This window comes from Mesorhizobium sp. M0408 (assembly GCF_040321495.1).
GTDB lineage: Bacteria > Pseudomonadota > Alphaproteobacteria > Rhizobiales > Rhizobiaceae > Mesorhizobium.
Window position 1 is genome coordinate 111,955 of record NZ_JAMYRO010000013.1, and the last position, 56,733, is coordinate 168,687.

Consider the following 56,733-nt stretch of genomic DNA (forward strand, 5'->3'; position numbering starts at 1 on the left):
ATTACGGCCGGGCATGGAGAAGAGCCAGCTTTTCATCCTTGACGGCGTCAGCGTCATCCAGTCGGGCTACACCGTGCGCAAGGCCGAGGTGGTCAATGTCGACACCGTGCCGGACACGATCACACTGCCGGTCAACTCGCCCTGGAGTTTCCTCAACAAAAAGAAGAACTAAGCGGGGCTAACTCAAGGAATAGACGGAACTGGAATAAGCATGGAGTTCGTGCAATCCGTTCCATCTATGGATACCATCGCGCGGCACCCCTCCCAAAGCCATATCACAAACGTGCCATGAGTATGCTGGCTGTCTATCCTACCTGGCGCCGTGAAAAATATCGATATTTCAGCCGCCGATTCTCCTGGGATGTCAAATTCTTCCGCCCACGGCTCGACTATCAAACGAACACTGTCGGTGCCCTCGTTGCGAAAACCGAATATTAGAGTTTGCTCCGTCAACTGTCATCTCTGCAGCAGGCTGGGCGGGTGCTGGAGCCGGTTGCGCCCGACCTCACAAATCAATCGGGCTTCAGGCGGCGTTCGCGCCGGACTCCTTGTCGAGCATCATGTAATCCAGCGGCATTTCGGTCGTGTATTTGATCTGCTCCATGGCGAAGGAAGACGACACGTCGCGGATCTCGATCTTGGCGATCAGCCGCTTGTAGAAGGCGTCGTAGGCGGCGATATCGGGCACCACGACGCGCAAGAGATAGTCGACGTCGCCGCTCATGCGATAGAATTCGACCACTTCCGGGAATTCCTGGATGACCTCCGAAAAGCGCCGCAGCCATTCATGGCTGTGCGAATTGGTGCGGATCGAGACGAACACCGTGACCCGCACATTGACCTTTTCATGATCGAGGATGGCGACGCGCCGCTTGATGACGCCCTCTTCCTCGAGCTTCTGGATGCGCCGCCAGCACGGCGTCGTCGACAGGCCGACCTTCTTGGCGACGTCGGCGACTGCAAGCGTCGCATCCTCCTGCAGGAGGCGGAGAATTTTTCTATCAAGGCGGTCCATTGGGTGCTCCCCTGATGCAAGTCGTCCAAGTGCGCAGCGGCCTTGGCACAACGACATGCATAAAAACAAGAATTTAACGCGCGTCCCCTCATGCGCGGCGCGCTTCGAGGAATGGATTACCATAATCCCTCTTGCTCGAGCCTATTACAAGAAAGAAATTCTGCCGCATAGTGCGAAAGCGAGTGATTTCTTGCTGAATGCCTAGCCGAGGCGATAGCGGATTTCCGATCTCAGAAAGGGCAGCAAATCCATTTCAAACCATGGATTGCGCTGCAGCCAACCGGTGTTGCGCCAGGACGGGTGCGGCAGCGGCAGGACTTTCGGGTCGGTTGCCGCCGCCCAGATGGCACGCCAATCCATGACCGTTTCCGTCAGCGAGGGACGGCGCGCCGCGCCCATATGCCAGCTTTGCGCGTAGATGCCGATCGTCAGCACCATATCGACTTGCGGCATCAGCGCCATCAGCGATGTGCGCCATGCCGGCGCACATTCGCGGCGCGGCGGCAGGTCGGCGCCCTTGGCGTCCTGACCGGGAAAGCAAAAGCCCATCGGCACGATGGCAAACTTGTCCGTGTCATAGAATTCCTCGCTGCCGACGCCCAGCCAGCTTCGCAGCCGGTCGCCGGAGGCGTCGGTGAACGGCATGCCTGACACGTGGACCTTGGTACCCGGCGCCTGGCTGGCGATCAGGATGCGGGCGCTCGAAGATGGCCTGAGCACCGGACGCGGCTGGTGCGGCAACGGCTTGCCGGCCGGGTTATCGACGCAGATGCGGCAGGCGCGTACCCGCGCCGTCAAGGCTTCCAGCTCTTCGCTCATTCGGAATTCATTGTCAGGCGGCGGCACTCGGCCGGCTCGAGATTGCCTGATGCCAGCGCAGCACGTTGGTGCACTCTTCGGGTACCTTGATGCGAGCCGGCTTCATGAAGTCGATGGCGACCAGCCCGGTGATGTCGGCGATCGAATAGGCATCGCCGGCGACGAATTCCCTGCCGGTGAGCTCAGTGTCCAGAAACCTCAGGAATTCGATCGCCTTCGGCTTGTTGGCCTCGCCCCATTCGGGGATTTGCGGGATCTCCCATTCCCTCATTGCGGGGTGGATATGCCGGAACGCCGCGGCGACGCAGCCGAACAGATTGAACTCCACACGTCTTTGCCACATCTCGACGATTGCCTTGCCGAGCGCCCCATCCCCGAACAAAGCCGGCTTGGGGTGCAGTTCCTCGAAGTAACGACAGATTGCGACGGATTCGGTGATGATGGTGCCGTCATCGAGCTCGAGCACCGGCAGACGCTTCAGCGGATTGCGCGAGCTGACCGGCTGCTCTTTGTGCTCTAGCGCGCCCATGTCGACGGGCACCAGCGGAACCTGAAGTCCCTTTTCGGCCAGAAAAATCCGAACCCGACGTGGATTGGGCGCGCGCCCGCCGTCGAACAGCTTCATCTCCATCCTCCTCGTCCGTCCCGACGAACTATAGGCACAACTCACCAGAAGCGAAAAATTTCACGCAAGGCATCGCCGATCGACGCCAAGGTGCCGTGCTTTCTTTCGACCAGCTCGTGGCCGTGGTTCTCGCGCCAGTTCTTGGGCTCGTCAAAAGTTCCGCCCCAGATGCCGGCTTTGCCCGCGCGCGCAGCAGCTTCCTCGGTCTCGAAATCGCCAAAGGCGACCGCCCAGCCGGCCTCGACCTGTGCGCGGTTGAGATCCTTGCCACCGGCCTTGCAGTCGCCGAGCAGCCTGCCGTAGCGGTCGCGCTGCCAGCCGCTGCAGGAGACGGCTTTGCCGCCGATCAACCGCACCAGGGACTGCCGCGCGAGCTTGCCGCAAGGATAGTCGGCACCGTCCTTGCGGCAGATTTGCGAATATTCCGGCGCGTCGATGCCACGCATGCGGATACGCTCGCCACTGAGCGTGATGCTATCGCCGTCATTGACGGTGGCCGCGCCCTCCGTCTTGCGCGTCTCGATCCGGTCGAGGCGCGCCGCCAGGAGGATCGCCAGGCCGAGCACGATGAGTATCAGCCCATAGTCCATTAGTCGGCGCCACAGGCTTCGCGGACGTGGCGCATAGTATCGCTGGCGCGGCCATCGCGACCACGAACGGCTCATATGGCAAACCGTTGGTTAATCATTCGAACGTAGCTTAACGATTTGAAATTGCTGCCCGCGTAAATTGAAGACTTCATGCCCCTGCAACGCTCGACCACGGCGGACAAGTTTATTGTGGACCGCAGGAAACGCCATCGCAACAGCGATGTCGCGCGCGCGGTGCGCAAGACGCGCGACCGTCTTTCGCAGCAAGCCGGAAATCCCGACTTCGACCGCGAGCTGTTGAAGCTCCACGCGCTTTCGATGACCGGCGGCGTGATCGTCATTCCGCTGCTCGTTCTGGCAACGGCCGCGGCAGGCTTGCTCGCGGGCATCGGCAAGGAGATCGGCGTCTGGGCGCTGTTCACATTCATCTGCTATACCATCGTTGCATTCATGGCCAGACGCGTCACGCAAGCGTCCGAACTCAACCCGCTGGAAACGCATAGGGATTTCCTGATCGGCCATTTTCTGTGCGGGCTTGGCTGGGCCTGGTTCGCATGGCTCGGCTGCGAAACTTGCCAAATGGATCAGTTCCAGGTCGCCAAGGCGGTGGTGCTGCTGCTCGCCATGTCGGCAACCGCGATCCTGGCCTCGTCCCTGCGCGGTGCGCTGTTGGCGACCTTCGCCCTCCCGGTCGCCATCTATGCTTTTGCCAGTGCGAAATTATGGATGCCGGTCGAAGTGATCATGGCAGGCTTGCTGATCTCCTCGTTGCCGTTCTTCGCCTATGTGGCGCGCCAACTCAACCGTTCCTCGCTGATGCTGCTGTCGTTCCGCTCCGAAAAGGATGCGCTGATCGCCGAACTGGAGACGGCGAAATCGATGTCGGACGAGGCACGGCGGCGGGCGGAAGACGCCAATCTGGCGAAATCGCGTTTCCTGGCCTCGATGAGCCACGAACTGCGCACACCGCTCAACGCCATTCTCGGCTTTTCCGAAGTGATGGCCAACGAGGTGCTCGGCCCGATGAGCAACCCGACCTATCGCGACTATGCCCGTGACGTGCACGACTCCGGACAGCATCTGCTCGACCTGATCAACGAAATCCTCGATTTGTCGCGCATCGAAGCGGGCCGCTACCAGCTCAACGAGGAGCCGATGATGCTGCTCTCCGTCGTCGAGGATTGCTGCCACATGATGGAGCTGAAGGCGCGCAACAAGGACATCCGCATCGTCCAGGATTTCGAAAACGCCTTGCCGCGCTTGTTCGCCGACGAACGCGCGGTGCGGCAGATTGCGCTCAACCTGTTGTCCAATGCCATCAAGTTCACCGCCACCGGCGGCGAAATCCGCGTGCGCGTCGGCTGGACGGCGGGCGGCGGGCAATATCTCTCCGTCAAGGACAATGGGCCGGGCATACCGGAAGACGAGATTCCGATCGTGCTTTCGGCCTTCGGCCAGGGCTCGATCGCCATCAAGAGCGCCGAACAGGGCACCGGGCTTGGCCTGCCGATCGTGCAAGGCTTGCTGGCCATGCATGGCGGCGAATTCCAGCTCCATTCCAGGCTGCGCGAAGGCACCGAGGCGATCGCCATCTTCCCGCTGAGCCGGGTGATGGAGGAACTGCCGGCGCTGCCGACCAAGGCGGTTGCCTCGCGCCGGCGCTGAATGCTTAACCGCGGACCGCGGCTGCCATGCCGGAGCTGGTCAGCGCGGCCGCCTTGACCAGGCCGGCGGCAAGAGCCGCCCCTACCCCGTCGCCTTGACTGACGCCCAGATCGAGCAGCGGGCGAAGGCCGAGGCGCTCGGCGGCCTTGGCATGACCAGGCTCCGGCGACAGGCTTGCGAGGAGACAATGATCGAGCGCGGCGGGGTTGGCGGCATGTAGGACACCAGCGGCGGCAGTCACCGCAAACCCATCGAGCAGCACCGGGATCTTCTGCATCCGCGCCGCCAGAATGGCGCCGCAGATCGCGGCGAATTCCCGCCCGCCGACCCGGCGCAGCGCTTCCAGCGGGTCCTTGAGGCTCGCGCCGTGAAACGCGACCGCGGCATCGACCACCTCCGCCTTGCGCCTCTGCATCGCCGCGCCCGCCCCTGATCCAGGACCGACCCAGTCGGCGCCGGTGCCGCCGAACAGTGCCGTGCAAAGGGCCGCAGCGACAGTCGAATTGCCGACGCCGAGGTCACCAAGGCAAAGCAGGTCGGTGCCGCCGGCAATCGCTTCCATGCCGAAGGCCATGGTAGCGGCACAACCGCGCTCGTCCAGTGCCGCATCCTCGGTAATGTCGGCTGTCGGGATGTGCAGAGCCAGATCGAACACCTTCAAGCCGAGATCGTTGGCGATGCAGATCTGGTTGATTGCTGCACCGCCGGCGGCGCAGAGCTCGACTGCATTTGCCGTGGCGGCGGCGGGGCGCGGCGAAATGCCGTGGCGGGTGACGCCATGATTGCCGGCAAAGATCGCCACCAATGGCCGCGTCACCGCCGGCGGCGCGCGGCCGCTCCACCCGGCAAGCCAGGCGGCGATGTCCTCGATGCGGCCAAGCGAGCCTTCGGGCTTGTCTGCCTTGGCAAACAACTGGCGCACGCGGGCCTTGGCCGCCATATCTCCCGGCGGCAGGCTCACCAGGAGGTCGCGAAAATCGTCGAAAGGCAGCGCGCTGGTCATATCGATGGCGATCGTCCGTGTGAATTGGTGAGCGGCATAGCCGCCTTGGCCAGCCGGCACAACCTCAAGCCGGCACAACCTCCAGGCCTGGTACAACTTGGCGGTATTGACGCGAAAGCATTCGTTGGCGGCGCTTCCCGGAGGGCTTGCATTGACTTTGTCGTTGCACCATGTGGAGGCTAGCCAAGGAAATCCTTATGACGGCCATTGAATCCCCGTGCATCCTGGTCTGCTCGATCGATATGAAAACCGGCTTCTGTTTCGGTTGCGGGCGCACGCGCGAGGAAATCGCCGCCTGGATCGACATGTCCCCGCAAACCCGCCGCAGCGTCATGGCCGAGCTGCCGGCAAGGCTGGAAACGGTCGAGCGACGCCCCCGCCGGGAAACCCGTCGCAGCCGCATGGCACGCGAACGCGACGCCCTCTCGTGAACCGGCCGCAGAGATGAACCGACTGTTGTGGATTCTGATCGTCGCGATCGGGGCGGGTGTGCTCCTGCTCATGCTCAACGATTCCGCCGGCAGTACGTTCGGCATTGAGAATTACGATTTCAGCCAGTTGATCTGGCTTGGCGCCTTAGCGGCACTCGTCGGCGCCGGCCTGGTCAGATCGGGCAGGCCGTTGGGCACCATGGCCCGCAGCCTCGGCGCCTGGGGTGCCATCGTGCTGGCGCTGATCGCCGGCTATCAGTACCGCTATGAGTTGCAGGATTTCGCCAGCCGCGTCACCGCCGGCCTTGTTCCCGGCAGTCCGCTGGCGCTGGGCGTGGAAGAAGGCCATGCCACCGTCACCCTGGACAAGGCCGGCAGCGGCCATTTCGAAGCGCGCGTCACGATCAACGGCACGCCGATCCTGACGGTTGTCGATACCGGCGCGACCAGCACCGTGCTGACCGCCGAGGACGCTCTGGCGGTCGGGTTCAATTCGGCGGCTCTCCGCTTCACCATACCGATCTCTACCGCCAATGGCATGACACGCGCGGCGGCGGTGCGAACCGACGAACTGTCGATCGGCGGCATCGTGCGCAAGGACATGCCCATCATGATCGCCGCACCAGGCACGCTCGGCCAGAGCCTTCTCGGTATGAATTTCATCGGCTCGCTATCGGGTTTCGACGTACGCGGCGATCGCATGATTTTGCGGGATTAAGTTTTTCCTCAGGCCGCCTCTGCGGTCCGGCCGAAATCGACCTCTGCGAAAGCCGTCTTGATCACCTCCGGTCCGGCACCGGGCTTTGTCGCCTCGGTGGACAGGATCTGCCGATAGCGGCGTGCACCGGGCAGGCCGTGAAACAGCCCGACCATGTGCCGGGTGACATGCCCGAGCCGTCCGCCCTGCTCGATATGGCGTGACGCGTAATCCGCCATGGCATCGATCAGTGCGGCAAAATCGAACGACTCAGCTGTGCTGCCGTAAAACGCGGCATCGATGCCGGTCAGTATCCCTGGCGTGTGATAGGCGGCGCGGCCGAGCATGGCGCCATCGACATGGTCGAGATGCGTCAGCGCCTCTGCGAGATATTGAATGCCACCGTTGATGCCGATGAATTTGTTTTGTTTTCTGGCTTTCAGCCGATAGACGCGGTCATAGTCGAGCGGTGGGATGTCACGATTTTCCTTTGGGCTCAGTCCTTCCAGCCAGGCCTTGCGGGCGTGCACCCACAGCGCGTCGGCGCCGGCCGCGAAAACAGCATCGGCCAACGCATCGAGTGCCGGTTCCGGATCCTGCTCATCGACGCCGATGCGGCACTTGACGGTAACCGGTATTTTCACCGCCGCCTTCATTGCCGCGACGCAATCCGCGACGAGCACGGGCGTCTTCATCAGGCAGGCGCCGAAGGTGCCCGACTGGACGCGGTCGGACGGGCAGCCGACATTGAGGTTGATTTCATCATAGCCGAAGGTTTCGCCGATGCGCGCCGCCTCGGCCAGCTTTCCCGGATCGGCGCCGCCGAGTTGCAGCGCAACCGGATGTTCGCTGTCGTCGAAGCCGAGCAGCCGCTCGCGTGCGCCGTGGATGACCGCATCGGCCACCACCATCTCGGTATAGAGTAGCGCCTCGCGCGTCAGCTGGCGATGGAAGAACCGGCAGTGCCGGTCCGTCCAATCCATCATCGGCGCCACGGCAACTTTGTGGCGTAACATATTCATTTTACTATTTTTTCTGTCTCAGTCCGTCCGATACTCCGTTCGAATGACAGAGCAATTTGGCAAGAGATGCACACCTAACTGACCCGATATACGATTTTGCCGCCGCAACTGAAAGCAAATTGGCATGTCACACATGTCACTGTACGCACCAGTTAGATGCCTGCCGTGGAACGATGGACCGCCGGCGGCATACCAGTCAGCCAAGGCGAAGCGTGTTGCGGGCGATCTGCCACGCGGATTCGACATGCCGCCGCGCCGCCTCCTCCGCCTCGTCCGGCTTGCGCGACCGGATTGCATCCATGATTTCGGTCATTTCGGCGATCGCCGGCTCGCGGCGGTTCTCCGACGCGATCGTCATTGAGCGGAGCTGGTTGATGCGGACATTCAGCCCCGTCACGATTTCCCAGGCAATGCGCTTGTCCGCCGCCTCGAACAGCGTTTCGTAGAACTTGGTCGTTGCCCGCATCACCTCGACAGGCGCACCGGACGCCCACGCCTCAAGCAGGTTCCTCAAGGCGGCATCGAGCAAAGCGATCTGCGCGTCCGTGGCCGTTAGGGCGCAAGCCCGCGCCGCGATGCCCTCGAGCAGCGCCCGCAATTCATAGATTTCGTCGGTGCGGCCGAGATCCGGCTTGGCCACGGCGGGTCCGTGGCCCGGTATCATCTGCACCAGGCCTTCCGCCTCCAGCTGCCGCAGGACCTCGCGCACGACGGAACGGCTCACCCCGAGCTGATCGCATAGCGGCCGCTCGACCAGCCTTTCACCAGGCTGGAAATAGAAGCCCATGATCGCTTCACGCATGCGCTCCAGCGCCAGCGTTCTCAGCGTCTTGGCAGAGCGGTCGATCCGCAGCGTATCGCCTGACATTTTCTCTCCCTACCCCGATCCGGCCACAAAACAGATTCCATAGCCGATTGACAAGGCTTCTGGTGCTCCATAGTATGGTATACCATAAGATGATGTAAAGATTTCGGCGTTGCACAGCGCCGTGGCGACCGAGGACTTTCATGAAACCAGCCATTCGAAAGATCGTCACGTACATCGAGAACACGTTAATCGAGGGCGGCAAGGAAGCCCCAAAACCGCTGCGTCTGATCGGTGTCGCGGCTGTGCTGACAAATCCCTGGGCCGGCCGCGGTTTCACCGACGACCTGTCGCCGGAGATCCGCGCTATTGCTCCCGTCCTCGGTGAACTGCTGACCCGCGAAATCATCGCCGTCGCCGGTTCCGGCGAGGCGATAGAGGGTTATGGCAAGGCCGCGGTCTGCGGCACGGCGGGCGAGATCGAGCATGCATCGGCGCTGATCCATACGCTGCATTTCGGCAACCATTACCGTCGCGCGGTCGGCGCCAAGACCTATCTCGCCTTCACCAATCTGCGCGGAGGGCCGAACACCCCGATCATGATCCCGCTGATGGACAAGAACGACGAAGGCCGCCGCTCCCACTATCTGACCGTACATTTCCAAATCGGCGACGCGCCAGCGCCCGATGAGCTGGTAGTGGCGCTTGGCGCTTCGATTGGTGGCCGCCCGCACCATCGTATCGGCGACCGCTATCAGGACCTCAAGGAGGTCGGAGACCTGCATGGCTGACGTCGCTGCCACCGCATGGGTCCGGGACACGGCTCCGGACGGCACCGGCTTCATCCGCGCCGGCTCCGGCGCGCCGGTTCTGCTCATTCACGGTGTCGGCATGAACGCCGCGATCTGGCACGATCAGATCGCGGCGATGAAAGACCATCATGACCTGATCGCCATCGACATGCTCGGCCACGGCGTTTCACCGCTGCCGCCGGAAGAAGCCAGCCTGTCGGATTTCGCCGATCAGGCGGTTCGCCTGCTCGACCATCTTGGCGTGGCGTCGGTGTCGATCGTCGGCCATTCGATGGGCGCGCTGGTCGCACTGGAAATCGCCCTTCGCGCCCCTTTGCGCGTTCGCGCCATCGTGTGCCTCAACGCGGTGTTCCGCCGCCCCGCGGCCTTGACGCAGGCCGTGCGCGAGCGGGCGGCCGCGCTTGGCCCTCGTGGCAACCCTTCCGCCATTGCGGCTACGCTTGCCCGCTGGTTCGGCGACCCGCTGCCGGCGAACCTTATCGGGGCGGCCACCACAGCGCGCGCCGCCCTTGAAAGGGTCGAACCCGAAGGCTACGCGCGCACCTATCGCCTCTTTGCCCGTGCCGATGCCGAGCATGCCGATGCTCTCCCCGGTCTTGCCGCACCAGCCCTGTTCATGACCGGGTCGCAAGACAGCAATTCGACCCCGGCCATGTCGGCGGCGATGGCGAGGCTTGCGCCGCACGGTCAATGCCTCGTGCTCAATGGAGAAAGGCACATGATGGCAATGGCTTCACCTGAAAAAGTGACCAAACACATCATGGAATTTCTCGACACGGCAGGAGACTCTGGCGTGAAGCCGGAGACGGATGCAGTCTTTGACAGCGGCGAATTCCGGCGCGCACTCGGCTCGTTCCTGACCGGCGTCACCATCGTCACCACGATCAGCGCGGAAGGCGAACCGCGCGGCTTCACCGCCAACTCCTTCACCTCGGTCTCGCTCGAGCCGCCGCTGGTGCTTGTCTGCATCGCCAAGAGGGCGCTGGGGCACAGTGCTTTTTCGACGTCGAGAGGTTTCGCCATCAACATCCTGTCAGAGGACCAGAAGGCCCATTCCGGCATCTTCGCTTCCAAAGCAGCGGACAAGTTCGCGGCCGTGAGCTGGCAACCGGGCCGGACCGGCAATCCGCTGATCGACGGCTCCGTTGCGATGTTCGATTGCGGCATGGAGCAGCTGGTCGATGCTGGCGATCACTCGATCCTCATCGGCCGCGTCCGCGACTTCAGCCACAACGGAGCCCAGCCCCTCGGTTATTGCAGAGGCACCTACGTCACGCCTGGCCTCAGCCAGGAGGCGCTGGCGGCGGCGCCCCCCGATACGGAGGTCGGCGCCATTCTCGAGAACGAGGGCCGTGTGCTGTTCGTCGAAGCGGCGGACGGGATTTATGAATTGCCTGCGGGGCGCGGACTGGGCACGCCCAACGATGCGCGCAGCCTCAAGGGGCGCCTTGCCGCCAGGGCCATAGACGCCCAGCTCGGCTTCCTGTTCGCGGTGTGGGACAATGCCGCCGAACCCTGGCGCACGCATGTTTATTATCGCGGAACGGTCGAGGGATCCTATTCCGACGATCGCCAGATGCGGCTTGTCGACATCGAGAAGATCGCGGATCTGAAGATCGCCGATCCCGCAGTGCGTTCGATGCTTGCCCGCTATGCGCGCGAACGTACGGAAGATGCATTCGGCGTCTATGTCGGCAACGAGGTCGAAGGCGAAGTCCGGCCGCTCGCCAAGCCCTCGCCTTCTCAAATTTCTCTTTCCGGCCGCGGGTGAAACCGATGAAGTTTTCGCTTTTCGTGCACATGGAGCGATCGGACCTGGCAAAGCAGCATTCCGAGCTTGTCAGCGAGCTGGAGGAGTTGGTGCTGCAGGCGGAAGAGGCAGGATTCGAGACTGCCTGGATCGGCGAGCATCACGGGATGGAATTCACCATCTCGCCGAACCCGTTCATCAACATCGCCTGGCTCGCCGCCAAAACCAGGCGCATCCGGCTCGGAACAGGAACCATCGTCGCGCCGTTCTGGCACCCGATCAAGCTTGCCGGCGAAGCAGCGATGGCCGACGTCGTCACCGGCGGCCGTCTCGACATCGGCATTGCGCGCGGCGCCTACGCTTACGAATACCAGCGACTTTTCCCAGGCCTCGAGGCCTGGGGTGCCGGCCAGCGTATGCGCGAGATGGTGCCGGCAATCCGCGGCCTGTGGGATGGAGATTTCGAACTCGCCGGCGAGTTCTGGTCGTTTCCTTCAACCACCTCGTCGCCCAAGCCGCTGCAAAAGCCTTATCCGCCGATCTGGGTGGCCGCACGCGATCCGAACTCGCACGACTTTGCGGTTTCCAGCAAATGCAACGTCCAGGTTACGCCGCTCGCCTCCGGCGATGGCGAAGTGGCCAGCCTGATGGAGCGTTTCAATGCGGCGCGCAATGCCCACCCCGACGTACCAAGGCCGGAGATCATGCTGCTGATGCATACTTTCGTCGCCGAGGATGCCGCGGAGGCTGACCGGCTCGCGCAGGATCTGTCGCAGTTCTACTGCCAGTTCGGCGCCTGGTTCCAGAACAAGAAGCCGGTGCACCAGGGCATAATGGAAGCGCTGACCGAAGACGAGATCGCGGCCATGCCGCAATATGCGCCTGACAAGATCAAGCAGAACCTGGTCATTGGCGAAGCCGACGAGGTGATCGCCAGGCTGAAGGCCTACGAAGCGCTCGGCTACGATCAGTATTCGATCTGGATCGACAGCGGCCTTTCCCATCCGCGAAAGAAGAAATCGCTGCAGCTCTTCATCGACAGGGTGATGCCGGCCTTTTCCGAGCCGAAAGCTGGATTGCGATGAGCACCACTCAATTCAGGAACTATATTGACGGCAGCTTCGTCGAAGTGGCGGCGACCTTCGACAGCATCGATCCCTCGACGGGCGCGCCATGGGCGAAGATGCCCGCTGCATCGTCTGATGACGTCGACCGCGCCGTCGAAGCTGCTCACCGGGCGCTTGGCTCCGGCACGTGGCCGGCAATGACGGCAACGGCACGCGGCAAGCTTCTGGTGCGGCTCGGCGATCTGGTGGTCGCCAATGCCGACCGGCTGGCGGAACTCGAGACGCGCGATACCGGCAAGATCATCCGCGAGACCCGCGCCCAGATCGCCTATGTCGGCGACTATTACCGCTATTATGGCGGGCTGGCCGACAAGCACGAGGGCTCGTTTGTCCCCATCGACAAGGCCGACATGGAAGTGACCATCCGGCCGGAGCCAATTGGCGTCGTCGCCGCCATTGTGCCGTGGAACTCGCAGCTCTTCCTGTCCGCCGTCAAGCTCGGGCCGGCGCTGGCGGCCGGCTGCACCATCGTTCTGAAAGCATCGGAAGACGGCCCTGCCCCGTTGCTGGCCTTCGCCGAACTCGTCCATGAGGCGGGATTTCCCGCCGGGACCGTGAACATCCTGACCGGCTTCGGCCACGATTGCGGTCACCGGCTGACCAGTCATCCGCTCGTCGCCCGCGTCGCCTTCACCGGCGGTCCCTCGACCGCTCGGCAGATCGTCAGGAATACGGCGGAAAACCTCGCCTTCACGACGCTCGAGCTCGGCGGCAAAAGCCCGGTCGTGGTGTTTGCCGATGCCGATCTGGACAGCGCCGCCAACGCGGTCGTTGCCGGCATCTTCGCTGCCACCGGCCAGAGCTGCGTCGCCGGCTCGCGGCTGCTGGTCCAGCGCTCCGTGAAGGACGAATTCCTCGCCCGGCTCAAGCGCAAAGCCGAGGCGATCAGGATTGGCGATCCGCAGGATCCCGCGATCGAAATGGGACCGCTCGCCACCTCGCGCCAGCGCGAATGGATAGAGAAGATCATTGCTGACAGCCTGGCCGCGGGCGGGCAACTGGTCACCGGCGGCATACGCCCCGCGGGCATGGCGGACGGCTTCTATTACGCCTCGACGATTATCGACGCGCCTGATCAGACCCTTGCCTGCGTGCGCGAAGAGCTCTTCGGCCCAGTGCTCTGTGTGCTAGCCTTCGACGGCGAAGCTGAAGCGCTTTCGCTCGCCAACGACACGAAGTTCGGCCTGGCGTCCGGCGTGTTCACCACCAATCTGGCAAAAGCCCACCGCATGGCGCGCGGCATCCATGCCGGCGTGGTCTGGATCAACACCTATCGGGCGGTCTCGCCGCTGGTTCCGTTTGGCGGCTACGGCCAATCCGGGCTCGGCCGCGAGGGCGGCCTTGATGCGATCCGCGACTACACGCGTTCGAAATCGGTGTGGATACGCACCTCCGACGACCCGATTCCCGATCCTTTTGTCATGCGGTAGCCGCCGCTGGCCGGAGATGCGCGATCAAGGCGAAAACGACCGATCGCGAACAGACAACAACGAAAACAACAGAGGAGAACGACATGAAACTGATCATCACCGGCTTCCTTGCCGGATTTATTGCAACGACAGTTCTGGCAACGACGGCCGCAAAAGCCGAGGACATGGTGTTCACCAGCTGGGGCGGGACGACCCAGGAAGCGCAGACCAAATCCTGGGCCGAGCCGTTCACCGCTGCATCCGGCATCAAGGTCATGCAGGACGGCCCGACCGACTACGGCAAGCTGAAGGCGATGGTCGACAGCGGCAGTGTCAACTGGGACGTCGTCGACGTCGAGATGGATTTCGCCATCAAGGCGGCCAAGGACGGTCTGCTCGAGCCGATCGACTTCAAGACCGTCCCGAAGGCCGACCTCGATCCGCGCTTCACCACCGATCACGCCGTCGGCAGTTTCTACTATTCCTTCGTGCTCGCCTGGAACAAGGGCGCCGTTTCGGGTGAACCGGCCGGCTGGGCCGACATGTTCGACCTGACGAAGTTCCCGGGCAAGCGGACCTTCTACAAATGGTCGGCGCCCGGTGTCATCGAGATCGCGCTGCTGGCCGATGGTGTTCCGGCGGACAAGCTCTATCCGCTGGATCTCGATCGCGCCTTCAAGAAACTCGACACCATCAAGTCGGACATCGTCTGGTGGGGCGGCGGGGCGGAGTCGCAGCAATTGATCGCATCCGGCGAAGCAACGTTCGGCCAGCTGTGGAACGGCCGCGTCTTCGCACTGGACAAGGATGGCGCCGATGTCGGCGTCTCCTGGAACCAGAACCTGACCGCAGCCGACGTTCTGGTGGTACCGAAGGGTGCCAAGAACAAGGATACGGCGATGAAATTCCTCGCCGCGGCGAGCAGCCCCGCCGGCCAGGCCAAATTTGCCGAAGCCAGCGGTTATGCGCCGATCAACACCAAGGCCAAGGCAGAGATGCCGGCCGATGCGGTGAAATCGCTGCCGGACGCTCATGTCGACGGACAGATCAATCTCGACATGAACTACTGGGCCGCCAATCGCGACACCATCGCCGCGCGCTGGTATGCCTGGCAGGCGAAATAAGCCCGCCCTTGAACCGCAATGGACGAGACGGTTCGCGCCGTCTCGTCCCGTAGCCGGGTCGCTGTCATGTCGGTCGAAACACGCCGGAACTTTGGAACGGTGCGGGTGCCGGCAGGTCTCAATGGCCTGCTGCCGGCCCTGATTCTGATTATGCTGTTCTTCATCGTCCCCGTGCTGGCGCTGCTTTTGCGCAGTGTCACGGAGCCCGAGCCAGGCTTGCAGAACTATGCTGCCCTGCTTGGTGACGGCACCTATGCGCGGGTGTTCTTCAACACATTCCTGGTCGCGGCGTTGGTCACCATCGTCACGGTCCTTGTCGCCTTTCCGGTCGCCTGGATGCTGGCGATCATGCCTTCGGGACCGGCCTCGATCATCTTCGGCATCATCATTCTGTCGATGTGGACGAACCTGCTCACCCGCACCTATGCCTGGATGGTGCTCCTGCAGCGGACCGGCGTCATTAACCGGACGCTGATGACCATCGGCGTCATCGACCAGCCGCTGCCGCTCATCAACAATCTCACCGGCGTCACCATCGGCATGGTCTATATCATGCTGCCCTTCATGATCCTGCCGCTGGTCGGCACGTTACGGGCGATCGATCCGATGACGCTGCGTGCGGCGTCGCTGTGCGGCGCAAGCCCTTTCCAGGCGTTCCGCCGCATCCTCGTGCCGCTGTCGCTGCCCGGCGTCGCGGCCGGCGGCCTGATGGTCTTCGTCATGTCGCTCGGCTACTTCGTAACGCCGGCACTGCTCGGCGGCACGTCGAACATGATGCTTGCCGAAATGATCGCGCAGATGGTCCAGTCGCTGCTCAACTGGGGGCTCGGCAGCGCCGCTGCCTTCATCCTGCTTGTCGTCACCATGGTTCTCTACGCACTGCAGCTGCGCCTTGTCGGTGCCAGGCGCACGAGCGGAGGCATCTGAGATGCTGCTCGACTATGACCGCATGGGTTGGCTACGGGTTGCCCTGCTCGGCTTCACCGCGCTGGTCGCTGGCTTTCTTCTGTTGCCGGTGGTCTTCATTGTCCTGCTCTCCTTCGGCTCGTCGCGCTGGCTGGCTTTTCCGCCGCCCGGCTGGACGCTCAAATGGTACCAGGAGCTTTTTGCCGATCCGGCCTGGCTCGACGCCGCGCTGACCAGCGCTCGGATCGCCACCATGACGGCGATCCTGGCATTAGCGATCGGCCTGCTCGCCTCCTTTGCCCTGGTTCGCGGAAGGTTTGCCGGACGTGAGATCCTGCGCGGCCTGCTGCTGACGCCGATGGTGCTGCCCGTCGTTGTCTTCGCCATCGCCATCTACGCCTTCTTCCTTCGCCTTGGCCTCGGCGGCACCACCATCGGCTTCGTCATCGCCCACACCGTGCTGGCGCTGCCCTTCGCCATCATTCCGATCGCCACCGCGCTCGAAGGGTTCGACAAGTCGATCGAGGACGCGGCAATCGTCTGCGGGGCAAGCCCGCTCGAGGCCAGGCTCAGGATCACCTTGCCGTCGATCCGGATCGGCATCTTCTCCGCCGCGATCTTTTCCTTCCTCGCCTCGTGGGACGAAGTCGTGGTGGCGATCTTCATGGCCAGCCCCAGCTTGCAAACCTTGCCCGTCAAGATCTGGGGCAGTCTGCGGTCGGACCTCAGTCCGGTGATCGCCGCTGCCTCCAGCCTGCTGGTCGGGCTGACGCTTGCCCTGATGGTGATGACGGCGCTGCTGCAGCGAAAGTTCCGGACATGACCCACCCTTTCCTCTCCATTCGCAATCTGCGCAAGGCGTTCGGGGCGATCGTCGCCGTGCACGACGTCACGCTGGACATTCCCAGGGGCGAGTTCCTGACCTTCCTCGGGCCCTCCGGTTCGGGAAAATCGACGACGCTCTACGCGATCGCCGGCTTTCAGGACCCGACTTCCGGCGATGTCTTGCTGGAAGGAAAATCACTGCTTGCAGTGCCTTCGCACAAGCGCAACATCGGCATGGTCTTCCAGCGCTACACGCTGTTTCCGCATCTGACGGTGGCCGAAAACGTCGCTTTTCCGCTGCGGGTTCGCCGCCGGCCGGACGCCGATGTGAAGAAAAAGGTCGCCGACATGCTGGCCCTGGTGCGGCTCGAAAGCTTTGCCGGACGCTTACCCGGTGCGCTGTCGGGCGGCCAGCAGCAGCGCGTCGCGCTGGCCCGGGCGCTGGCCTACGATCCTCCGATCCTTTTGATGGACGAGCCATTGTCGGCGCTCGACAAGAAGCTGCGCGAGGAAATCCAGGGCGAAATCCGCCGCATCCATCGCCAGACCGGCGTCACCATTCTCTACGTCACCCACGATCAGGAAGAGGCGCTGCATCTGTCGGACCGAATCGCCCTGTTCAACGATGGCCGCATCGAGCAGACCGGCACCGGCGAGGATCTCTATCTCAGGCCGGCGACCGATTTCGTCGCCGGCTTCATCGGCAATTCGAATTTCCTCGCCGCCGAACATCTCGGCACCACCAACGGCACGACAACGATCCGCATGACAGACGGTTCGGTCATATCCGGAGTCAGGGCCAACGGCACGTTCGGCAAAGGCCAGAAGACCAGGCTGATGATCCGGCCCGAAGCCTTTAGCATGGAGCGGAGCCCGGCGAGCGCGGAACTGAATGTCGAGATCGTCGACATCGCATTTTACGGCGAGCGCCGGCGGATCGTCGCGCGCATCGCCGCTGGACAGGAGGTTGACATCAGGCCGACCACCGCCGCCATGCAATCGCAGGATGTGTGGCCCTGCAGCCGGCAGGTCTTTTTCGATCCCGCTGCTGCATTCCTGTTTCCGGCCTGACTAAGCCGCGGTGGATCGCCGCCCTTCAACGCTTCGCAGCGATGGAAGCGTGCTTGGGGACAAGCTGTGGTTAGGTCCATCATCAGCTTCGGTCAGCAACGCGCAACGTGATCGACGCTGCAGTCGGCTGATTGGATGGCGGGCGCAACTCCCGTATCCATTGACAGTCGTCATGCTCGGTTGGAAGATGAAGAAGGTCAGCGGCGATAGCCATACGGGAAGGCAATGGTCCAACCGCCAGATACCGGACACCATCCTGGCAGCGTCGTCGCGGTCATCGTCATTTGTTTGATCATCGTTGCTTTGTTCTTCATAGGCTTCAGATACTCAAGGCCAGGCCAGGGTACCCTCGTTATTCCCGGCGGTACGCTGCAGCAACCGTAAATCCGACCCCTTGGCGCTGACGCGAAGCCGTTCTCAGGCTGCCAAAAGTGCCCCGGCGGGACTGGGGGACGCCGCAGAATGGGCCAGCGGTTCGCAGCCGGTCTTTTGCTTCCCGCCGCAGCATTCCTTTCCCACCTAAACAACGAGCCTGACCGGTGTGAGGTCGACGATACTAGGAGACGACGAGCGCTCAGCCACTAGGCACTAGACGGCCCTGATCAGCCGGAGCAGAGAAAGCGCTTCGAAAAAGGTCCCCTTGCGAAAGGCAAGATAGGTCGGCTCTTCGACACCATGGAACCGGCGCTTGAAGGCCGCCTGCCCCTGCAGATTGAAGCGGGTGCGATTGACCCAGAGGGAGTCATAGGCACGCTGGAAGGCGTGCCGCCAGAAATCGCTTTCGGCAAACCCGCTAGGTCCGATTTCGACAAGCGGCGACAGGCCTAGGGTGACGACGGAAACACCTTCATCGCGAAAGCGGTCGACCGCGAATTTGGTCAGGCCGATCTCGGCATGCGCCGAGGCATCGATGTGCTTGCGCTTGAACGAGGTGGTGTAGCCGATGACCTTGCCGTCGCTGAACAGCGGATCGAAATCCAGCAAGGCCACGAGCTCCCCATCCGGACCGTGCAGGACGAAACGGCGCATATCGACGCCAAGGTGATCGGCAAAGGGCCTGTTGAGAAATCTCATCTCCCAGCGCTTGACGATGCGGTCGGCCCGCCAATTCTGGGAGAGCCTGGCAATCTCGTCGAGGAAGACAGTCCCGTTGTCCTCTGCGAAGGAAAAACCCTTCTTCAAGAGCCAGCGTTCGGAATAGCGCACTGTCTCATTGCGCTTTCCGGAAAAGTCGTGTCTGGGCAGGACAAGCCTGGTGTCGACGCCGAGGCGGTTGACCTGATAGCCAAGCCCGGCAAGCACGCGCGCCGTCTGGTCGCCGATCTGCACGAACCACGGGCTGCCGGCAACCTCAATGAAACGTCTGATATAGTCGCGCCGATCGGCCGGGGCAGCCACTGGATCACCGAGCGCGAAATGATGTCGCGTTTTGCTGCCGTAAGCGATGTAGCCCTGGGCATCGCCGAAGTAGTGAAGCCCCTTCTGCACGGCGGTCGAATAGGCAAGGGAAAAATCACCGTGGCGACGGACCAGCGCCAGGCGCTCGACATGGTTCAGCTGCAGCCGCGGTATTTTAGGCCCGCGGTTCTCCAGGAAACGATCGAGGCGTCTTCGCAGTGACGGCATGGTCGACTTTCGCGTGCCGGCTAGGCCGATGAAAGAGCTGACGGACCCCAAAACCGATCATATTGCCGCGAGCTGATCCTTATCTCAGCGCGGCATGTTTACCCGGCCGGAGCCGCCAGATTCGTAGGCGCAATCTGCCTCGGTCCCGCCCCCAGGCGGCAACATGCATTGTTGTCGACGCCCAGCGCCTGACGGCTGGTTGCTGCGCCCTTGGCGACACGAAAATCAATGCCACTTTCGGAAGCGCCCAGGTCACCTGCCAACACGATGTTCTTATCGAACGGCGCTCTGCGAAGATTCCGCTTGATAGGAAGCCAGGAACTCGTCGCGTTCTGCTATCCACAAATCAGCGTAGTCGACATTCTGCCATTCGGCAAACCACGGGCCGCCGCTGGTATAGTGGACCGCCTTAGGTGTGCCGACCGCAGGCTTTTCATTCCAACCTTCGAGCCAATTCCACTCTACCGGCAATGAGCCCAAATCTTTGTCGGCAACCCACTGCATTCGGTGAAGATAGGCGCCACTTTCCTGATTCACGACCTCTGGCGTGAGCGATCTGACCGAAGGATGCGCGCAATTGAACAGCATCAGCGACGACCAGTTTTTCCGAGGATAGGACGTCTGGACCACACCATCCATCTTGGTTGTGGCCTTCGGCGTATAGTCATGCTGGACGCAATAGACCGCCTTGTCCGAGTCCGTATATTTCAGCAGGCCTGCGACATCACCAAGCCACAGGAAATCGCAATCGCAAAACAGGGCCCAACCCGTGTAGTCGGCGAGAAAGGGCGTGAGGAAGCGCGTGTAGGTGAACTCCGTTGAGGCGAGCGGATCTTTTTCCCGCCAATATAGCCCGCGGGCACGCATCTCGTCCTGTTTGATCGGAATGACGGAGACAGGCGCCGACGCATGTTTGAGCAGCGAGTGTCGCGCGACGTCGTACGCGATCGGCTCACGGCTGTCCCATCCGATAAATACCCTAAACGCATCAGTCATATTCACTACCCTGGCTTTCGATTTTTACGGTCGTACACTAACTAGTTGGCGATGGCTCGGCAACAATTGCGGTCAACCAAGCCGGTTTCTCACAGATTTGTCCTGGCCTCAGCGTTGCTTTTTTGGGTGGACCGGGCCTCGCATTCCCAATGCGACACGGGCCCATTTCTGATAGGTGTAGCTGGCCGAATACGCGGCCACCATCGCACCAATGGAACCGTCCAGAAATCCCAGCCGGAAAATATAGCTGCGCACATAGGCCCAGACCGAGCGCAAAACCGCCTTGCCTATCGAGCTTTTTTTGCCCTCGGCAAGCAGTTGCGCGGCGGACGCTTCTGCGTACCGGCCGATCTTGTCGTGGGCATCTGCCAAGTCGGTAATGGAATCGTGCTCGATCGGCTGAGACAATCGGCTGACCTTCCCGTTCACCAATACCTTCTCGTGCACGGTGTCGTCGCTGAACCGCCCGGAGCGGCGACGGAAGAGCCTGAGCACCAGATCGGGCGACCAGCCGCTATGGCGGACAATGTGCCCGCAAAAGCGCGATCTTCTCGGTATTTCGAAGCCGTCATTGGCTTTTGGGTCGGCGATTGCGGCCCTTATTTCCGCGCCGAGCGGCGCCTCCACCCACTCATCGGCATCCAGCGAGAGGATCCAATCCCCCGTTGCCGCGGCCAGCGCACGGTTTTTTTGCGCACCAAAACCGGGCCAATCAACGGTCATCAGAACCTTTGCTCCCAGAGCACCGGCAATCTCCCTGGTTCTGTCGCTGCTGTTGTTGTCGAGAACGACGATCTCATCGGCAAAATGGACCGACCGAAGGCATTGCGCGATGGATGCCTCCTCGTTGCGGGTGATGATAATGACCGAGAGCGCCGGCACGGTCAGAATGCTCCGGCATCAAAGCTGCCACTGTCATTCGAATGCATCTGCAGCATCGGCTCCCGGCCCGTTAGCACACTGAGGGTACTAACCTAATTCAACAAAGTCGAAAATCATTTCAGATCAAGGCCTTCATACAGCGCCATCATTCGCTTGATCATGACATTGAAATCATAGTGTTCGGCCGCCGCTCTCACCCGGGCTGCGGTCTCAGGTCGTGACGACAACTGCAGCGCGTGCGCGAGCGCTGCAGCGAGGTCGCTTTCGCTGGCCGCATCGCAAACGAGCGTCGGCTCGAACCGCTCGACAAGCTCGCGCGCTCCACAGCCGGTGCTTACCACGGCGGGCAAGCCGCTGGCCATCGCTTCGATGACCACTGTGCCGAAAGGATCATAGATGGAAGGCAGCACGGCAATATCGGCCGCGCCGTACCACGGCAGCATGTCTTTCTGCGGCCCCAGCATCTTGAGCCGTGCGCCGAGACCGAGCCTGTCACCGGCCTGCCTGAAGGCGTTGGCGCGCGAATCATGGCCGATGACCCACAATTCAGGCTCGCCATCGAGCCTAGCGACCGCCTTCATCAGTGCAAGAAGTCCTTTTCGCGCAAAGCCCGAGCCGACAAACAGGACGACCGGCCTGTTTTCGTCGACGTCGAGCCGCGCGCGGATTGTCGCCCGATGCTGCTGGCGCAGCTGCGGGTTGAAGCGGTCGAGATCCACCCCGTTGGGAATATGGTGCACATTTTCCGCCGGATAATCGTAGTGACGGAAAATGTCCTCTGCCACCATCTTCGAAATGGCAATGACAGCTTTGAGCCTCGGGCTGGCGTAGGTTGCACGTTCAAGGCGCAGCGTCTGGCGGTGAAAGGGGCTCAGCGCCATTGCCGCCCTGCCAAGCCGCGTCTCGAAACGCCGCCGCTCGGCAAGATAGGCGGCATGAACGCCCTCCCCGGCCCGGAAGACATCGCAGCACGGGAGGCGATCGTTGCTCTGCACCAGCGCCGGCGGCATCTCGGCGATCTTGCGGCAGGCAGCTTGGGCAAAGGACGTCGCCCGCAGCGAACGCGGAAACCGGCGGCCGGCACAATGGATGAACTCGATGCCTTCATAACGCGGCCAGTCGCCGGACAGCACGGCCACCCGCCGCTGACGCGCGGCGAATGCGGCCATGATGTTTTCCAACATGATCTCGCCGCCACCGAAAGGCGCATAACGCTGGCGCACGAACAGGAGCGGCCTGTCGAATTGAATTTCGGTGCCACGAATGCCGGCGTACATGGGGTCTGGGCTCCGGCCTTGTTGCCATCTGACGATGTCTATAGAGGCCAGCTCGCATCGGCAACACTTGGAAAGCTCACCCGCCGGAACTCAGAACAGGCCTGTGTCCATTGTCCGCAACTGCTTGCGATTTGCCTAACGGTGCTGCATGTAGAAATTAACTGCAAACAGCGGATCAGCGCCAGCTCCAGCCGGGCGGTGACCGCCATGAGGGGAATCGATGGCTTGAGCAAAGCAACCTGGCCCGCCATTGTCCGCCGGACGATTACCGACACCGCCATATATCGGCTGAGACACACCTTCGGAAGACGGGCAGAAGTGTCATCGCTGCGGCCGATAACGCCCCTTAAAGCGAATGACCTGCCTTTGATCCTCGTCATCCGCAACGAGGCGGACAGGCTACGCCCGTTCCTGAAGCACTATCGCGAACTCGGCGTCACCAGATTCGCCGTCCTCGATGACCGCTCGACAGACGGAACAGCTGAGCTTCTGGCCGAGCAGCCAGATGTCGATCTATTCAGCTCGCCGATCACCTATTCGCAGTCGGACCTGGGAAACCTTTGGCGTCAGCGGATTGTGCAGATCTATGGTCAGCCTCGCTGGTATCTGACCGTGGATGCGGACGAATATCTTGTCTATGACGGTATGGATCAGCATCCGCTCGGTGCGATGGCCGACTGGCTCAAGCGGCGCGGAATGACACGCCTGCTGGCGCCGATGATCGACATGTATCCGAGCGGAAACATCTGGGACGTACCCTTCGATCCCATCGTGCCGCCATGGCAAGTTGCGGACCATTTCGACGGCAGCGGCTATGAGGTGACGAGGAGCCCCCGGCATCTCAAGATCACAGGCGGCCCGAGAACCCGGCTTTTCGCCAGGCAGCACAAGTTGACCAAGTTTCCTCTGATATATGTTGATCGCCAGACGATTTTTACGTCGATTCACTCACCGCTGCCCTACTGGCGAAACTATATAAAGGGATTGGCTGGCCTGCTTCATTTCAAGTTCTTCGCCGATTTCAACGACAAGGCGCAGGTCGCGGTGGCGGAAGGTCAGTATTGGAACGGCGCTTCCAAATATCGCCAGTATCATGAGGTATCGAGCGGTAAAGCCGCTCTCAGCGCGATGAGCGAACAGTCAATGCTGTACGAAGGAGCTCACAGCCTGTTCAAAACGGGTTTGATCGACAAAATTGATTGGTAGACGGCATTTCAAGCAGATGCCGAACCGACATCATGCATAACCGAATGCTTTCATAAGCTGGGCACCTCGTCCTTGGACCAGGTCCTGTAGCTCGGCGTTTCCAAGTTCGGAGCGCCATCTTCCGCTCCCGTCATAGATCGGCTGATTGACCTGTTGGTTCCGGAGCACCGCATGCGGCGTCTCGCCGCTGGCGTCGGTCGGCTTGAACCACTGCTGCGGGTTCTTGTGATAGTCGAGGAGATCCGGGCTGAAGGTTACATCGAGAAAGCCGCATATCTGCTCGACGACTTTGGCCGGATTCTCGACCAGGTCCTCATAGCGATAGATCAGCACATCCGGCTTTCCCCGTTCCGCAAGAACCAGCGCATTGTCGTTGATCCAGCGGTCGAGAGCCTCCGTTGGGTCGCCAAGTCGTTTGATCAGGGACGCTACGACGTCGCGCCCATCTCGCACCGGCATGACGAAACGCGCACCGGGCACGAGCCGGCGAATGCGGGCGACACGGCGGATATGCCGCGGTGTCTTTTCAAGCAGCAGGTTCTTTCCAGCATCGAGCGCCGCTCGCTTCAGTTTCCAGAAGCGGAACATGGCCAGTGGCGTCCACTTGAAGAAAATGTTGGTTTCCTGGAGCGGCAGGTAGACGTCGGGATGCGACGCAAGGATCGTCGCAATCAACGTCGTCCCGCTATGGCCGCAGCCGCAAATGAATCCGGTCCGCATCACCATGTCGGCAATGCTCCCTAACCCAAGGCGACCCGGGCGCGGTTATCGACGCGAGCGTAGCACAAGCCGTTCGTGCTAAAAACCTTGTCCAGCTTCTCCCAATATTCGAACTTAGCCAACTGCTCGTCACAATAGGCCACGTCGTCCTCGGAAAGATATTCCCCGTAACCGCCTATCTTGCCCTTGCGCACCTTGAAGCTTTCGGGATCATTCGCATCGCGCGGCTGTAATATCTTGCCGTATCGATCGGACAGATCACCGGTCGATTCACTCACTTTCATCTTGTCGAACGTTCGGTTGTTCGCCACCTCGACAAGCGTCCGATCGTCAGCCTGCTGGTTCAGGAATCCAAGGATCGCGCGAAGGACACCAGCCGTATCCCGATGCATATCTTCATATTGAAGATACCGGATTTCGCGCATCCGGGGCATGGCCGCGAACCAATGCAGATTAAATCTGATGATCTTTTCAATCCCATGATTGTCGCTTCTGATAAAATCGCTGAACGATCCCGCTGGAAGCATGTGGCGCTTCTGAACCTGAAAGTACCCTGAGACCACCGTATCTCTTGGATCGCGAACAAGCATTATTGTTCTTCTCTTCTTGTATCGAGATTTATTCTCCTTGAGGCCCGATATCGGTCGAAGTAACTTGTGGTCGGTTCCGTCGTGAATGTATTGAACTTCAACTCCGAGATCGTCCAGCATGACACGCAGCCACGTGCGCCCCGATTTTGGAAAGGATACGATAAGAGGAAGAGGCGGCTCTTTGGCCTGGAAAAATTTTAGAAAGGACATGTTTAGAAAGGACATGGAGAGACCTCCTTTAGATTATCAGAGCTGGCGCCCGAACCGCTGCCGGCCAGACCAACCCCATTACTGGGCGCCTAAGCCTACGGCTAATTCGAACACAAGGCAGAAATGCCGGCAAGAATTGCGATCCTCTGCGGGGCGAATTGGCCTTTACTATATCCCGGTTCGGAATGCCTTATGTTTTTTGGCCTGTTGCGACGACTGTTCGACACGGGCGCTCCATTCCGCGGTCCGTCGGCCGAACTCCTTAATGCGCATCGCGTCGAAGCGTATTCAGTGACGCGCTTTTGGACGACATGCATTAGCCACTCACTTTTGTGAGCCATGGCGCCAGAATGGACTCGGCCTCGCCCATCACCACGGACCAGGGGCGTTCCCGTTTCGAGACCAGCACGGCCGATGGATAGTAGGGCGTGCGGTCGCCCTCGACCGGCCAGGAGCGTTTGAAGCCGTCGCCCAGAATGAAAACCGAGGGGATGCCGAGCGCGCCGGCCAGATGCGCTCCGGTATTGCTGATGGTCACCACGGCGTCCATCGCGGCAACCTGCGCGGCGAAAAGATCCATGTCGACGAGCTGATCGACCGATCTGTCATGAAGAATTCGCTCCGGCTCACCGTCGGTCAGGATCTTCAGATCGGTCTCGATCTGGCCGTACTGCAGCGAGACGAACCGGAGGTCCGGTCGGCCGATCAGGTTTCGCCAGGCGGCAAGCGGCGGCAGGTCTTTGCCGGGATTGGAGCTGCCCCATGCGATACCGACCAACGGCCGTCCTTCCTTCCGGTAGCGGGCGCGAAGTTCAGCGACCCGGGCCGGATCCGGCTTAAGGGGCACGAAATGCTCGCGGATCGTCGCCTCGTCGGTTTCGAAAACGGCAGTCAGATGCTGGACGCCGGCGAAGGCCTGCGCCTCGGCATAGGCGGCCTTGCCGCCAGCGCCGACCGGCCGCACATCGGCGGTCGGAAAAGTGCGCTGAAAGAGCGGTACCAGGCGGCGCTCGACCAGCACGATCGAGCGGGCGGCGCGCTCCAGGGCACAGCCGACGGAACTCGCATGATGGATCGCGGTGGCCAGACCCTGCTTTTCGGTTTCCATCAGATCAATCAGCAGTGTCTGGCCAGAAATATCCTGGCCCAGCCACTCGCCATCGACGCGGCCGTTGACGATGTGGCGTCGGGCGATCCTGAGTTCGGCGGCTGCGCCATAAGCGCCCATCCGCATCAGCGCCTTGCTGAGCTCGTCGATCAGGTGGACCTCGCCCCTCGACTTCGCAATGGATCCAAGAGCCAGGGCTTTCGGCAGGGCCGCCGGCCAATCGCGGGACTCGACGCTTCGCCGATAATCCGCCATCTGATCGGCAATGTCGCCGTCGCGCCAGCGAAGGAAGAGCTGCCGGCGGTGACGTCGGAACCAGACCTTGTATTTGTAGCCTGCAAGCGCGACAGCGCGGCGCAACCGGCCGAGAAGTAGGCTACCTTCCATCGCCAGCTCCGCTGATGATTTGCATGACCCGTCCGCCTGCTTCCTGCACTGCCGACGCCCAGGCTCGGCCGCCTTTTCGGGCCAGTCGAACGCTCGGATATGCGGCGACGGTCTCGCCGAAGGCAGGCCAGGACAGTCGAAACCCGTCGTCGAGCATGACAATCGTCGGCACGCCGAGCGCTCCGGCCAGGTTGGCGCCGGTATTGCTGATCGTCACCACCGCGTCGAGCGCCGCAATTTGGGCGGCAAAGCGGTCCATGTCCGTCAACTGGTCGACGGAAGCGTCATGGATGATGCGCCCCGGCGCGTGGCGCTCGAACTCGGAGAGGGCCGGCCCGACATCGCCATATTGCAAGCTGACGAGGCGCCCCGGCAGACTGCTGAACAGCGTCCGCCAATCGTCCAGGGCCGGCAGATCCTTGCTCTTGTTGAGGCTTCCCCAAGCAAATCCGATCAGGGGACCTGGGCCGCCATCGAGATAGGTGCCGCGCAGCTCGGCAACCAGTCGGCGGTCCGGCTCCAGCGGAACGAAGGGCGCGCGTGCCGCCGGGTCGTCCGGCCAGAAATGCTTTGCGAGCGTCTCGAAACCGGCAACGACATCGGCGTCCACCGCCGCCATGTCCTCTTCCCCTTCAATCCTGACATCGAGCGCAGGATATGTTCTGCGATAAAGCGGTGCCAGTCGCGGCTCGACGAAGACGATGCATCGACCGGCAGCCGCAGCTGCTGGACCAAGCAAAGACGCGAACTGGAAAAAGATCGCCAGGTCGCCTTCGCGACGATCGACGAGAAGCGTGCGACCCGCAAGATCACTGCCATCCCAATCGGGCCTGCCGCGCAGCTGCTTGCTCGCCGCCATCAACTGCCAGATGCGATTTCCTCCGTCGAGACGCCTCAGTCCACGCCCCGCTTTCTTGATCAGGCCGAGATCGCCAAGCTGCTCACCAAGCACGCCAAGCGCCAGTGCATGGTCGCGAGCAGTTTGCCAATCACCACGCTGCACGCTTTCCTCCATCAGCCTCATATGCCGTTCGGCGCTTTCGTCGGCGTGGCGCGAAGGACGTCTAAGAAGTTCCTTTGCCCGCTCGAGAACCTTCTGCAGCCGCTTGCCGACGGCGCCTTGCGGGCGCAGATCGGCGGTTTTTGCCTTCTGAAGGATGGTTCGTCTGTTCTGCACGGCGATGTTCTATCGTCCCCGGGGAGCGTCGGAAAGCGTCGTCAGGATCGACGAGAGCCGCCGGCCGGCCTCGTCGAGCACCAGCGACCAAGGGCGCCCCTCCTTGCGAATGACAATGCCCTTCGGATACCAGGGTGTCCGGTCGCCAGTCACTGGCCATGCCGTCTGAAAATTATCGTCGATGAGGAAAACAGTCGGCACGCCAATGGCTCCCGCAAGATGGGCCGCCGTATTGCTGATCGTCACGACAGCATCGAGTGCGGCGAGCTGTGCGGCGAAACGGTCCATGTCGACCATCTGGTCGACGCTGTCGTCAAAGATCAGACGCGCGTCGTTGCCGTTGCGAAGGCGCCGCAACGCCGGCTTGATCTGCCCGTACTGGAGCGAAACGAATGTCGCTGGCGTCTGGGCGATGAACCGTGCCCATTCAGGAAAATCAGGCACGTCCTTGGTATGGGACTTGCTGCCCCAGGAGAGACCGACCAGCGGCAGATCCGTCATCGCCCGATAGCGCTTGCGGAATGCCTCGACGAGTTCAGGATCTGCCCGCAGCGGTACGAAGTCGGCAGCAAGCTTTTCGGCGTCGCGTCCGAACACCCAGGCGAGATCTTCGAAAGTCGCGTGTTTGTCGCCGACCACATCCCGCTGCGCCGGGACCACGGTCGCCTTCGGGAACGTTCGCTGCAGAATTGATACCAGGCGCGGCTCGACCCGAATTGTTGCACTTTGGGCATAGGCAGCGGCAGCGCCGGCCAGTCGCGCGTGGCGGATAACCCGGCCAAGGCTGCGCGGGTCATCCTCCACAAGATCGATCAGCAGTGTATCCGATCCGAGATTCTCGCCGGTCCACTCGTTGGCGCTCTTCCCTTTCCGCAGCCGGCGAGCGGAAAGCCGAAGCTCAGCTGCCCGCGCAAAGTTGCCAAGGCGTTCGAACGCCTGGCCCGCCTTCTGCATCAGCTCCGGGTCGCGATTATGATCGGCCGTGACAGCCATCTCATTGGTACCGGCTTCAAGGCCTTTCCAGTCCCTGCGCACGATCAGGGCCTCAACCTTGGCCTGTAGCTCAAGAATGGAACGAGGCTGCTTGGGACTGAAAAACAACCTGCGCACCGCCTTTTTGTACCGGCGCACCTGAAGGCCCAGTCCACCAATCACATACCGGACATAGGAACCGTGATAAAAGCTGGTCATCGGCCTTCAGCGCAATACGCTCTGCCGCAGCTTTTTGCCGCTTTCGACCATCGGATCGGGCGTCTCCAGGTGGAATATCGAACGATATATCTCGCTGTGCTTGGCAAGCTGGTCATGCGTTCCAGCATCGACAAGCTGTCCGGCGTCAAACACGAGAATACGATCGGCCGCCTTGATTGTAGACAGCCTGTGCGCAATGCAGATCACCGTGCGCTGAAATGTGTTGTCGAAGGCTGCCTCCATGACCGCCCGTTCGTTTTCACCGTCGAGCGCGGATGTCGCTTCATCATAGACGATTACCGCAGCATTCTTGAGCAGGGCGCGTGCGATGGCAACGCGTTGTTTCTGCCCGCCCGACAGGTTGGTGCCGCTCGGCCCGACAAGCGTGTCGAGCCCGTTTTCGAGCGCAGACGCAAAGCTGGTGACCCGGGCGAGATTCGCAGCGGACTCGATTTCCTGATCGGTGGCGTTTGGGCGACCGTCGCGAATGTTGTCGCGGATCGAGCCTTCGAACAGGAAGACGTCCTGAGATACCAGTGCGATGTTATCGCGAACGTCGGCCAGGCTGATCTTCGAAATGTCCTTTCCGTCGATCAGGATCCTGCCCTTGTCCGGCTCCATCAGGCGCAGGATCAGATTGACGATGGTGGTCTTGCCGGCGCCGGAGCGGCCGACGATCGCCAGCTTCTCACGAGGTCGCACGTCGAAGGAAACACCCTCGAGCGCGGGGCTGTTGCCGTCATAGGAAAAGGCCACATCTTCAAAGCGGATACCACCATCGACGTCGGTCAGACGCTCGCCCGCAATCGCGAGTCGCCGTTGCTCGGGCGTGTCGATCAAATCATACATCTGCTCGACGGCGACCATTTGCTTCTGCATGTCGACATTGACCCGGGCCAACCGCTTGGCAGGCTCATAGGCAAGCAGGAACGCGGTAATGAAGGCCATGAATTCGCCGGGCGTCTTGCCGTTGCCGAGGGTCTGCCAGCTGGCGTACATAACGAAAAGCCCGATGATCACGCCGCCGCCGGTCTCCATCAATGGGCTCATCAATGCTGACGTCCGGTTGATCTGGATGCCACGTCTTTCCATCTTGCGGACGGCCTTTGCAAAGCTGGCAACCGCCTTGTCCTCGAGCTGGAAGGACTTGATGGTGCGGATGCCTTCGACGGCTTCCGTGCCGATCGACTGGACTTGTGCGGCCAATTCCGTCTCGCCCCTCGCCAGCGCCTTGAGCTTCCTTGTTATCGCGCCGACTGACAGGAACAGCATCGGCAGAACCGCCACGGATATCAGCGACATCACCGGGTCCTGCTTGACCATGACGCTGGCCAAGGCAATCAGGGTCAGCAGATCAGAGACGGCGCTGCTCGTGAGGGTGAGAATAACGGTCGCCCCGGCGCGCGCGTTGAACATGATTTTGGAGATGAATTTTGCCGGATGCTGGTTCGCGAAACGGCTGATGTCGAAATACACCATTCGGGAAAATTGCCGGTTTTGCAGGTCCGAAACGATAGCCCGGCGAATCTTTCCCGTCGTGATGGTCTGGCAGTAGGCAGCTATGCCCTTGACCAGGAAAATGCCGATGATGACGGCGCTGATACCCGATACAGCGGCAGCGTCTCGCTCGACATAGATGGTGTTGATCATGACTTTCATGATCCAGGCCGCCGCGCCGGTCGCCGCAGCAGCGGCGATCGAGCACAGCAAACCTGTCACATACAGCATCTTGTGCGGCGGCAGATTTTCGCCAATCAGACGCTTGATCAGCGGATATGCTGGGGCCGTTGACACTCGTTTCTTTGTAATCATCTCGTCGCCGCCCGTTGCGATCCCGTCCGGTCTTCACGTTATCTTGAAGCGCGAGACGGTTTCGATCACCTGTCTGTGGCTTCGTTCCCGACCGCAGTCAATGCCGAACCGGATCCTTGCACGTCATCGGCCTATGACCGTCGGTTCCTCGCATGCGAGCATAGCGGACCCCAGCCACGCGGCTCTTGCGCCATTCGTCGTCGGCCGCGCTATGCCTGGTCAGTGTTTCGCGAGGACCATGAGATGGCTTCCAAGAGGCGATGTGTGATTGCTTTTGATTGAAAAGCCCACATCCGAAAGCACCGCGATCATCTCCTTATCCTTGCCAGGAGGGACGCGGGCAACGATCGTTTGAGCACGCCCGGCGATATCGCACAGCACGCGTCGCGCCTTGTCCGCGCCGAGGCTCCACTGCATGTGATGGTAGACCGCCAGCAGCATGACGATGTCGTACTGCGGTTGGAGAACATTTTGCAGCTTCCGGCTGCCAAGATCGAGACAATCGAACCGGCTTTGGACCGGACAACCCAGGAAGATCATCCTGGCCGTCTCGATATGCGGCTTGAGAATGTCGATCCCATGGATCGAACTCGGTCCTAGCTTGGATATCTCATAGGCGACAACACCCATGTTGCAGCCAACATCGAGAATGGATTTCCCGGCGTAGTCGACCTCTGCTGAGAATAGGCCGTCCAGTCGGTCGTCCCACGTTCCCTTGAATCTCTTTTGCTTATTTGACCACCACAAATCATTGTTCTCCAAAAACGGCGCCGGACTGGTTACCTTGACGGAGGGGGACTGTGCGCCCGGCCTAACTCGGTCCAGTTGCTGGCGCGCAAACGACACTGTCCTGAGCGTCCTGTAAACGCAACCGCGGGAGAAAGGAACTCCTGATCACAGCATCCTGCGAAGACGTTTCGGTAAGTTGACGAACACCCGGCCCGACAAATCGACATACTGGTTGGAAATGGCAACGTCGCTTGGTGCCCCCTACCCGTGCCTGCCCTCGAGTTCCTGAAACGCACGATAGCCCGGGCCGGCACACGCAGGGACATAAGTAATGCCCCGTAGGCAAGGCAAGCCCATATTTGTTCTTGCTTTGTGCCGGCAGCTATGCTACTAATTTGCCTATGGTGCTGATTTGCACCAACGACCGTCTTGCCGCGACATGCGGTTTTTCAGCCAGGCTCGATCAAAGCTCGCCCGCATCGCGGGGCTTTTGGCCAATCACGGCCGAGTGCCGGCCTTTTCGGCAGCTTCCGAGAATGGAAATCGGAAAAGCAGGTTCCGGTTCTCGTCGCAGATTTCGAAGGAAAGGCCTGTCAGGACCGGGCTGCCGCTGAGCAGGCCCTCGGCCAGGATTTCCTTGGCCGAAGCCATTGCGTTATCCTGAGCCGCGGACAAACCGTCCAACTCCTGACCCTCGAAATCTTCCGTCAAGCGGCCGTCATTGTTTCGGAAATGAAAAAAATATCTCGGCATGCCTGCTCCGGTTGGTTGGTTTATCTAGTCGCAAGCGGTCTCAGGAACAGCGTCGGATTTGTGCACGACAGCACCGTGCGATTTTGCGTTGGGATTCATGGCGTTTAGGCCTTCATGCGTCAGGTCGATCGAACAGTACCCCCAGCCCGTGTTCGAACGCACATGCCGCAATCATGTCGTCCAGGGCTTTTCCGGAGGCCGGGCAATTCGGCATGACAGCCCTGATCGCGATCTCAGCCGCTGCGGTGGAAACCGCATCGTGGCGCCTCTTCCTGGTCTCCATGTATTGCTCGAGCTGACTTTTCAGGCGCCGCGCGGCAATCTCGTCAACGACCATCGTTCTCCCTCGATTCGGCACAATGTCCGTCTTCCGGGTCTGTCCTCCGGATAAAGGTCCGCTGCCATCGGGTAGCAGCGGACCACTCGGCTGGGTGAGCCAATGACCCGAGGCGGGGGTGTCTCGGACCGCCACCACAATAGCTTCGGCAGGCCACTCGTTCCACAGAACGCTGTCGTTGGTAATTTTCGTACACTGAGCATTGCCGCAGACAGTCTGCGACCGTGGGATTTTTGCGCTATGCCCGTAGCCTGATAACCGGATCAGCTTCGGCTTCGATCGACATAGCTGTAGATGCCCGCGCCGATCGCGACCGCTCCTACAGTGATCAGAATCGATGGCACCCCCATCGACGTGGCGACGATCCCCCAGACAATGGCGACGGCAATTGCGCCGGCCGTTCCCAGCACCAGTCTAAGCCGTTTCGACATTATCCATTCCCCCAAAAGTGCATCTTTGGCCTTTTCCGGTCGAAATACCGCAATGCGGCACCATTGTCTGCGTTTCGTCCAACTTTTTATGCCGCCCCTGAGCCCCGACCGCTGAGGCGTAAGCGATCCGTATGCGGCCTTGTCGCAAACATCCACTCGACAACGAGGAAGCTTGGGCGCGAGCCCGAGAAGCGAGGCGTCAGAAAGCGAGGTATCTATGCAAAATTTTCGGAATTTACTCCGGTTCACGATCACGGGCATGGCGGCCACGACAACCGCACTAGTCATCACGGGCCTTACCCCCGAGACAACCGAAGCGACGTTGATTTGCCATGGGTTGGTCTGCCAGAAGGCGAGCAATGAAGGCAGTGCCTTCGGCGCCAAATATCAGCGCAAATGCACCTGCGAAAATGTAAGCGAGGGCGCTAACAATCATCCCTCCCCGCACAATGTCAACAAGGGGCCCATCGGCGGCTCAAGCAGCAGAGCGGATCGAGCGGCGCCAGCGGCTCAAGCGGTACTACCAGTTCGAGCGGCAGCAGCGGTTCGAGCGGCAGCAGCGGATCCAGTGGCGGCAACGACGGAACGGCGGGTCTAACGGCAGCGGCGGAGTGTAGCGGCTGCTCAAGCGGCTCCGGTGGCGGCGCCACTCGAGTTGAACCGTGGCGGCGACCACGCGGCCGGCAACGACGATCGATCCTCACGACAACGGGAGTAGTAGTATGACGCTCCGACCGAAATCGGCGACCGCGCCCCTCACTGGCCTTGCAGGATTGCTTGGTCTTGCGCTCACCGTCGCGATGCTCGCCGACAGAAGCTGGCCTGTGCATTTGCAGGCCATGACTGTCATTGCAGCTACTACTACTGCAGCAATGATCGCGGTCGACACGGCTTATTTCGAGACGTTTCGAAGGCGTTCAACGGGATTGCAGGCGAAGCCGATGCGAGCGCTTGAAGTCGAGCGTGTCGTGCGCAAGCTCATCGGCTTCATCGTTACGCTCACGACCATTGCCGCAGTCTACTGGATAGTGCCGGAATACCGGCGTGGGTTTTACGCCCCCTACTGGGCAGCGCTCTACGACACCTTGCCGGTGCTGCTCGTCGGTCGCCGATCGGGCGCTCAGGCTGAATGCCCTTGCTCTGACGATCTGCGGCAGTCGGCGCTATCGCCTCAAGGCGTGATCGCGATGCCGATCCTCGCCGCTCATCGGCAACGGCCGATCGCCCTCGAGCAGGCGGGTGATCCGGGCGAAGCCGGCAAAAGCCTTTCTCGCTTCCTCGGCCGACATCCGGCCGGCCATGGCCGCAGCGCAGCAATTCACGGCGCACTGGTAAACCGGCCCGCGCCGCCCCGCCGGCCATTTTCGCAAGAATGCCATTGCTTCGGCAACGCTGTCGATCTCCTCCACGGGCTGTCCCTGTCCGCGCAAAACCCGCACGGGCGAAAAGAATTGCAAGCGGTCCATCATTTCCTCCCCGTCGACCGGATGCGTGCGATCGAACCCCACTAAACTCGCGAACCCGACTTTGGTTCCCGGCAAAAGAGGGCTTGGCCTGAAAAATGTTGGCTGCACGAGACGAGCAGCGGTGGACGCGCCCGGCAGCTCCAATTGGGTGACATCTTGCCCCAATTGGGTGACATCTTGCCATTGTGCGGGAACGTTAGCGCGGCTGATGCATTTCGATGCCACGAGCAGTCTTTTTGAGGGAAATGCCAAAACATGAGAATAGCCCATGTGGCGCCGCTCCATGAATCCGTGCCACCCCGGTTCTATGGAGGGACGGAGCGCATCGTCTCCTATCTGACCGAAGGATTGGTCGAGCTTGGCCATGACGTGACCCTGTTCGCCAGCGGCGATACCAAGACGTCGGCGAAATTGGTGGCGTGTCGCGAGCGTGCGCTCCGTCTCGATCCGCGCCCGCACAAATCCGAAACCGCGGCGCATCTCTCGATGCTCGCCGAGGTGAGGAGCCGTGCGCAACAGTTCGACATCATCCATTTCCATCTCAGCCACTTCCTGCATTTTCCTTTCTTCGAACACATGCCCGACCGGACGGTGACGACACCGCATGGCAGGCTCGACTATGTCGACCTGGCCCCGGCCTACGAACATTTTCCGCGCTTTCCGATGATCTCGATTTCGCGCAGCCAGAGAACCGGGCTACCCAGGGCCAATTGGCTGGCGACCATCCATCACGGGCTACCGATCAACATGTACAAGCCGACTTTCGAGACGGAGGTGGACGAGCCGTATCTGGCCTTTCTCGGCCGGCTGTCGCGCGACAAGCGCCCGGAGCGTGCCATTGAGATCGCCTTGCGCTCCGGGCTGAAACTGAAGCTTGCAGCAAAGATCGGCGACGACGACCGCCCTTTTTTCCACGACACGGTCGAGCCGCTGATCGACGGCGACCGTGTCGACTATATCGGCGAGATCGAAGAGGACAGAAAAGCGGAATTCCTCGGCAAGGCGGCCGGCCTGCTGTTTCCGATCGATTGGCCGGAGCCGTTCGGTCTTGCCGCGATAGAGGCTATGGCCTGTGGCACGCCGGTAATCGCCTGGAAATGCGGTGCCCTGCCGGAGATCATCGACCACGGCGTGACCGGTTTCCTTGTCGATACGGTCGATGCCGCAGTCACCTCGATACCGGAATTGCTGCGCCTCGACAGGCGACAGGTGAGAGCCGTGTTCGAAAACCGTTTTTCTGCCACGAGAATGGCCCACGACTATGTGGCTGCGTATACGCGCCTGATCGACGCTCCCGGTGAAGCGAGAGCGTCCTGATCGGCGTCATTGTGGACGTTGGAACGAAACGACAGAGCTTGTGACGTATGAATCAACTCGACGAGCGTAAGCTTGATCCCGCCGTAGCCCTTGCCTCCCTCGACGAGGTTGCGCCCCGGGAGCCGCACCGGCTGTTCGCCCTCAAGCAAGCCGACTGCTTCGCGGTGGCCGACGCCTATGGCGACATCCGCGGCGCCGGCGATGGCTTTTTCCGAGACGACACGCGTGTGCTTTCGGAATTCCGGCTGACGGTCGGTGGCCGGCAAATGTCGTTGCTCGGCGCCTCGCTCAGCCAGGACAATGTGCTTTTCACCTCGAACCTGACCAATCTGCCGATCCAGAGTGTCGGTGGTCGCGACATTCCGCAGGGCGCGATCCACATAGAACGCGTCAGGCTGCTTTGGCAGGACCGGCTGTTCGAGCGCATCACCCTTTCCAACTACAGCCAGGAATCGTCGGCCATTCGGGTTTCCTTGCATTTCGCAGCAGATTTCCGCGACATGTTCGAGGTGCGCGGTTCGACCCGGCTCAAGCGCGGAATAGCCCACGCCGCCGAGACCAGTCCGACATCCGTGGTGCTTCGATATGACGGGCTGGACCAGCTCGTGCGCCTGTCGGCGATCTCGTTCTCGCAGGCGCCGGACAATTTGACCGCCAGCCGCGCGGATTTCCTGGTTGCGGTGACGAAGCGCAGCAGCGAGGTCCTCTATATCGAGGTCGGCCCGGAAGTGGCGGAGACACCCGACCGCGACCGTTTTCGGGCTGCTGCCGCCCGCGCTCGCTTCGGCATGCGCGCCAAACGCCGCCACGGCGCGACGGTGCACAGCTCCGGCCGCGTCTTCAACGACTGGATCGAACGCGCGCGCGCGGACGTGGCGTTGCTGACCACCGAGCTTTCAACCGGACCTTACCCCTATGCCGGCATACCCTGGTTCTCGACGGCATTTGGCCGTGACGGGGTGATTTCCGCACTGCAGATGCTGTGGTTGAATCCTGGGCTGGCGCGCGGCGTACTCGCCTTTCTCGCCCAGCATCAGGCGACCGAAACGTCGCCGTTCAGCGATTCGCAGCCGGGCAAGATCATGCACGAGACCCGCAAGGGCGAGATGGCGGCACTGCGGGAGCTCCCGTTCGGCCGCTATTACGGCGGCGTCGATACCACGCCGCTCTACATTCATCTCGCTTGCGCCTATGCGGATCGTACCGGCGACATGGCGTTCGTCGACAGCCTGTGGCCATCGCTCTGTGCAGCGGCCGAATGGACGGAGGAGACAAGCCGCGCGACCGGCTTCGTTACCTACCAGCGCGGCGCCGAGACCGGCCTTGCCAACCAGGGCTGGAAGGACAGTTTCGATTCCGTCTTCCATGCCGATGGCCGCATGCCCAAGGGGCCGATCGCCCTGGTCGAGGTGCAAGGCTACGTCTTTGCCGCGTTCCGTGGGCTGGCGGCGCTCGCCCGCCGCCGCGGCGAGGACGACAAGGCCGATCATTGGGAGGAACGCGCCGAAACCATGCGCGCCGCGGTGGAACGCCATTTCTGGATGGACGATCTCAATTTCTATGCACTGGCGATCGATGGTGCAGGCGAGCTCTGCAAGGTACGGACGTCGAATGCCGGCCATCTTCTCTTTGTCGGGCTGCCCGAGCCGGAACGGGCGCAGATGGTCGCCGATCAGCTGCTCTCTGCGTCGTTCCACTCTGGTTGGGGAGTGAGGACGCTGGCCGACGATGCGATATTCTTCAATCCGATGTCCTACCACAATGGTTCGATCTGGCCGCACGACACCGCCATGTGCGGTGCCGGCCTGGCACGTTATGGAGTGCGCGAGAGCGTAGTCAGGCTGATGAGCGGCACGTTCGAATCGGCTGTCCATTTCAACATGCGGCTGCCGGAACTGTTCTGCGGCTTTACCCGGTCGCCGGGCGAAGCGCCCATCGCCTATCCCGTCGCGTGCCTGCCGCAGGCCTGGTCGGCGGGATCGGCCTTCATGCTGATGCAGGCCTGCCTTGGGCTCGAAATCGACGGCTGGAACAGCGAAATCCGGGTCACCCGCCCAAGGCTGCCGATCGGCATCGACACGCTGACATTGCGGCATCTAGGTGTCGGCTCGACAGTGGTCGACCTCACCTTCCAGCGTGTCGGCGACCGGGTCGTCGCCTTTCTCGCCGATCGGTATGAGGGGATGGTGCCGCTCATCGTGCGCACTTGATGCCGCCGCGCTGCGGCGCATCGAAAATGACGCGCGGCATTGCAATCGTCCGGAACCGATAGCCTCTTTGTGCGTTGCAAAAATGGGCGGAGATGCTGTCGTTGTCATACGGCGGCGAACCAGAAAACAAATAAAAAAACGGCTATCGACCGGCCGGAGGCGAGATCACATTCCATGTCAGATTATACTGTAAACCTGCTCTGGGTTTTGCTGATTGCAAGTTTTGGCTTTTCCGCTTTTGCCATTCTCCTGTCGATATCCCGCCAGCGTCGCGGCCGCGCAACGGCGGCCGCATACACGCCGAGCGAGGATGTCGCGTCGGAAGCGGCACGCAAGGTGCTGCGCGAGTTCGAAAAGAACGGCCAGTCGGCCGATGCGGCACTGGTCACATGGTCGCCCGACACTTTGCGCAAGATCCTGGCCGACGACCTGCCGGACGCACAGGTCATCGTGGTGTCCAACCGCGAACCCTACATCCACAACATCAAGGATGACGGGGTCCAACTTTTGGTGCCGGCCAGCGGGCTGGTTTCGGCACTCGAGCCCATCACCCGCGCCTGTGCCGGCACCTGGATCGCCTATGGCGGCGGCACGGCAGACCGCCTCACCGTCGACAAGGACGACCGGGTGCAGGTGCCGCCAGGCAATCCGTCCTACACGCTGCGCAGGGTCTGGCTGACGGAGGAGGAATATCAGGGCTATTATCTGGGCTTCGCTAATGAGGGCCTATGGCCGCTTTGCCATATCGCCTTCACCCGCCCCGTGTTTCGCGCCTCGGACTGGGACGCCTACGAGGCCGTCAACCGCAAATTCGCCGATACGGTGGTTGCCGAAGCCCGCAACGAACGGCCGATCGTGCTGGTGCAGGACTACCATTTTGCGCTGCTGCCACGCATGATTCGCCAGCGCCTGCCGGACGCGATAGTCATCACCTTCTGGCACATCCCTTGGCCCAATTCGGAAGTGTTCAGCATCTGTCCGTGGCGTGAGCGGATCCTGGAAGGACTGCTCGGCAGTTCGATCATCGGCTTTCATACCCAATTCCATGCCAACAACTTCACCGAAAGTGTCGACCGCTTTCTGGAGAGCCGGATCGAACGGGCAGACGCGGCAATCTCCTATGGTGGGCAGACCACATTGGTCCACGCCTATCCCATTTCCATAGAATGGCCGGCCCAATTGCTGGCAAAACTGCCGTCTGTGGAGGAGTGCCGCGCCAGCGTGCGCGACAGATTCGGCCTGTCTGCGGATACCAAACTATGCGTTGGCGTCGAGCGCCTCGACTACACGAAAGGCATTCTCGATCGCTTCCATGCCTTGGACGAATTGTTCACGAGATATCCCGAATGGATAGGCAAGGTGGTTTTCCTGCAGATCGCCGCGCCGAGCCGGGGGACATTGCCCGCCTACCAGCAACTCCACGACGAATGCCGCCGCTGTGCCGAGGAGCTCAACCGGCGCTATGGCAGCGAGACATACAGCCCTATCCTGATGGTCGCCGAACATCATCGGCAGGAGCAGGTCTACGAGGTCTATCGCGCCGCCGACATCTGTATGGTCACCAGTCTGCATGACGGCATGAACCTTGTCGCCAAGGAATTCGTCGCAGCGCGCGACGACGAACAGGGCGTGCTTTTGCTCAGCACCTTCGCCGGTGCCTCGCGCGAACTGCTGGAAGCGCTGATCGTCAACCCCTACGATGCGGCCATGATGAGCGAGGCGCTGTTGCAGGCGCTGACGATGACGCCGGAAGAGCAGCGCGAACGTTTGCGGCCGATGCGCGAGATGGTCCGCGACAACAATGTCTACCGCTGGGCCGGCAGTATGCTGCTGGACGCCGCGCGCCTGCGCAAACGCGGCGATCTCGACAGGGTGACCGGAACCGGCGAGCGCCCGCCATCGAACACCAACAACGTCATCTCGATGTTCGAGCGGGCTCGGAAGGCAGCGTCGTGAAAAGCTTTGAACAACCGCCGGCGTTGAACCTGTCGGAAGGGCAATGGGCGCTCTTCCTCGACATCGACGGAACCCTGCTTGAACACGCTGCCCATCCCGACGCGGTGTTCGTCGGCGAGGAATTGCGCAATCTGCTCGAACGCATCGAGCGGCGGCTGGATGGTGCGGTCGCCTTCATCACCGGCCGATCGATTCCCGCCGTGGACAAGCTGTTCCATCCGCTGAAGCTGCGGATCGCCGGACTGTATGGGCTGGAGCACCGGCTGACGCCGAGCGGCCCGATCGATGCCGCCGACGCGCCGGCCGACATCGCCGCCCTTGCGGACGAGATCGAGGCCGAACTGGGCAGCGGCAAGGTCTATGTCGAGCGCAAGGGGCCGGTCCTTGCCGTTCATACAAGAGCAGCACCGCAACTGCTTGCACCCGCAATCCAGCTCGTCGAACAGGCGTTGGCCCGGCTTCCGAAGGGTTATCGGGTGCTTCCGGGAAACGCCGGCGTCGAGCTCATGCCTTTGGAAGCCGTCAAAGGTGCTGCCATCCGGCGTTTCATGGACATTCCGCCCTTTGTCGGCCGGCGGCCGATATTCCTCGGAGACGATACATCGGACGAACACGGTTTCGAGGCGATCAATGAAATTGGCGGCATCTCCATCCGCGTGAAGCCGAACGGACCGACGGCCGCAAACTATGCCCTCGACGACGTGACCGGCGCAATAGCCTGGCTCGAGGCCAGTTTCGAGACGTCGGCGGTGGCCTGATCGCGCCGTGGCCCGGTTCAGCTGATCTTCCCGTCCACCATGTGAATGCGGCGATCCATGCGTGCGGCCATGTCGAGGTCATGCGTGACTGCCACGACCGTCTTGCCGCGTTCGCGCACCAGATTCTGCAGGATTGTGAACACCTGCTCCGAGCTCTTGCTGTCGAGGCTGCCCGTCGGCTCGTCTGCCAGGATAAGCGGCGGGTCGTTGGCGAGCGAGCGTGCCACCGCGACGCGCTGACGCTGGCCTCCCGAAAGCTGGTCCGGCCGCTTGTCGAGATGTTCGCCGAGCCCCAGCGATGACAGCAACTCGCCAGCCCGTTCGCGCATCACGGGTCGGGCCAGCCGACCAAGCTTGCGCATTGGAATTTCTACATTTTCGCGCGCCGTGAATTCCGGCAGAAGGAAATGGAACTGGAAGACGAAGCCCAGCGTCGAAAGCCTGGTCCGCGCGCGCTCCCTTTCATTCATAGGCTCGCTATCGCGTCCGCCTATCCTCAAGGTCCCGCCTGTCGGCCGGTCGAGCAGCCCAAGCAGATAGAGCAGCGAGGACTTGCCGGAGCCGGAGGGACCGGTGACGGCGACGAATTCGTTGTCGTTGATCGTGAGCGTGATGTCCTTGACCAGCGTAACGGGGACCGTCTCTGGCAAGATGCGGGTCAGTCTCTCGGTCTCGATGAGTGCGCTCATGTCGCGCCTCTTACTATGTCGACCGGATTCAGGCGCGCCGCACGGCGCGCCGGCAGGTAGCCAGCCACCGCCGCCGAGCCCAGTGCGAAGGCCGAGGCGATGATATAGTGGGTCAGGCTCCAGGCTATCGGCAGCCGGGTCATCTCCTGGCCGGTCGCGGCGATCTCAAAACGGATGAGCGAAAGCGCATAGATCATGGAGAAGCCGAGCAGCCAGCCGAGAGCGGAACCGGCAGCGCCGATCACCAGGCCTTCGAGCAAAAAGAGCCGGCGCATGTCGGACTCTGGGAAGCCGAGCGATTTCATGATGGCGATGTCGCGCGCCTTCTCATGCGTGATGGTGGAGATGATGTTGTAGATGCCGAAGCCAGCAACCAGCATGATCGCGCCGACCACCGTGTACATGATGACGTTGCGCACAACGAGCGCTTCGAGAATCGATTCGTTGGCTTCTTGCCACGCTACGGCCTTGTAGCCCAGTTCAGCCTCGGCTCGATGCGCCACCGCCGGAGCGCGATTTGGATCGTCGAGCTTGATGCGGATCTCGTTGATGGCGTTTGGCCGCGCTGAGAGAATCTGCGCGTTCTTCAAAAGCACATAAGCTTCGCCTTCGTCGCGCGCGGTGGTGCCGGTGTGGAAAAGGCCGGCGATCTTGAAATTGCGCGTCAGCCCTTCCGAGGAGACCGCCGTTATCGTATCGCCGAACCCGGCACCGAGCCGGCTCGCCATCGTGTTGCCGATCAGCACGTTGTTGCCGCCCGCGGCAAGTGCCGAAAAGCTGCCTTCGACGAACTTGCCGACGATCGGCGAGACACCGGATTCGCGCTCTGGTTCGACCCCGATGATCGCCGCGCCGATTTCGCGGCTGGAATAACGGATCACGCCCTGCGTCTTTAGGCTTGCCGCGAAGCGGCCGGGAACCCAGCTCTCGAGCCAGGAGGTCGCGGCGGTCGGATTGATGATGCCGCGGCGATCGTCGCGCGGCCTGAGCCCGGAGATGGCGACGGTCTCGAAGTAGTCCTCGGCCGGCTGGCGGCGGGCTGTGCGCTGCTCGTCGGTGATGTCGACATGCGGCATCGTGTCGACGAGCTGCCTGACGAAATCGTCCTGCCCGCCCTGCATCAGCGCCGCCATCGCAATTGAGAAGCCGACACCCACCGCGACGCCGACTATGGCGACCAGCGTCTGGCGGCCGCGGCCGGCGATATGCGTTACGGCAATGTCGACGATCAGCGCCATCGTTGCCTATCTCTCCTGCGCGGCGGCGATGCTCACGCGCCCCCCGTCGCCGAGGTCGGCGGGATAGGGCGAGACGATGCTGATCTTCTCGTCGATGCCTGACTGTACTTCGACGCCATTGGTGCCGCGAATGCCCGTTCGGATTTCACGCCGCCAGGCCTTGTCGCCTTCGACTACGAACACCTTGTTCCCATCCACCGCAACCGACGGGATCAACAGCGCATTTTTCGAAACGCGGATGACAATGTTCACGTCGGTCGACATGCCGATCCGAAGCGGCGTGTCGTCCGGCAGGCGGAAACGAACGCGGTAGGTCTTCGTCACCGGATCGCCCTTGGGCGTGACGCTGTCGACCACAGCCTCCAGATTCTGCCGAGGGAACGCATCGGATTTAAGCAGCGCGCGCTGGCCGATCTCGACCCGTGGAATGTCCTCCTCGTTGACCTCGGCGACCACCAGGAGCGGCTTCGGCTCGCCGACCCAGAACAACACCGTGCCGAGTTCGGCGATCTCACCCACCTCGCCGTCCTGCCTGAGCACGATACCGGCGCTCGGCGCTCGTAAGACGTAGGTGTCGAGCCGCGCTTTCTGTCCGGCAACCAGCGCTTCGATCTGGCCAAGCTCGCTCTGCGCGCGATCGAGCGCCTGCTGGCTTGCCGCACGCCTTTCGGCAAGCACGGTCAGCCTCCGGAGCTCTTCCTGGGCAAGTGATTGACGCGCTTCGATCTCGCCAAGCACAGCCCGGGCCTCGCTGTCGTCAAGCCTGGCGAGTACGTCGCCCTGCCTAACTCGCGACCCCTCGCAATTGCATAGCTCGACGATCCGCTCGCGAACCACGGGAGCCACCTTGGCCCAGGTTCGCGGCTCGACGGAGCCGCTCGCATAGACAATTTCCGCCGCGTCGCCGCGTTGTGGCGTCACGACCGAAACCTTGGCCGGCTGCAACACATACCAAGCGCCGAAAGCAGCAGTCGCCGCGACAAGAACGATGCCGACAGTCCAACGTATCCGTCGCAAGAAGCTCTCCTTCCACCATCGAATGCGAACGTCGGAGCGGTGGCAGACATAGCATTAGACCGACCGTCGGTCTATAAAAGTTGCATAAAGAAACGGTTCGTGCTCCTCTTGCCCCCTGTACTTTGTGAGGTCGATTTTGCCCCGAGTGATAAAGCCGCCGGAGATACGATCCGCCGAGCTCCTCGACTGTGCCCAGCGGCTTTTCTTCGAGCATGGCTACGACAACACGACGGTGAACGACATCATCCGCGAGGCCGGCTTGTCGAAGGGTGCGTTCTATCACTATTTCGCGTCGAAGGAGGCCCTACTGGAGGCGCTCGCCAGACGTCTCGCACGTGACAGCCTTGCCGAGCTGCAACCTCTCCTCGACGACCCGTCACTCGATGGGATTGGCCGGCTCAATGCACTCTTTGCCGGCTCGCGACGGCTGAACATCGAGCTTGCCCCGCAATTGCGAAAAACGTTCTTCGTCGTGTTCCGGCCCGAGAACCTTGCCCTCTTCCATCGGGTCGACCAGGCGGCCAGGGAACTGGCCGAGCCGATAATCACAAATCTGCTCAGGAAGGGAAGCGAGGAAGGCATTCTCGACGTGCCCGACCCGCAAGCTTTTGCCGAGATGTTCCTGCAACTCCGGCTGACCTTTCGGGACGTGATGCACCGCGCCCTGCTACAGGCCGAACAGGGTAATATCGACGAAGCAGCGCGGCTGCTCGAGGGCCGATTGCGGCTCTACGGCATCGCAATCGACCGGCTTTTGAAGTTGCCCGATGGAACGATAGAAGCCGTGCAGCCCGGTTTTGCCCGGGCTTTTCTCGAAGCCGGACCGTAAGCCGCTGACAGCGATGGAGGAGAGTTGATGAGTAGGAAATCGCGTGCTTCGACCGATGCTGTTCTCAAGGAACTGCGCGCCTTCGGCCTCACCTATCCAGGCGCCGAGACAAAGAGTCCGTGGCCTGGTCACGACGATCTCGCGGTGAAAGGCAAGACCTTTGCTTATTTGAGCCTGGAAGGCGAACCGTTCAGCATCTCCCTCAAACTCCCCTACAGCGGCGACGAGGCGAGAAAGCTCCACTATGCGTGGCCGACGGAGTACGGCCTTGGCAAGAGCGGATGGGTGACATTCGAACCAGCACCGGACGAACTGCCACCGATCGGACAACTGAAGTCATGGCTCGATGAGAGTTATCGCGCACAAGCGCCCAAAAAGCTTGCCGCCCTGATCACGCACAAGGTGGACTCGGGAGCTTAGGTCGAGCGATCGGTGTCACCCCACGAATCGCCGGCGCTAGAAGCTCAACGACGCCACGCCGATAAGCGCGTTTCTCATTGAATGACTTTAAGGCCAAAGCCGGCAAATCGTCTGCTTGCCGGTTCCCCTGCGTCAGGCTTAACCTGCGTGCCATGCGTGGAGGCGCAAGGGGAGGACATAGCAATGACCATACAAGGCGCATCACCGGACCTGTACAATGAGGATCTCGCACCGGCGAAGGTTCGAAACTGGGGACCGTTCTCGATCTTCAACGTCTGGACGTCGGACGTCCACAGCCTATGGGGCTACTATCTCGCTGCCAGCCTGTTCCTGTTCTGCGGCGGCTTCCTCAACTTCATCATCGCCATCGGTATCGGCTCGCTGATCATCTATGCGTTAATGAACATGGTCGGCTATGCCGGCGTGAAGACCGGGGTGCCCTACCCTGTCGTGGCGCGTGCCTCCTTCGGCATCTGGGGCGCCAACATACCGGCGCTGGTGCGCGCCATCGTCGCCTGCTTCTGGTACGGCGCGCAGACGGCGGCGGCCTCCGGGGCGATCGTAGCCCTGCTGATCCGCTCGCAATGGTTCGCCGACTTCAACCAGAGCACCCATTTCCTCGGCCACTCCGGGCTGGAGGTGATCTGCTTCGCCGTCATCTGGGCGCTGCAGCTCCTGATCATCCAGAGGGGCATGGAAACGGTGCGCCGCTTCCAGGATTGGGCCGGACCGGCGGTGTGGGTGATGATGCTGATCCTGGCGATCTATCTCTGCATCAAGGCAGGCACCTTCGCCTTCACCAGCGATATCCCTATGGATGTGCTGCTCGAAAAGACAAAGGACGTGGGCGTGCCAGGCACGCCGGGCTCCTGGACCTCGCTGTTTGCGGTGGCCGCAATCTGGGTGACCTATTTCTCCGCGCTCTATCTCAACTTCTGCGATTTCGCGCGCTACGCCCCGGACAAGGCATCGCTGCGCAAGGGCAACATCTGGGGCCTGCCGGTCAATCTTATCCTGTTCTCGCTGGTCGCCGGCGTTACCACGATCGCCGCCTTCGACGTCTATGGCGAGGTGCTGCTGCATCCCGACCAGATCTCGGCGAAATTCGACAGCTGGTTCCTGGCGGCGCTCGCAGCCCTGACCTTTGCCGTGGCGACGCTCGGCATCAATGTGGTGGCGAACTTCGTGTCGCCGGCCTTCGACTTCTCCAATGTCTTTCCGCGCCAGATCGACTTCAAGAAGGGCGGCTACATCGCGGCGCTGATCGCGCTGGTGCTCTATCCATTCGCGCCCTGGGAAGGCAGTGCCGCCTCCTTCGTCAACATCATTGGCGCGACGATGGGGCCTATCTTCGGCGTGATGATGGTCGACTATTACCTGATCCGGAAGGGCGAGGTCGACGTCGAGGCGCTCTACAGGGAGCATGGCGAATTCCGCTTTCAGGGCGGCTGGCATGTCAATGCCTTCATCGCCGCCGGTATCGGCGCGGTCTTCTCCTCGATCCTGCCCAACTTCACCAGCCTGCTGCCGTCATGGTGGGGCGTCTATGGCTGGTTCTTCGGCGTGGCAATTGCCGGTGTCATCTACTACGTGCTGCGCACGATGGCACTCGGTGCCGGAGCCAGGATAGCCAAGGCCTGAACAGACTCGGGGCGGCGCGAGCCGCCCCGTTTATTCTGCGACCATCTTGGCCAGGCGGCGCACTGTGTTCCAGTTGCGCGAGGTGCCGATGCCGAGGCGTTTGTGGCTCACCGCCGCAAGCAGCCGCGAACTCGGCATCTCGCGGGAAAAGACGATCCAGATGTCGCCGCCGACAATCCGCAGCTTCTCGTCCTTGCCGGCATAGGCCTCAAGCGCCGCGGCGGTCTCGGCCGGAACGGGCGCTCGCATCACGCGCACCGCCACCTGGTCCGCGGCCTCGGCCGATTCAGCTGGGAACGGATTGCCGGCCGCCAGCCTTAGCCAGCCGTCGGCGCGGCGCACGATGATGTCGACGTGGCGGCCGAAAGTCTTTGCGAACGCCGCCTCCAGCCGCTGCTCCAACGCCGCAAGTTCTGTTTCTTGCGCCTCGAAGACCAGATTGCCGGTCGCTACCAGCGTGCGCGGGTTATTCAGACCCAGGCCTTCGGCCATCGCCTTCAGATCGGACATGACGACCCGCTGCCCCTCGCCCAGGACAATGCTGTAGAGCAGCGCGACGTAAGTTTGCATGGGCGGCTAGTCTAGACCAGCCGCGACTGCTCTACCGCCGCCTCGATGAAGCTGGCAAACAGCGGGTGCGGATCGAGCGGCCGGCTTTTCAACTCGGGATGGTACTGCACGCCGATGAACCAGGGGTGGTCGGGATATTCGACCGTTTCCGGTAGCACGCCGTCCGGCGACATGCCGGCAAACACCAGGCCGCAATCCTCGAGCCGCTCCTTGTAGTCGACATTGACCTCGTAGCGGTGGCGATGGCGTTCGGAAATCTGGGTATCGCCATAGATCTCGGCGATCTTCGATCCCTTGGCGAGGTCGGCCTGGTAGGCACCGAGCCGCATGGTACCACCAAGGTCGCCGGTTTCCCTGCGCTTTTCCAGCATGTTGCCCTTCAGCCATTCGGTCATCAAGCCGACGACCGGCTCCTCGGTTGGACCGAACTCGGTCGATGATGCGCGCTCGACGCCGGCCAGCGAACGCGCCGCCTCGATGCAGGCCATCTGCATGCCGAAGCAGATGCCGAAATACGGCACCTTGCGCTCGCGCGCGAACTTCGCCGCCAGGATCTTGCCCTCCGAGCCGCGCTCGCCAAAACCGCCGGGGACGAGAATGCCATGGACCTTCTCCAGCCACGGCGCCGGGTCTTCCTTCTCGAATATCTCGCTTTCGATCCAGTCGAGCTTGACCTTGACCCGGTTGGCGAGGCCGCCATGCGATAGCGCCTCGATTAGCGATTTGTAGGCGTCCTTGAGGCCGGTATATTTGCCGACGACGGCAATGGTCACTTCGCCTTCCGGATTGTGGATGCGGTTGGACACCGCTTGCCACCGTTCCATGCGCGGCTTCGGCGCCGGATCGATGCCGAAGGCCGCCAGCACTTCCGAATCCAGCCCTTCATTGTGATAGGCCATCGGCACGTCGTAGATATGCGGGACGTCGAGCGCCTGGATGACGGCGCTTTCGCGGACATTGCAGAACAGCGACAGCTTTCTGCGCTCTTCCTTGGGGATCGGCCGATCGGCGCGGACCAGCAGTATGTCGGGTGCAATGCCGATGCCGCGCAACTCCTTGACCGAATGCTGCGTCGGCTTGGTCTTCAGTTCGCCTGCCGTCGGAATGTAAGGCATCAAGGTCAGGTGGACGTAGACGGCGTTGTTGCGCGGCAGGTCGTTGCCGAGCTGGCGGATCGCCTCCAGGAACGGCATCGCTTCGATGTCGCCGACGGTGCCGCCGATCTCGCACAGCACGAAATCGTAGTCGTCATTGCCGTTGAGGACGAAATTCTTGATCTCGTCGGTGACGTGCGGAATGACCTGCACGGTAGCGCCGAGATAGTCGCCGCGCCGCTCGCGCTCGATGATGTTCTTATAGATCCGGCCGGTGGTGATGTTGTCTTGCTGGTTGGCCGAGCGGCCGGTGAAGCGCTCATAATGGCCAAGATCGAGATCGGTCTCGGCCCCGTCATCGGTCACGAAGACTTCGCCGTGCTGATAGGGCGACATCGTGCCGGGATCGACATTGAGATAGGGATCGAGCTTTTTGATGCGTGCGCGATAGCCCCGCGCCTGCAAGAGAGCCCCAAGGGCCGCTGCAGCAATACCTTTTCCAAGTGAGGAAACCACGCCGCCTGTGATGAATACATATCGCGCCATGGGAGTCATCGCTTAACGCGGCCGAATTGATTCCGCCAGAGAAAAAAACCGCCGCGAAGGCTTTTTCCCAAGAAGGCGCTCTGGTCGTTGGCGTATCAAAACAAAAGGGCCGGCGAGGCCGGCCCTTTTGGCACGATCTGTCAAAGCGTCAGATGATGACGACTTTGGTGCCTACTTTCACCCGGCGGTAAAGGTCCATGACGTGCTCGTTGATCATACGGAAGCAGCCATTGGAGGCGCTGGTTCCGATTGACTGCGGCGCGATGGTGCCGTGAATGCGCAGGTGGGTATCCTTCTTGCCGTCGTAAAGATAGATGGCGCGCGCACCGAGCGGATTGTCGCCGCCGCCGGGCATGCCGTCCTTGTACTGGCCATAGTGCTTGGGTTCGCGCTTTTGCATATCCAGCGTCGGAATCCAGCGCGGCCATTCCTGCTTGTCGCCGACGGCAACCGTACCCTTGAACTGCAGGCCTTCCCGGCCGACCGCGATGGCATAACGGCGGGCGGTTGACGATGATTCGACGAGGTAGAGACGACGGGCGCTGGTATCGATGACGATGGTGCCGGGGTTGTAGCCGGTGAATTCGACCTCCTGCGGCACGAATTCCGCCTTGACCTTGAACTGCCGCTTGGCCTGCTTCCTTTCGAGCGCGGCGTCGAGCGCGCGTGTTTCCGGAAGCAGCGACATCGACGAAGTGGATGTGCCGCCGAACAGTCCCGCGAACAGCCCGACGCTCTGCGGCTTCTGCCCGACCGGTTCGCTGCGCAACTCGCCATTGTTGCCGGTCAGCGCAACGTTCATGGCCTCGGCCGGGATCGGCTCGGCCGACTGGATCGGCGCAATGGGCGTAATCGGTTCGATGATGTTGACGGTCTTCTTCTTGGCCGGCGTGGCGTCAGCCACCTTGGCCGTTGCGAGCGGCTGGCTCTTCTTGGCAAGGAACGCCTGCCGTTCCGCATCGGCTTTGGCTTTCGCCGCCTCGCGCATCGCTAGCTTCCTGGCTTCGAGTGCCTTGGCGCGAGCGGCTTCCTTGTCGGCTGCGATCTTGGCTTCGATCTTGCGGATCTGCGCAAGGTCGTCCGGCGTCGGATCTTTCTTCTTCTTGAGAAGCTTCAATTGCGCTGCATCGCTTTTGGCAGCGACCTTGACGACGTCGGTTGTTGTTGCGGCTTTGTGGGCCGAGTTTGCCGTCGGCATGGCCGCGTAAGCGGGCGCACCTAGGCTGAGCACGGCACAAAGGCCGGCAAAAATGAAGCTGCGAAGCTGCATGGGGAAGATCCGATCGTTCAATGCTTGTTGCCCACGGCGTCGCCCGGCGCCCCCCAAAGGACGCCGAGAATGCCGCGTGCAACCTATAATCGATTAGTCGGAAGCGCCTCAAGCGTGAGGCGCAGTCGAATCTTCGTGATCGTGCGGCATTTGCCGCGACTGTGTTCAAACGACAACAGATCGCGGCATAAGTTGCCCTATTACTGGTTGGGGACCTGCGGCGTGGCCGGCGCGGTGGCGCCGTTTGTCGCTGGCGGCGTCGCCGGAGCGGTTGCCGGCGGCGTCGTTGCCGCGCCATTGCCGGACGGCGGGGTCGGCGCCGTGGTGCCCGAAGGCGGCGTCGGCGTCGTGGTTCCAGGCAATTGGTTGAGTACGCCCTTGCCTGCTCCGTCCGAGGTCGCCGGCACGCGATCGAGAATGTCGATCGGCTTCTCGCCATAGCGCGCAACGATCGACAGTGTCAGCGAAGTGACGAAGAAAGCGGCAGCCAGGATCGCCGTCGCCCGCGTCAGCGCATTGGCGGCGCCACGCGCGGTCATGAAGCCCGATCCGCCGCCGATGCCGAGGCCGCCGCCTTCGGAGCGCTGCAGCAGCACCACGCCGACAAGCGCGAGCACGACCATGAGGTGGACGACGATCAGTACGGTTTCCATAATTTACCCTGGCAAGGCCTTGTGCGGCCGCTGATTTGGAGGCGGCTCAATACAATGCTTTGACGGCATTTCCAAGCCCGTGGCCGGAATATGGGAAGCAATGCGTCCTTTGCAACGATTTCGGCGCCGGCCGTCCGCTCAAATGCAGCAAGCAGCCCTTGTATCAAGCGATGTTTCGATAGGCTTCCGCGATGCCGAGGAAGTCCGCCGCCTTTAGGCTGGCGCCGCCGACCAGCGCGCCATCGACATTCCTGACGCCGAGCAACTCGACGGCGTTGGACGGCTTGACCGAGCCGCCGTAGAGAATGCGCATCTTGGCCGCCGTATTGCCGAGCTTCCGTGCCAGTTCTTCGCGGATATGCGCATGTGCCTCGGCGACGTCGGCGGCGGTCGGGGTCAAGCCGGTCCCAATCGCCCATATTGGCTCATAGGCAATGACGGTGTTGGAAGCCGTGGCGTTTGGCGGGACCGAGCCAGCGACCTGGCGCGACAGCACGTCGAGCGTGGCTCCTGCTTCTCGTTCGGCTCTTGTCTCACCAATGCAGATGATGGCCACCAGCCCGGCGCGCCATGCGGCGGAGGCCTTGGCCTGGACCAAGGCATCGTCCTCCTTGCGATCGGCGCGGCATTCGGAATGGCCGACGATGACATGGCTGGCACCTGCATCCTTCAGCATCTCGGCCGAAATGCAGCCGGTATAGGCGCCGCTTTCCTCGGTGTGGCAATCCTCTCCGCCGGCCCGCACCGGCGTGCGCGACAGAATCTCGGCGGCGTGCGCAAGCAAGGTCGCCGGCACGCAGACCACCGCTTCGGTCTCGGCGTCGAGCCCACTCATGAAGCCGTTGCCGATCATCCTGAGCTCGTTGAGCGAGGCGCTAGTGCCGTTCATTTTCCAGTTGCCAGCGACGAGCGGGCGGATTCCAGGCGTCATGGGATTTGTTTCTCCGGGCAATTTCCAGCTGGCCCTCACTATCAAAATCAGGCCACAAAGCAATCGACAGTGGGCAGGAAGGGCGCTATTGCGCTTGTTTCAGACTCGGCGCATGCGAAATGCGCAAAAATCGGAAGTACTCATGCTTGGTATGTTGAGAAGCGCGGCGGGGACCTGGGTCGCTAAACTGCTGCTGTCATTGTTGGTGTTGAGCTTCGCCGTCTGGGGCATCTCGGGCCGCCTGATGGGCGGTCTTGCCGGCCATGATGCCGTGATCACGGCCGGAGGCACCAAGGTCTCGATCAACGAATACCGCCTCGCCTACGATCGCCAGCTCAGCGTCATGTCGCAGCAATTCGGCAAGCGCATCAGCCGTGAGCAAGCGACGGCGCTCGGCATCGACAACCAGGTGCTGGCGCAACTCGTGTCGGGCGCTGTCCTCGACGAGCAGGCCCGCAAGCTCGGACTCGGCCTGTCAAAGGACCGGCTCGCCGAACTGACGCGTGAAGACCCGGCGTTCAAAGGGCCTGCCGGAAGCTTCGACAGGAGAACCTTCGAGTACCTGCTTCGGCAGATCGGCATGCGGCCGGAAGACTATTTGAAGAACCGCGCCCAGGTCGCGGTCCGCCAGCAGATCGTCGAGGCGGTTTCGGACGGCCTCAAGGCCCCGGATACATTCTTCAAGGCGGTCGCGCTCTATCGCGGCGAAGATCGCACCATCGACTACCTGACCTTGCCGAAATCGCTTGTCGAGCCGATAGAAGCGCCGTCCGACAGCGCGCTTTCGGCCTATTTCGAGGAAAACAAGAAAACCTACGCTGCGCCCGAATACCGCAAGTTCTTCTATGTCAGGCTCGAACCGGAAGACATCATGGATTTGAGCGCGGTGACCGACCAACAGGTCAGCGACGACTACAATAAGAACAAGGCGCGCTACACCACGCCGGAGATGCGCACCATCGAGCAGCTTGTGTTCAAGACACCTGATGCCGCAAAGGCGGCGCTCGATTCGCTCAGGACCGGCGCGACCTTCGACAAGATCGTCGCTGCCGAAGGCAAGACGCCGGCCGACACGCTGCTCGGCACGCTGGCCAAGGACAAGATCGCCGACAAGGCGGTCGCCGACGCTGCCTTCAAGCTCAATGTCAATGAGGTCAGCCCGGTCGTACAAGGCGCATTTGGTCCCGTTCTGCTGCGCGTCACCGAGATCAAGCCGGAAGTGGTGAAGCCGCTGGCCGAAGTATCCGAGCAGATCCGCAAGGACCTGGCACTGGGCGAGGCAAGCCGCATCTTGCTGGACGTGCACGACAATTACGAGGATACGCGCGCCTCGGGCAGTTCGCTCGCCGAGGCAGCCGCCAAATTGAAGCTGAAGGTCGTCACCATCGATGCCATCGATCGCACCGGCCAACGGCCGGATGGAAGCATCGTCAAAGACCTGCCGGAATCGCCGGCACTCATCAAGGCGGTGTTCGAATCCGAACCCGGAACCGACAATGAAGGCCTCACCACCGCCGATAACGGCTTCGTCTTCTACGACGTGAGCGCGATCACGCCTGCCCGCGACCGCACATTGGACGAAGTCCGCCAGAAGGTCGTGGCCGATTGGACCGCGGCGGAGACCACCAAACGGCTCACCGCAAAAGCACAGGAGCTCGAGAAGCGTCTCAAGGCTGGCGCCACGCTCGAGGTGATCGCCGGTGAGCTCAAACTCGAAAAGCAGACCAAGCGCGGCGTCAAGCGCGATGCGGACGACGTCGATTTCGGCAAGGAAGGCGCCGCCGCGATGTTCGGCGTCGGCGAAGGCGGCACCGGGCTGATCCCCTCGCCTACGGGCGACGGACAGATCCTGTTCAAGGTTGCCGAGGTGTTCGAGCCTGCCGGGGCCGATGCCAGCTCAGTACCCGAGGACGCACAGAAGTCCTTCACCTCCGGCATGTCCGACGACCTGCTCGACCAGTTGGTGGCGCAGTTGCAGACGCAATATGACGTCCGCATCGATCAGACGGCCGTAACCCAAGCCCTGGCCAGATGAGCGCGCTGAAGATCCACATCGCCAAGGTCGCCGCCGGCAGCGCTCTTTCCTTCGAGGAGGCGCGCGAGGCCTTCGACATCATCATGTCCGGCGATGCTACCCCCGGCCAGATCGGCGGCTTCTTGATGGCATTGCGCGTGCGCGGTGAGACCGTCAGCGAGATCGCCGGCGCCGTTGCCACCATGCGCGCCAAGATGCTGCGTGTCGAAGCCCCCGAGGGCGCCATCGACATTGTCGGCACCGGCGGCGACAATTCGCACAGCGTTAACATTTCGACCGCATCCGCTTTCGTCATCGCCGGCAGCGGCGTGCCCGTCGCCAAGCACGGCAATCGCGGACTGTCCTCGCTGACCGGCGCCGCCGATGTGCTGATCGCATTGGGCGTCAAGATCGACATCCCTCCGGAGACGATCGGCCGCTGCATCCACGAGGCCGGCGTTGGCTTCATGTTCGCGCCGGCGCATCACCCGGCGATGAAGCATGTCGGCCCGACCCGGGTCGAGCTCGGAACCCGCACCATCTTCAACCTGCTGGGCCCGCTTTCCAATCCGGCGAGTGTCAGACGGCAGATGGTCGGCGTGTTCCTGCCCGAATGGATCATGCCGGTGGCAGAAACGTTGAAGGAACTTGGTGCCGACCATGCCTGGATCGTCCATGGCGACGGCTATGACGAGATCACCACCACCGGCGAGACACTTGTCGCCGAACTGGCCGGCGGCGAGATCCGCAGCTTTACGCTGACCCCGGAAGCAGTCGGGCTGACGCGTCACACCAAGGACGAGTTGCGCGGCGGCGACGCCGCCCACAACGCCCAGGCACTGCGCGACATGCTGGCCGGCGCAGCCGGCGCCTTTCGCGATACGGTGCTGATGAATGCCGGCGCCGGGCTGGTGGTGGCCGGCAAAGCGACGACCCTCGCCGACGGCATGGTAACGGCGGCGCAGGCCATCGACAGCGGCCGCTCGCTGAAAGTGCTCGACAGGCTGATCGAGATTTCGAACGGTTAAAACCATGTCCGACATCCTGCGCAAGATCGAGGCTTACAAGCGCGACGAGATCGCGGCGGCCAAGGCGCGCGTGTCATTGGCCGAGATCAAGGCACGGGCGACGGATGCCGACGCGCCGCGCGGCTTTCTTTCCGCCCTTGAAGCAAAGCGCAAATCCGGCAGGTTCGCGCTGATTGCCGAAATCAAGAAGGCTAGCCCATCCAAAGGCCTGATCCGCGCCGATTTCGATCCGCCGACGCTGGCCAGGGCCTATGCGAAGGGCGGTGCCGCCTGCCTTTCGGTGCTGACCGACGCACCCTCCTTCCAAGGCGCGCCCGAATTCCTCACCACTGCGCGCGCTGTCGTCGAGCTGCCTGCATTGCGCAAGGATTTCCTGTTCGACCCCTATCAGGTCTACGAGGCCAGGGCATGGGGCGCCGATGCCATCCTGATCATCATGGCCAGCGTCGACGACGCGTTGGCAAGAGAACTCGAAGCGACAGCGTTCGGGCTCGGCATGGACGCGCTGGTCGAAGTGCATGACGAGGCTGAAATGGAACGCGCGCTGCAGCTGTCGTCGCGGCTGATCGGAATCAACAACCGCAATCTCCGGACCTTCGAAACCAGCCTACAGACCTCGGAGCGGCTGGTAGCGATGGTGCAGGCCGACCGCCATCTGGTCAGCGAGAGCGGTATCTTTTCGCACGACGATTGCCGCCGGCTGGAGCAGAGCGGCATTGCGACTTTCCTGGTCGGCGAGAGCCTGATGCGCCAGCAGGACGTGGCCGCGGCAACGCGCCTGCTGTTGACGGGCAAGGCGCCGGCAGAGGCCGTTTGAGGATGGCGGCCGCCCTCACTCATCTTGGCGCGCAGGGCGAAGCCAACATGGTCGATGTCGGCGACAAGGCTGAGACGGTGCGCACGGCAGTCGCAGAAGGTTTTGTCGCGATGCGGCCCGAGACGCTGGACATGATCCTCGCCGGCGACGCCAAGAAGGGCGACGTGCTGGGCACAGCGCGCATTGCCGGCATCATGGCGGCCAAGAAGACGCATGAACTGATCCCGCTTTGCCATCCGCTGCTGCTGACCAGGATATCTGTCGATATCGAGGCGGACGCCGCGCTGCCCGGCCTGAAGGTGACAGCATTGACCCGCGTCACCGGCAAGACCGGCGTTGAGATGGAGGCTCTGAGTGCCGTCTCGGTCGCTTGCCTGACCATCTACGACATGGCCAAGGCGGTCGACCGCGCCATGGTCATCTCCGGCATCAGGCTGGTTGAAAAGACCGGCGGCAAATCCGGCGACTACAAGATCACCGGAGACGGGGCCACCGAGGCAGGCCGATAATGGCGCTGGTCCCAGTTGCCGAGGCGCTCGAGCGCCTGCTGGACGGCGCAGCAGCGCTGCCGGGCGAACGCGTCGCACTGCTGGATGCCGCCGACCGCGTGCTGGTGGAGCCGGTTGTGGCGCTCCGCACCCAGCCGCCGTTCAACGCCTCCGCCATGGACGGCTATGCCGTGCGGGCGGCCGATATCGCGTCCGTACCGGCAAGGCTTTCGGTGGTCGGCATGGCGCCGGCCGGACGCGGCTTTGCCGGAACGGTGCAGCAGCGGCAGGCCGTGCGCATCTTTACCGGCGCGCCGCTTCCCGAAGGCGCCGACACTATCGTCATCCAGGAGAACGTCCGCGATCTCGGTGGCGGCAGCGTCGAAGTGACGGAACCGACGGTGCAGGGGCGCAACATCCGCCGCCTCGGGCTCGATTTCGCCAAGAGCGATGTCCTGCTGCCCAAAGGCCGCCTGCTCGACCCGGCGGCCTTGTCGCTGGCGGCATCGGCCAATCACCCCGAGGTGCGCGTGGTCAAACGGCCGCTGGTCGCCATCATCGCCACCGGCGACGAATTGCTGCCGCCGGGCAGCGATGTTGGCCCCGACCAGATCATCTCCTCCAACGCCTATGGTGTCGCCGCTGCCGCACAG

55 protein-coding genes (2 of these 55 cut by a window edge) are annotated in these 56,733 nt (G+C 61.9%); 25 read left to right on the top strand and 30 right to left on the bottom strand.

Annotation, left to right across the window (positions count from 1 at the left end; all coding sequences use genetic code 11):
* Window positions 1–172, top strand: partial view of a DUF3299 domain-containing protein gene (locus tag NKI67_RS17230; RefSeq protein ID WP_023675008.1) — the 3' end only. The gene continues 401 nt to the left of window position 1, outside the view; the window shows 172 of its 573 coding nt (coding positions 402–573); its start codon lies off the left edge, out of view; its stop codon occupies window positions 170–172.
* 351 nt (window positions 173–523) lie between these two features.
* Here the strand turns inward: NKI67_RS17230 and NKI67_RS17235 are convergent, their stop codons facing one another.
* The 4 genes from NKI67_RS17235 to NKI67_RS17250 all read right to left on the bottom strand — a co-directional run bounded on the left by NKI67_RS17235 (window position 524) and on the right by NKI67_RS17250 (window position 3,124).
* Complete coding sequence (locus tag NKI67_RS17235) at window positions 524–1,015, bottom strand: Lrp/AsnC family transcriptional regulator (RefSeq protein ID WP_023675006.1); 492 nt, start codon at window positions 1,013–1,015, stop codon at window positions 524–526.
* Window positions 1,016–1,216: 201 nt separating this feature from the next.
* Complete coding sequence (locus NKI67_RS17240; RefSeq protein WP_502905365.1) at window positions 1,217–1,834, bottom strand: uracil-DNA glycosylase family protein; 618 nt, start codon at window positions 1,832–1,834, stop codon at window positions 1,217–1,219.
* Window positions 1,835–1,847: 13 nt separating this feature from the next.
* On the bottom strand, window positions 1,848–2,459 hold the full coding sequence (locus NKI67_RS17245; RefSeq protein ID WP_352568652.1) for a glutathione S-transferase: 612 nt from the start codon (window positions 2,457–2,459) through the stop codon (window positions 1,848–1,850).
* A 41-nt stretch (window positions 2,460–2,500) separates the two neighbouring features.
* On the bottom strand, window positions 2,501–3,124 hold the full coding sequence (locus tag NKI67_RS17250) for a thermonuclease family protein (RefSeq protein WP_352568653.1): 624 nt from the start codon (window positions 3,122–3,124) through the stop codon (window positions 2,501–2,503).
* A gap of 75 nt (window positions 3,125–3,199) precedes the next feature.
* Between NKI67_RS17250 and NKI67_RS17255 the strand changes: the two genes are divergently transcribed.
* Complete coding sequence (locus tag NKI67_RS17255) at window positions 3,200–4,714, top strand: sensor histidine kinase (protein ID WP_352646097.1); 1,515 nt, start codon at window positions 3,200–3,202, stop codon at window positions 4,712–4,714.
* Window positions 4,715–4,718: 4 nt separating this feature from the next.
* Here the strand turns inward: NKI67_RS17255 and NKI67_RS17260 are convergent, their stop codons facing one another.
* The gene (locus tag NKI67_RS17260; protein ID WP_352568812.1) at window positions 4,719–5,717 is read right to left on the bottom strand and encodes a nicotinate-nucleotide--dimethylbenzimidazole phosphoribosyltransferase; all 999 of its coding nucleotides are present in this window, start codon (window positions 5,715–5,717) and stop codon (window positions 4,719–4,721) included.
* Window positions 5,718–5,914: 197 nt separating this feature from the next.
* On the opposite strand from NKI67_RS17260, the gene NKI67_RS17265 reads away from it, so the two are divergent.
* Complete coding sequence (locus NKI67_RS17265) at window positions 5,915–6,148, top strand: DUF1289 domain-containing protein (protein ID WP_352568655.1); 234 nt, start codon at window positions 5,915–5,917, stop codon at window positions 6,146–6,148.
* A 13-nt stretch (window positions 6,149–6,161) separates the two neighbouring features.
* The gene (locus NKI67_RS17270) at window positions 6,162–6,866 is read left to right on the top strand and encodes a TIGR02281 family clan AA aspartic protease (protein ID WP_023674999.1); all 705 of its coding nucleotides are present in this window, start codon (window positions 6,162–6,164) and stop codon (window positions 6,864–6,866) included.
* Window positions 6,867–6,874: 8 nt separating this feature from the next.
* Here NKI67_RS17270 and dusA read toward each other — a convergent pair whose 3' ends face one another.
* Window positions 6,875–7,867, bottom strand: coding sequence for a tRNA dihydrouridine(20/20a) synthase DusA (gene dusA, locus NKI67_RS17275; protein ID WP_352568656.1), 993 nt, complete (start codon window positions 7,865–7,867; stop codon window positions 6,875–6,877).
* Window positions 7,868–8,063: 196 nt separating this feature from the next.
* A complete protein-coding gene (locus NKI67_RS17280; RefSeq protein WP_352568657.1) occupies window positions 8,064–8,735 on the bottom strand; it encodes a GntR family transcriptional regulator in 672 nt (223 codons plus the stop codon).
* Window positions 8,736–8,875: 140 nt separating this feature from the next.
* Between NKI67_RS17280 and NKI67_RS17285 the strand changes: the two genes are divergently transcribed.
* The 8 genes from NKI67_RS17285 to NKI67_RS17320 all read left to right on the top strand — a co-directional run bounded on the left by NKI67_RS17285 (window position 8,876) and on the right by NKI67_RS17320 (window position 17,696).
* Window positions 8,876–9,463 (top strand): amino acid synthesis family protein, encoded by a 588-nt coding sequence (locus tag NKI67_RS17285; protein ID WP_023674996.1) that lies wholly within the window; start codon window positions 8,876–8,878, stop codon window positions 9,461–9,463.
* Window positions 9,456–11,255, top strand: a complete 1,800-nt coding sequence (locus NKI67_RS17290) for an alpha/beta fold hydrolase (protein ID WP_352646100.1) — start codon at window positions 9,456–9,458, stop codon at window positions 11,253–11,255. Before NKI67_RS17285 ends, NKI67_RS17290 begins: the two co-directional genes overlap by 8 nt.
* A 5-nt stretch (window positions 11,256–11,260) precedes the next feature.
* Window positions 11,261–12,319, top strand: a complete 1,059-nt coding sequence (locus NKI67_RS17295; protein WP_352646102.1) for an LLM class flavin-dependent oxidoreductase — start codon at window positions 11,261–11,263, stop codon at window positions 12,317–12,319.
* Window positions 12,316–13,791 (top strand): aldehyde dehydrogenase, encoded by a 1,476-nt coding sequence (locus NKI67_RS17300; RefSeq protein WP_352646104.1) that lies wholly within the window; start codon window positions 12,316–12,318, stop codon window positions 13,789–13,791. The genes NKI67_RS17295 and NKI67_RS17300 overlap by 4 nt, the downstream gene beginning before the upstream one ends.
* Before the next feature lie 83 nt (window positions 13,792–13,874).
* Entirely contained in the window at window positions 13,875–14,894 is a 1,020-nt protein-coding gene (locus tag NKI67_RS17305) for an ABC transporter substrate-binding protein (protein WP_352646106.1), read from the top strand.
* A gap of 66 nt (window positions 14,895–14,960) precedes the next feature.
* Window positions 14,961–15,821, top strand: coding sequence for an ABC transporter permease (locus tag NKI67_RS17310; protein ID WP_352646149.1), 861 nt, complete (start codon window positions 14,961–14,963; stop codon window positions 15,819–15,821).
* Window position 15,822: 1 nt separating this feature from the next.
* Complete coding sequence (locus tag NKI67_RS17315; RefSeq protein ID WP_352646108.1) at window positions 15,823–16,623, top strand: ABC transporter permease; 801 nt, start codon at window positions 15,823–15,825, stop codon at window positions 16,621–16,623.
* Entirely contained in the window at window positions 16,620–17,696 is a 1,077-nt protein-coding gene (locus tag NKI67_RS17320; protein WP_352636736.1) for an ABC transporter ATP-binding protein, read from the top strand. The genes NKI67_RS17315 and NKI67_RS17320 overlap by 4 nt, the downstream gene beginning before the upstream one ends.
* A gap of 588 nt (window positions 17,697–18,284) precedes the next feature.
* Here the strand turns inward: NKI67_RS17320 and NKI67_RS17325 are convergent.
* The 4 genes from NKI67_RS17325 to NKI67_RS17340 form a co-directional block, all read right to left on the bottom strand.
* Window positions 18,285–19,322 (bottom strand): phosphatidylglycerol lysyltransferase domain-containing protein, encoded by a 1,038-nt coding sequence (locus tag NKI67_RS17325; RefSeq protein WP_352456718.1) that lies wholly within the window; start codon window positions 19,320–19,322, stop codon window positions 18,285–18,287.
* A gap of 273 nt (window positions 19,323–19,595) precedes the next feature.
* Complete coding sequence (locus NKI67_RS17330; RefSeq protein WP_352568663.1) at window positions 19,596–20,318, bottom strand: glycosyltransferase; 723 nt, start codon at window positions 20,316–20,318, stop codon at window positions 19,596–19,598.
* Window positions 20,319–20,426: 108 nt separating this feature from the next.
* Window positions 20,427–21,200, bottom strand: coding sequence for a glycosyltransferase family 2 protein (locus NKI67_RS17335; RefSeq protein WP_352471919.1), 774 nt, complete (start codon window positions 21,198–21,200; stop codon window positions 20,427–20,429).
* 113 nt (window positions 21,201–21,313) lie between these two features.
* On the bottom strand, window positions 21,314–22,369 hold the full coding sequence (locus tag NKI67_RS17340) for a glycosyltransferase family 4 protein (protein ID WP_352646111.1): 1,056 nt from the start codon (window positions 22,367–22,369) through the stop codon (window positions 21,314–21,316).
* Between NKI67_RS17340 and NKI67_RS17345 the strand changes: the two genes are divergently transcribed.
* Entirely contained in the window at window positions 22,286–23,683 is a 1,398-nt protein-coding gene (locus tag NKI67_RS17345) for a glycosyltransferase family 2 protein (protein WP_156937290.1), read from the top strand. The genes NKI67_RS17340 and NKI67_RS17345 overlap by 84 nt on opposite strands.
* A gap of 30 nt (window positions 23,684–23,713) precedes the next feature.
* Here NKI67_RS17345 and NKI67_RS17350 read toward each other — a convergent pair whose 3' ends face one another.
* From NKI67_RS17350 to NKI67_RS33880, 11 genes are all read right to left on the bottom strand, one after another.
* Complete coding sequence (locus NKI67_RS17350) at window positions 23,714–24,409, bottom strand: sulfotransferase family protein (protein ID WP_352568665.1); 696 nt, start codon at window positions 24,407–24,409, stop codon at window positions 23,714–23,716.
* 14 nt (window positions 24,410–24,423) lie between these two features.
* Window positions 24,424–25,218, bottom strand: a complete 795-nt coding sequence (locus NKI67_RS17355) for a sulfotransferase domain-containing protein (RefSeq protein ID WP_352568666.1) — start codon at window positions 25,216–25,218, stop codon at window positions 24,424–24,426.
* Between the two features lie 301 nt (window positions 25,219–25,519).
* On the bottom strand, window positions 25,520–26,698 hold the full coding sequence (locus tag NKI67_RS17360) for a glycosyltransferase family 9 protein (protein ID WP_352646114.1): 1,179 nt from the start codon (window positions 26,696–26,698) through the stop codon (window positions 25,520–25,522).
* On the bottom strand, window positions 26,688–27,875 hold the full coding sequence (locus NKI67_RS17365; protein ID WP_352568668.1) for a glycosyltransferase family 9 protein: 1,188 nt from the start codon (window positions 27,873–27,875) through the stop codon (window positions 26,688–26,690). Before NKI67_RS17365 ends, NKI67_RS17360 begins: the two co-directional genes overlap by 11 nt.
* A 9-nt stretch (window positions 27,876–27,884) precedes the next feature.
* Complete coding sequence (locus NKI67_RS17370) at window positions 27,885–29,066, bottom strand: glycosyltransferase family 9 protein (protein ID WP_352646116.1); 1,182 nt, start codon at window positions 29,064–29,066, stop codon at window positions 27,885–27,887.
* 6 nt (window positions 29,067–29,072) lie between these two features.
* Entirely contained in the window at window positions 29,073–30,860 is a 1,788-nt protein-coding gene (locus NKI67_RS17375; RefSeq protein WP_352646118.1) for an ABC transporter ATP-binding protein, read from the bottom strand.
* Window positions 30,861–31,097: 237 nt separating this feature from the next.
* Entirely contained in the window at window positions 31,098–31,640 is a 543-nt protein-coding gene (locus NKI67_RS17380) for a class I SAM-dependent methyltransferase (RefSeq protein ID WP_352568671.1), read from the bottom strand.
* Window positions 31,641–32,105: 465 nt separating this feature from the next.
* Window positions 32,106–32,360 (bottom strand): DUF6894 family protein, encoded by a 255-nt coding sequence (locus NKI67_RS33875; RefSeq protein WP_023674976.1) that lies wholly within the window; start codon window positions 32,358–32,360, stop codon window positions 32,106–32,108.
* 112 nt (window positions 32,361–32,472) lie between these two features.
* Window positions 32,473–32,697 (bottom strand): hypothetical protein, encoded by a 225-nt coding sequence (locus NKI67_RS17390; RefSeq protein WP_352568673.1) that lies wholly within the window; start codon window positions 32,695–32,697, stop codon window positions 32,473–32,475.
* Window positions 32,698–32,960: 263 nt separating this feature from the next.
* A complete protein-coding gene (locus tag NKI67_RS17395) occupies window positions 32,961–33,128 on the bottom strand; it encodes a hypothetical protein (protein ID WP_352593649.1) in 168 nt (55 codons plus the stop codon).
* 1,163 nt (window positions 33,129–34,291) lie between these two features.
* Window positions 34,292–34,960 (bottom strand): DUF982 domain-containing protein, encoded by a 669-nt coding sequence (locus tag NKI67_RS33880; RefSeq protein ID WP_502909346.1) that lies wholly within the window; start codon window positions 34,958–34,960, stop codon window positions 34,292–34,294.
* Between NKI67_RS33880 and NKI67_RS17405 the strand changes: the two genes are divergently transcribed.
* The 4 genes from NKI67_RS17405 to otsB all read left to right on the top strand — a co-directional run bounded on the left by NKI67_RS17405 (window position 34,850) and on the right by otsB (window position 40,835).
* Window positions 34,850–35,911 carry a glycosyltransferase family 4 protein gene (locus tag NKI67_RS17405; RefSeq protein ID WP_352646121.1) on the top strand — a complete coding sequence of 354 codons (1,062 nt, stop codon included), beginning with the start codon at window positions 34,850–34,852 and terminating at the stop codon, window positions 35,909–35,911. The genes NKI67_RS33880 and NKI67_RS17405 overlap by 111 nt on opposite strands.
* A gap of 47 nt (window positions 35,912–35,958) precedes the next feature.
* Complete coding sequence (locus NKI67_RS17410; RefSeq protein ID WP_352646123.1) at window positions 35,959–38,121, top strand: amylo-alpha-1,6-glucosidase; 2,163 nt, start codon at window positions 35,959–35,961, stop codon at window positions 38,119–38,121.
* Between the two features lie 174 nt (window positions 38,122–38,295).
* A complete protein-coding gene (locus NKI67_RS17415; protein WP_023674969.1) occupies window positions 38,296–40,077 on the top strand; it encodes an alpha,alpha-trehalose-phosphate synthase (UDP-forming) in 1,782 nt (593 codons plus the stop codon).
* Window positions 40,074–40,835 (top strand): trehalose-phosphatase, encoded by a 762-nt coding sequence (gene otsB, locus NKI67_RS17420; protein WP_352593655.1) that lies wholly within the window; start codon window positions 40,074–40,076, stop codon window positions 40,833–40,835. Before NKI67_RS17415 ends, otsB begins: the two co-directional genes overlap by 4 nt.
* A gap of 17 nt (window positions 40,836–40,852) precedes the next feature.
* On the opposite strand, the gene NKI67_RS17425 is transcribed toward otsB, so the two are convergent.
* From NKI67_RS17425 to NKI67_RS17435, 3 genes are read right to left on the bottom strand one after another with little or no spacing between them, the layout of a single operon-like run.
* Window positions 40,853–41,524 (bottom strand): ABC transporter ATP-binding protein, encoded by a 672-nt coding sequence (locus NKI67_RS17425; protein ID WP_352646125.1) that lies wholly within the window; start codon window positions 41,522–41,524, stop codon window positions 40,853–40,855.
* Window positions 41,521–42,762, bottom strand: coding sequence for an ABC transporter permease (locus NKI67_RS17430; RefSeq protein WP_352646127.1), 1,242 nt, complete (start codon window positions 42,760–42,762; stop codon window positions 41,521–41,523). The genes NKI67_RS17425 and NKI67_RS17430 overlap by 4 nt, the downstream gene beginning before the upstream one ends.
* A gap of 6 nt (window positions 42,763–42,768) precedes the next feature.
* Window positions 42,769–43,779 carry an efflux RND transporter periplasmic adaptor subunit gene (locus tag NKI67_RS17435; protein ID WP_502909347.1) on the bottom strand — a complete coding sequence of 337 codons (1,011 nt, stop codon included), beginning with the start codon at window positions 43,777–43,779 and terminating at the stop codon, window positions 42,769–42,771.
* Window positions 43,780–43,915: 136 nt separating this feature from the next.
* Here NKI67_RS17435 and NKI67_RS17440 point away from each other — a divergent pair, with 136 nt between their 5' ends.
* From NKI67_RS17440 to NKI67_RS17450, 3 genes are all read left to right on the top strand, one after another.
* Window positions 43,916–44,608: a TetR/AcrR family transcriptional regulator gene (locus tag NKI67_RS17440; RefSeq protein ID WP_352448843.1), complete on the top strand. Its 693-nt coding sequence runs from the start codon at window positions 43,916–43,918 to the stop codon at window positions 44,606–44,608.
* Window positions 44,609–44,635: 27 nt separating this feature from the next.
* Window positions 44,636–45,028, top strand: coding sequence for an MmcQ/YjbR family DNA-binding protein (locus tag NKI67_RS17445; RefSeq protein WP_352621805.1), 393 nt, complete (start codon window positions 44,636–44,638; stop codon window positions 45,026–45,028).
* 183 nt (window positions 45,029–45,211) lie between these two features.
* Window positions 45,212–46,669: an NCS1 family nucleobase:cation symporter-1 gene (locus NKI67_RS17450; protein WP_352621807.1), complete on the top strand. Its 1,458-nt coding sequence runs from the start codon at window positions 45,212–45,214 to the stop codon at window positions 46,667–46,669.
* A 30-nt stretch (window positions 46,670–46,699) separates the two neighbouring features.
* Here the strand turns inward: NKI67_RS17450 and NKI67_RS17455 are convergent, their stop codons facing one another.
* The 5 genes from NKI67_RS17455 to tpiA all read right to left on the bottom strand — a co-directional run bounded on the left by NKI67_RS17455 (window position 46,700) and on the right by tpiA (window position 51,733).
* Window positions 46,700–47,239 (bottom strand): DUF1697 domain-containing protein, encoded by a 540-nt coding sequence (locus tag NKI67_RS17455; RefSeq protein ID WP_352646129.1) that lies wholly within the window; start codon window positions 47,237–47,239, stop codon window positions 46,700–46,702.
* A gap of 11 nt (window positions 47,240–47,250) precedes the next feature.
* Window positions 47,251–48,879, bottom strand: coding sequence for a CTP synthase (gene pyrG / locus NKI67_RS17460; protein ID WP_023674960.1), 1,629 nt, complete (start codon window positions 48,877–48,879; stop codon window positions 47,251–47,253).
* A 148-nt stretch (window positions 48,880–49,027) separates the two neighbouring features.
* Window positions 49,028–50,149, bottom strand: a complete 1,122-nt coding sequence (locus tag NKI67_RS17465; protein ID WP_023674959.1) for a L,D-transpeptidase — start codon at window positions 50,147–50,149, stop codon at window positions 49,028–49,030.
* Between the two features lie 200 nt (window positions 50,150–50,349).
* On the bottom strand, window positions 50,350–50,802 hold the full coding sequence (gene secG, locus NKI67_RS17470) for a preprotein translocase subunit SecG (protein WP_254817294.1): 453 nt from the start codon (window positions 50,800–50,802) through the stop codon (window positions 50,350–50,352).
* 163 nt (window positions 50,803–50,965) lie between these two features.
* The gene (gene tpiA / locus NKI67_RS17475) at window positions 50,966–51,733 is read right to left on the bottom strand and encodes a triose-phosphate isomerase (RefSeq protein ID WP_023674957.1); all 768 of its coding nucleotides are present in this window, start codon (window positions 51,731–51,733) and stop codon (window positions 50,966–50,968) included.
* Between the two features lie 142 nt (window positions 51,734–51,875).
* Between tpiA and NKI67_RS17480 the strand changes: the two genes are divergently transcribed.
* The 5 genes in view from NKI67_RS17480 to NKI67_RS17500 are tightly spaced (at most 4 nt apart) and all read left to right on the top strand, a layout consistent with a single transcriptional unit that may run on beyond the window.
* The gene (locus NKI67_RS17480) at window positions 51,876–53,768 is read left to right on the top strand and encodes a SurA N-terminal domain-containing protein (RefSeq protein WP_352646131.1); all 1,893 of its coding nucleotides are present in this window, start codon (window positions 51,876–51,878) and stop codon (window positions 53,766–53,768) included.
* Window positions 53,765–54,775 (top strand): anthranilate phosphoribosyltransferase, encoded by a 1,011-nt coding sequence (gene trpD / locus NKI67_RS17485; RefSeq protein WP_352646134.1) that lies wholly within the window; start codon window positions 53,765–53,767, stop codon window positions 54,773–54,775. Before NKI67_RS17480 ends, trpD begins: the two co-directional genes overlap by 4 nt.
* A 4-nt stretch (window positions 54,776–54,779) precedes the next feature.
* Entirely contained in the window at window positions 54,780–55,592 is an 813-nt protein-coding gene (trpC, locus tag NKI67_RS17490; RefSeq protein WP_352646136.1) for an indole-3-glycerol phosphate synthase TrpC, read from the top strand.
* Between the two features lie 2 nt (window positions 55,593–55,594).
* Window positions 55,595–56,101 (top strand): cyclic pyranopterin monophosphate synthase MoaC, encoded by a 507-nt coding sequence (gene moaC / locus NKI67_RS17495; RefSeq protein ID WP_352448833.1) that lies wholly within the window; start codon window positions 55,595–55,597, stop codon window positions 56,099–56,101.
* Window positions 56,101–56,733 carry the 5' portion of a molybdopterin molybdotransferase MoeA gene (locus NKI67_RS17500; protein WP_352568686.1) on the top strand. It continues 573 nt past the right edge of the window, so 633 of the gene's 1,206 nt are visible here — the first part of the coding sequence; it begins with the start codon at window positions 56,101–56,103; the stop codon falls past the right edge of the window. Before moaC ends, NKI67_RS17500 begins: the two co-directional genes overlap by 1 nt.

Bases quoted from the DNA above. Each gene is read 5' to 3' on its own strand.
- NKI67_RS17320 (WP_352636736.1), top strand. From the start codon at position 16,620: ATGACCCACCCTTTCCTCTCCATTCGCAATCTGCGCAAGGCGTTCGGG.
- NKI67_RS17450 (WP_352621807.1), top strand. From the start codon at position 45,212: ATGACCATACAAGGCGCATCACCGGACCTGTACAATGAGGATCTCGCA.
- NKI67_RS17265 (WP_352568655.1), top strand. From the start codon at position 5,915: ATGACGGCCATTGAATCCCCGTGCATCCTGGTCTGCTCGATCGATATG.
- NKI67_RS17305 (WP_352646106.1), top strand. From the start codon at position 13,875: ATGAAACTGATCATCACCGGCTTCCTTGCCGGATTTATTGCAACGACA.
- NKI67_RS17260 (WP_352568812.1), bottom strand. From the start codon at position 5,717: ATGACCAGCGCGCTGCCTTTCGACGATTTTCGCGACCTCCTGGTGAGC.
- NKI67_RS17350 (WP_352568665.1), bottom strand. From the start codon at position 24,409: ATGGTGATGCGGACCGGATTCATTTGCGGCTGCGGCCATAGCGGGACG.
- NKI67_RS17480 (WP_352646131.1), top strand. From the start codon at position 51,876: ATGCTTGGTATGTTGAGAAGCGCGGCGGGGACCTGGGTCGCTAAACTG.
- NKI67_RS17390 (WP_352568673.1), bottom strand. From the start codon at position 32,697: ATGGTCGTTGACGAGATTGCCGCGCGGCGCCTGAAAAGTCAGCTCGAG.
- NKI67_RS17355 (WP_352568666.1), bottom strand. From the start codon at position 25,218: ATGTCCTTTCTAAACATGTCCTTTCTAAAATTTTTCCAGGCCAAAGAG.
- NKI67_RS17465 (WP_023674959.1), bottom strand. From the start codon at position 50,149: ATGCAGCTTCGCAGCTTCATTTTTGCCGGCCTTTGTGCCGTGCTCAGC.
- NKI67_RS17310 (WP_352646149.1), top strand. From the start codon at position 14,961: ATGTCGGTCGAAACACGCCGGAACTTTGGAACGGTGCGGGTGCCGGCA.
- NKI67_RS33880 (WP_502909346.1), bottom strand. From the start codon at position 34,960: ATGGCCAAGCTCGACCAATCCTTCGGTCAGATAGGAGACGATGCGCTC.
- NKI67_RS17410 (WP_352646123.1), top strand. From the start codon at position 35,959: ATGAATCAACTCGACGAGCGTAAGCTTGATCCCGCCGTAGCCCTTGCC.
- NKI67_RS17285 (WP_023674996.1), top strand. From the start codon at position 8,876: ATGAAACCAGCCATTCGAAAGATCGTCACGTACATCGAGAACACGTTA.
- NKI67_RS17235 (WP_023675006.1), bottom strand. From the start codon at position 1,015: ATGGACCGCCTTGATAGAAAAATTCTCCGCCTCCTGCAGGAGGATGCG.
- NKI67_RS17395 (WP_352593649.1), bottom strand. From the start codon at position 33,128: ATGTCGAAACGGCTTAGACTGGTGCTGGGAACGGCCGGCGCAATTGCC.
- NKI67_RS33875 (WP_023674976.1), bottom strand. From the start codon at position 32,360: ATGCCGAGATATTTTTTTCATTTCCGAAACAATGACGGCCGCTTGACG.
- NKI67_RS17300 (WP_352646104.1), top strand. From the start codon at position 12,316: ATGAGCACCACTCAATTCAGGAACTATATTGACGGCAGCTTCGTCGAA.
- NKI67_RS17405 (WP_352646121.1), top strand. From the start codon at position 34,850: ATGAGAATAGCCCATGTGGCGCCGCTCCATGAATCCGTGCCACCCCGG.
- NKI67_RS17245 (WP_352568652.1), bottom strand. From the start codon at position 2,459: ATGAAGCTGTTCGACGGCGGGCGCGCGCCCAATCCACGTCGGGTTCGG.
- NKI67_RS17255 (WP_352646097.1), top strand. From the start codon at position 3,200: ATGCCCCTGCAACGCTCGACCACGGCGGACAAGTTTATTGTGGACCGC.
- NKI67_RS17290 (WP_352646100.1), top strand. From the start codon at position 9,456: ATGGCTGACGTCGCTGCCACCGCATGGGTCCGGGACACGGCTCCGGAC.
- NKI67_RS17455 (WP_352646129.1), bottom strand. From the start codon at position 47,239: ATGCAAACTTACGTCGCGCTGCTCTACAGCATTGTCCTGGGCGAGGGG.
- moaC (WP_352448833.1), top strand. From the start codon at position 55,595: ATGGCGGCCGCCCTCACTCATCTTGGCGCGCAGGGCGAAGCCAACATG.
- NKI67_RS17330 (WP_352568663.1), bottom strand. From the start codon at position 20,318: ATGACTGATGCGTTTAGGGTATTTATCGGATGGGACAGCCGTGAGCCG.
- tpiA (WP_023674957.1), bottom strand. From the start codon at position 51,733: ATGACGCCTGGAATCCGCCCGCTCGTCGCTGGCAACTGGAAAATGAAC.
- trpC (WP_352646136.1), top strand. From the start codon at position 54,780: ATGTCCGACATCCTGCGCAAGATCGAGGCTTACAAGCGCGACGAGATC.
- NKI67_RS17430 (WP_352646127.1), bottom strand. From the start codon at position 42,762: ATGGCGCTGATCGTCGACATTGCCGTAACGCATATCGCCGGCCGCGGC.
- NKI67_RS17425 (WP_352646125.1), bottom strand. From the start codon at position 41,524: ATGAGCGCACTCATCGAGACCGAGAGACTGACCCGCATCTTGCCAGAG.
- NKI67_RS17415 (WP_023674969.1), top strand. From the start codon at position 38,296: ATGTCAGATTATACTGTAAACCTGCTCTGGGTTTTGCTGATTGCAAGT.
- NKI67_RS17295 (WP_352646102.1), top strand. From the start codon at position 11,261: ATGAAGTTTTCGCTTTTCGTGCACATGGAGCGATCGGACCTGGCAAAG.
- dusA (WP_352568656.1), bottom strand. From the start codon at position 7,867: ATGAATATGTTACGCCACAAAGTTGCCGTGGCGCCGATGATGGATTGG.
- NKI67_RS17315 (WP_352646108.1), top strand. From the start codon at position 15,823: ATGCTGCTCGACTATGACCGCATGGGTTGGCTACGGGTTGCCCTGCTC.
- pyrG (WP_023674960.1), bottom strand. From the start codon at position 48,879: ATGGCGCGATATGTATTCATCACAGGCGGCGTGGTTTCCTCACTTGGA.
- NKI67_RS17250 (WP_352568653.1), bottom strand. From the start codon at position 3,124: ATGAGCCGTTCGTGGTCGCGATGGCCGCGCCAGCGATACTATGCGCCA.
- NKI67_RS17340 (WP_352646111.1), bottom strand. From the start codon at position 22,369: ATGGCCGCATTCGCCGCGCGTCAGCGGCGGGTGGCCGTGCTGTCCGGC.
- NKI67_RS17345 (WP_156937290.1), top strand. From the start codon at position 22,286: ATGGATGAACTCGATGCCTTCATAACGCGGCCAGTCGCCGGACAGCAC.
- trpD (WP_352646134.1), top strand. From the start codon at position 53,765: ATGAGCGCGCTGAAGATCCACATCGCCAAGGTCGCCGCCGGCAGCGCT.
- secG (WP_254817294.1), bottom strand. From the start codon at position 50,802: ATGGAAACCGTACTGATCGTCGTCCACCTCATGGTCGTGCTCGCGCTT.
- NKI67_RS17445 (WP_352621805.1), top strand. From the start codon at position 44,636: ATGAGTAGGAAATCGCGTGCTTCGACCGATGCTGTTCTCAAGGAACTG.
- NKI67_RS17280 (WP_352568657.1), bottom strand. From the start codon at position 8,735: ATGTCAGGCGATACGCTGCGGATCGACCGCTCTGCCAAGACGCTGAGA.
- NKI67_RS17270 (WP_023674999.1), top strand. From the start codon at position 6,162: ATGAACCGACTGTTGTGGATTCTGATCGTCGCGATCGGGGCGGGTGTG.
- NKI67_RS17370 (WP_352646116.1), bottom strand. From the start codon at position 29,066: ATGACCAGCTTTTATCACGGTTCCTATGTCCGGTATGTGATTGGTGGA.
- NKI67_RS17240 (WP_502905365.1), bottom strand. From the start codon at position 1,834: ATGAGCGAAGAGCTGGAAGCCTTGACGGCGCGGGTACGCGCCTGCCGC.
- NKI67_RS17325 (WP_352456718.1), bottom strand. From the start codon at position 19,322: ATGCCGTCACTGCGAAGACGCCTCGATCGTTTCCTGGAGAACCGCGGG.
- NKI67_RS17360 (WP_352646114.1), bottom strand. From the start codon at position 26,698: ATGGAAGGTAGCCTACTTCTCGGCCGGTTGCGCCGCGCTGTCGCGCTT.